The 51,421-nt window shown below is 63.7% G+C and carries 49 protein-coding genes; 24 read left to right on the forward strand and 25 right to left on the reverse strand.

Going from position 1 to position 51,421, the window contains the following annotated elements:
* Positions 1 to 69 precede the first annotated feature (69 nt).
* From E4O92_RS07145 to E4O92_RS07195, 11 genes are all read right to left on the reverse strand, one after another.
* Complete coding sequence (locus E4O92_RS07145; protein WP_135189073.1) at positions 70 to 741, reverse strand: OmpW/AlkL family protein; 672 nt, start codon at positions 739 to 741, stop codon at positions 70 to 72.
* 78 nt (positions 742 to 819) lie between these two features.
* On the reverse strand, positions 820 to 2,172 hold the full coding sequence (locus tag E4O92_RS07150; RefSeq protein ID WP_135189074.1) for an SGNH/GDSL hydrolase family protein: 1,353 nt from the start codon (positions 2,170 to 2,172) through the stop codon (positions 820 to 822).
* A gap of 301 nt (positions 2,173 to 2,473) precedes the next feature.
* Complete coding sequence (locus tag E4O92_RS07155; protein WP_135189075.1) at positions 2,474 to 3,502, reverse strand: L-threonylcarbamoyladenylate synthase; 1,029 nt, start codon at positions 3,500 to 3,502, stop codon at positions 2,474 to 2,476.
* Positions 3,499 to 4,695: a 5-(carboxyamino)imidazole ribonucleotide synthase gene (locus tag E4O92_RS07160; RefSeq protein WP_135189076.1), complete on the reverse strand. Its 1,197-nt coding sequence runs from the start codon at positions 4,693 to 4,695 to the stop codon at positions 3,499 to 3,501. The genes E4O92_RS07155 and E4O92_RS07160 overlap by 4 nt, the downstream gene beginning before the upstream one ends.
* A 6-nt stretch (positions 4,696 to 4,701) precedes the next feature.
* Positions 4,702 to 5,199, reverse strand: coding sequence for a 5-(carboxyamino)imidazole ribonucleotide mutase (gene purE / locus E4O92_RS07165; RefSeq protein ID WP_135189077.1), 498 nt, complete (start codon positions 5,197 to 5,199; stop codon positions 4,702 to 4,704).
* A 1-nt stretch (position 5,200) separates the two neighbouring features.
* Entirely contained in the window at positions 5,201 to 6,097 is an 897-nt protein-coding gene (locus tag E4O92_RS07170) for a phosphoribosylaminoimidazolesuccinocarboxamide synthase (protein WP_135189078.1), read from the reverse strand.
* Positions 6,098 to 6,300: 203 nt separating this feature from the next.
* The gene (gene fba / locus E4O92_RS07175; protein ID WP_135189079.1) at positions 6,301 to 7,365 is read right to left on the reverse strand and encodes a class II fructose-bisphosphate aldolase; all 1,065 of its coding nucleotides are present in this window, start codon (positions 7,363 to 7,365) and stop codon (positions 6,301 to 6,303) included.
* 28 nt (positions 7,366 to 7,393) lie between these two features.
* On the reverse strand, positions 7,394 to 8,842 hold the full coding sequence (pyk, locus tag E4O92_RS07180) for a pyruvate kinase (RefSeq protein WP_135189080.1): 1,449 nt from the start codon (positions 8,840 to 8,842) through the stop codon (positions 7,394 to 7,396).
* 43 nt (positions 8,843 to 8,885) lie between these two features.
* Positions 8,886 to 10,091 (reverse strand): phosphoglycerate kinase, encoded by a 1,206-nt coding sequence (locus E4O92_RS07185; RefSeq protein ID WP_135189081.1) that lies wholly within the window; start codon positions 10,089 to 10,091, stop codon positions 8,886 to 8,888.
* Between the two features lie 38 nt (positions 10,092 to 10,129).
* Positions 10,130 to 10,474: an AzlD domain-containing protein gene (locus E4O92_RS07190; protein WP_135189082.1), complete on the reverse strand. Its 345-nt coding sequence runs from the start codon at positions 10,472 to 10,474 to the stop codon at positions 10,130 to 10,132.
* A complete protein-coding gene (locus tag E4O92_RS07195) occupies positions 10,467 to 11,204 on the reverse strand; it encodes an AzlC family ABC transporter permease (RefSeq protein ID WP_135189083.1) in 738 nt (245 codons plus the stop codon). Before E4O92_RS07195 ends, E4O92_RS07190 begins: the two co-directional genes overlap by 8 nt.
* 214 nt (positions 11,205 to 11,418) lie before the next feature.
* Here E4O92_RS07195 and E4O92_RS07200 point away from each other — a divergent pair, with 214 nt between their 5' ends.
* The 3 genes from E4O92_RS07200 to E4O92_RS07210 are packed head-to-tail and all read left to right on the forward strand — an operon-like array spanning position 11,419 to position 13,214.
* Positions 11,419 to 11,613 (forward strand): zinc-finger domain-containing protein, encoded by a 195-nt coding sequence (locus tag E4O92_RS07200; protein ID WP_135189084.1) that lies wholly within the window; start codon positions 11,419 to 11,421, stop codon positions 11,611 to 11,613.
* 31 nt (positions 11,614 to 11,644) lie between these two features.
* Positions 11,645 to 12,634, forward strand: coding sequence for a YheT family hydrolase (locus tag E4O92_RS07205; protein ID WP_135189115.1), 990 nt, complete (start codon positions 11,645 to 11,647; stop codon positions 12,632 to 12,634).
* Entirely contained in the window at positions 12,627 to 13,214 is a 588-nt protein-coding gene (locus tag E4O92_RS07210) for a DUF2946 family protein (protein ID WP_135189085.1), read from the forward strand. The genes E4O92_RS07205 and E4O92_RS07210 overlap by 8 nt, the downstream gene beginning before the upstream one ends.
* Positions 13,215 to 13,338: 124 nt before the next feature.
* Here the strand turns inward: E4O92_RS07210 and E4O92_RS07215 are convergent, their stop codons facing one another.
* A complete protein-coding gene (locus tag E4O92_RS07215; RefSeq protein ID WP_307721743.1) occupies positions 13,339 to 14,718 on the reverse strand; it encodes a M48 family metalloprotease in 1,380 nt (459 codons plus the stop codon).
* On the opposite strand from E4O92_RS07215, the gene E4O92_RS25125 reads away from it, so the two are divergent.
* Both E4O92_RS25125 and moaC read left to right on the forward strand, forming a co-directional pair.
* Positions 14,708 to 14,962, forward strand: a complete 255-nt coding sequence (locus tag E4O92_RS25125; protein ID WP_229483132.1) for a hypothetical protein — start codon at positions 14,708 to 14,710, stop codon at positions 14,960 to 14,962. The genes E4O92_RS07215 and E4O92_RS25125 overlap by 11 nt on opposite strands.
* A gap of 71 nt (positions 14,963 to 15,033) precedes the next feature.
* Complete coding sequence (moaC, locus tag E4O92_RS07220; protein ID WP_135189086.1) at positions 15,034 to 15,540, forward strand: cyclic pyranopterin monophosphate synthase MoaC; 507 nt, start codon at positions 15,034 to 15,036, stop codon at positions 15,538 to 15,540.
* A gap of 187 nt (positions 15,541 to 15,727) precedes the next feature.
* Here moaC and E4O92_RS07225 read toward each other — a convergent pair whose 3' ends face one another.
* Positions 15,728 to 16,297, reverse strand: coding sequence for a hypothetical protein (locus E4O92_RS07225; RefSeq protein WP_135189087.1), 570 nt, complete (start codon positions 16,295 to 16,297; stop codon positions 15,728 to 15,730).
* 2 nt (positions 16,298 to 16,299) lie between these two features.
* Positions 16,300 to 17,811, reverse strand: a complete 1,512-nt coding sequence (locus tag E4O92_RS07230) for a DUF6861 domain-containing protein (RefSeq protein WP_135189088.1) — start codon at positions 17,809 to 17,811, stop codon at positions 16,300 to 16,302.
* A 180-nt stretch (positions 17,812 to 17,991) separates the two neighbouring features.
* Between E4O92_RS07230 and E4O92_RS07235 the strand changes: the two genes are divergently transcribed.
* On the forward strand, positions 17,992 to 18,591 hold the full coding sequence (locus tag E4O92_RS07235; protein WP_135189089.1) for a hypothetical protein: 600 nt from the start codon (positions 17,992 to 17,994) through the stop codon (positions 18,589 to 18,591).
* A gap of 360 nt (positions 18,592 to 18,951) precedes the next feature.
* Positions 18,952 to 20,082 carry an acyltransferase family protein gene (locus E4O92_RS07240; RefSeq protein WP_135189090.1) on the forward strand — a complete coding sequence of 377 codons (1,131 nt, stop codon included), beginning with the start codon at positions 18,952 to 18,954 and terminating at the stop codon, positions 20,080 to 20,082.
* A 107-nt stretch (positions 20,083 to 20,189) separates the two neighbouring features.
* Here the strand turns inward: E4O92_RS07240 and E4O92_RS07245 are convergent, their stop codons facing one another.
* Positions 20,190 to 20,783 carry a hypothetical protein gene (locus tag E4O92_RS07245; protein ID WP_135189091.1) on the reverse strand — a complete coding sequence of 198 codons (594 nt, stop codon included), beginning with the start codon at positions 20,781 to 20,783 and terminating at the stop codon, positions 20,190 to 20,192.
* Between E4O92_RS07245 and E4O92_RS07250 the strand changes: the two genes are divergently transcribed.
* Positions 20,746 to 22,794: a S9 family peptidase gene (locus E4O92_RS07250; protein ID WP_135189092.1), complete on the forward strand. Its 2,049-nt coding sequence runs from the start codon at positions 20,746 to 20,748 to the stop codon at positions 22,792 to 22,794. The two genes, E4O92_RS07245 and E4O92_RS07250, sit on opposite strands and share 38 nt — an antisense overlap.
* A gap of 209 nt (positions 22,795 to 23,003) precedes the next feature.
* Complete coding sequence (locus E4O92_RS07255) at positions 23,004 to 23,708, forward strand: flagellar brake protein (RefSeq protein ID WP_135189093.1); 705 nt, start codon at positions 23,004 to 23,006, stop codon at positions 23,706 to 23,708.
* Between the two features lie 13 nt (positions 23,709 to 23,721).
* Here E4O92_RS07255 and E4O92_RS07260 read toward each other — a convergent pair whose 3' ends face one another.
* The 7 genes from E4O92_RS07260 to recA form a co-directional block, all read right to left on the reverse strand.
* Positions 23,722 to 24,180, reverse strand: a complete 459-nt coding sequence (locus E4O92_RS07260) for a pilin (RefSeq protein WP_307721744.1) — start codon at positions 24,178 to 24,180, stop codon at positions 23,722 to 23,724.
* 139 nt (positions 24,181 to 24,319) lie between these two features.
* Positions 24,320 to 24,805 carry a pilin gene (locus tag E4O92_RS25320; protein WP_267873782.1) on the reverse strand — a complete coding sequence of 162 codons (486 nt, stop codon included), beginning with the start codon at positions 24,803 to 24,805 and terminating at the stop codon, positions 24,320 to 24,322.
* Positions 24,806 to 25,102: 297 nt separating this feature from the next.
* On the reverse strand, positions 25,103 to 25,984 hold the full coding sequence (gene sucD, locus E4O92_RS07270) for a succinate--CoA ligase subunit alpha (RefSeq protein ID WP_135189095.1): 882 nt from the start codon (positions 25,982 to 25,984) through the stop codon (positions 25,103 to 25,105).
* An 18-nt stretch (positions 25,985 to 26,002) separates the two neighbouring features.
* The gene (gene sucC / locus E4O92_RS07275) at positions 26,003 to 27,172 is read right to left on the reverse strand and encodes an ADP-forming succinate--CoA ligase subunit beta (RefSeq protein WP_135189096.1); all 1,170 of its coding nucleotides are present in this window, start codon (positions 27,170 to 27,172) and stop codon (positions 26,003 to 26,005) included.
* Between the two features lie 67 nt (positions 27,173 to 27,239).
* Positions 27,240 to 27,794, reverse strand: a complete 555-nt coding sequence (locus tag E4O92_RS07280; RefSeq protein WP_135189097.1) for a DUF2889 domain-containing protein — start codon at positions 27,792 to 27,794, stop codon at positions 27,240 to 27,242.
* 639 nt (positions 27,795 to 28,433) lie between these two features.
* Complete coding sequence (gene recX, locus E4O92_RS07285) at positions 28,434 to 28,895, reverse strand: recombination regulator RecX (protein WP_135189098.1); 462 nt, start codon at positions 28,893 to 28,895, stop codon at positions 28,434 to 28,436.
* Between the two features lie 122 nt (positions 28,896 to 29,017).
* Positions 29,018 to 30,100, reverse strand: coding sequence for a recombinase RecA (gene recA / locus E4O92_RS07290; RefSeq protein ID WP_135189099.1), 1,083 nt, complete (start codon positions 30,098 to 30,100; stop codon positions 29,018 to 29,020).
* Positions 30,101 to 30,293: 193 nt separating this feature from the next.
* On the opposite strand from recA, the gene E4O92_RS07295 reads away from it, so the two are divergent.
* The 6 genes from E4O92_RS07295 to E4O92_RS07320 all read left to right on the forward strand — a co-directional run bounded on the left by E4O92_RS07295 (position 30,294) and on the right by E4O92_RS07320 (position 39,121).
* Entirely contained in the window at positions 30,294 to 30,998 is a 705-nt protein-coding gene (locus E4O92_RS07295; RefSeq protein ID WP_135189100.1) for a response regulator, read from the forward strand.
* Complete coding sequence (locus E4O92_RS07300; RefSeq protein ID WP_370659995.1) at positions 30,995 to 32,533, forward strand: sensor histidine kinase; 1,539 nt, start codon at positions 30,995 to 30,997, stop codon at positions 32,531 to 32,533. Before E4O92_RS07295 ends, E4O92_RS07300 begins: the two co-directional genes overlap by 4 nt.
* Before the next feature lie 4 nt (positions 32,534 to 32,537).
* Positions 32,538 to 32,837 carry a DUF4212 domain-containing protein gene (locus E4O92_RS07305; protein WP_135189119.1) on the forward strand — a complete coding sequence of 100 codons (300 nt, stop codon included), beginning with the start codon at positions 32,538 to 32,540 and terminating at the stop codon, positions 32,835 to 32,837.
* Positions 32,838 to 32,854: 17 nt separating this feature from the next.
* On the forward strand, positions 32,855 to 34,882 hold the full coding sequence (locus tag E4O92_RS07310) for a sodium:solute symporter family protein (RefSeq protein WP_135189120.1): 2,028 nt from the start codon (positions 32,855 to 32,857) through the stop codon (positions 34,880 to 34,882).
* A gap of 76 nt (positions 34,883 to 34,958) precedes the next feature.
* Positions 34,959 to 36,962, forward strand: a complete 2,004-nt coding sequence (locus E4O92_RS07315; RefSeq protein ID WP_229483122.1) for an alpha/beta hydrolase family protein — start codon at positions 34,959 to 34,961, stop codon at positions 36,960 to 36,962.
* A gap of 119 nt (positions 36,963 to 37,081) precedes the next feature.
* Positions 37,082 to 39,121, forward strand: a complete 2,040-nt coding sequence (locus tag E4O92_RS07320; RefSeq protein ID WP_135189102.1) for an alpha/beta hydrolase family protein — start codon at positions 37,082 to 37,084, stop codon at positions 39,119 to 39,121.
* Between the two features lie 13 nt (positions 39,122 to 39,134).
* On the opposite strand, the gene E4O92_RS07325 is transcribed toward E4O92_RS07320, so the two are convergent.
* A complete protein-coding gene (locus tag E4O92_RS07325; RefSeq protein WP_167759725.1) occupies positions 39,135 to 40,646 on the reverse strand; it encodes a retroviral-like aspartic protease family protein in 1,512 nt (503 codons plus the stop codon).
* Positions 40,647 to 40,848: 202 nt separating this feature from the next.
* Here E4O92_RS07325 and E4O92_RS07330 point away from each other — a divergent pair, with 202 nt between their 5' ends.
* Complete coding sequence (locus E4O92_RS07330) at positions 40,849 to 42,063, forward strand: 6-phosphofructokinase (protein ID WP_135189104.1); 1,215 nt, start codon at positions 40,849 to 40,851, stop codon at positions 42,061 to 42,063.
* A 215-nt stretch (positions 42,064 to 42,278) separates the two neighbouring features.
* On the opposite strand, the gene purM is transcribed toward E4O92_RS07330, so the two are convergent.
* Positions 42,279 to 43,322 (reverse strand): phosphoribosylformylglycinamidine cyclo-ligase, encoded by a 1,044-nt coding sequence (purM, locus tag E4O92_RS07335; protein WP_135189105.1) that lies wholly within the window; start codon positions 43,320 to 43,322, stop codon positions 42,279 to 42,281.
* A 114-nt stretch (positions 43,323 to 43,436) separates the two neighbouring features.
* Between purM and E4O92_RS07340 the strand changes: the two genes are divergently transcribed.
* From E4O92_RS07340 to folK, 5 genes are read left to right on the forward strand one after another with little or no spacing between them, the layout of a single operon-like run.
* Positions 43,437 to 44,519, forward strand: coding sequence for an AI-2E family transporter (locus E4O92_RS07340; RefSeq protein WP_135189106.1), 1,083 nt, complete (start codon positions 43,437 to 43,439; stop codon positions 44,517 to 44,519).
* A gap of 34 nt (positions 44,520 to 44,553) precedes the next feature.
* Complete coding sequence (gene hda, locus E4O92_RS07345; protein ID WP_135189107.1) at positions 44,554 to 45,237, forward strand: DnaA regulatory inactivator Hda; 684 nt, start codon at positions 44,554 to 44,556, stop codon at positions 45,235 to 45,237.
* Positions 45,234 to 45,908 (forward strand): histidinol-phosphatase, encoded by a 675-nt coding sequence (locus E4O92_RS07350; protein ID WP_135189108.1) that lies wholly within the window; start codon positions 45,234 to 45,236, stop codon positions 45,906 to 45,908. Before hda ends, E4O92_RS07350 begins: the two co-directional genes overlap by 4 nt.
* Positions 45,901 to 47,280 carry a polynucleotide adenylyltransferase PcnB gene (gene pcnB / locus E4O92_RS07355; protein WP_135189109.1) on the forward strand — a complete coding sequence of 460 codons (1,380 nt, stop codon included), beginning with the start codon at positions 45,901 to 45,903 and terminating at the stop codon, positions 47,278 to 47,280. The genes E4O92_RS07350 and pcnB overlap by 8 nt, the downstream gene beginning before the upstream one ends.
* Positions 47,277 to 47,750 (forward strand): 2-amino-4-hydroxy-6-hydroxymethyldihydropteridine diphosphokinase, encoded by a 474-nt coding sequence (gene folK / locus E4O92_RS07360; RefSeq protein WP_135189110.1) that lies wholly within the window; start codon positions 47,277 to 47,279, stop codon positions 47,748 to 47,750. Before pcnB ends, folK begins: the two co-directional genes overlap by 4 nt.
* Before the next feature lie 45 nt (positions 47,751 to 47,795).
* Here folK and E4O92_RS07365 read toward each other — a convergent pair whose 3' ends face one another.
* Complete coding sequence (locus E4O92_RS07365; RefSeq protein ID WP_135189111.1) at positions 47,796 to 49,034, reverse strand: anion transporter; 1,239 nt, start codon at positions 49,032 to 49,034, stop codon at positions 47,796 to 47,798.
* Positions 49,035 to 49,310: 276 nt separating this feature from the next.
* Here E4O92_RS07365 and E4O92_RS07370 point away from each other — a divergent pair, with 276 nt between their 5' ends.
* The 3 genes from E4O92_RS07370 (at position 49,311) to thpR (ending at position 51,267) form a co-directional block, all read left to right on the forward strand.
* A complete protein-coding gene (locus E4O92_RS07370; protein ID WP_135189112.1) occupies positions 49,311 to 49,781 on the forward strand; it encodes a GNAT family N-acetyltransferase in 471 nt (156 codons plus the stop codon).
* 102 nt (positions 49,782 to 49,883) lie between these two features.
* Complete coding sequence (panB, locus tag E4O92_RS07375) at positions 49,884 to 50,741, forward strand: 3-methyl-2-oxobutanoate hydroxymethyltransferase (RefSeq protein ID WP_135189113.1); 858 nt, start codon at positions 49,884 to 49,886, stop codon at positions 50,739 to 50,741.
* Positions 50,742 to 50,751: 10 nt separating this feature from the next.
* Entirely contained in the window at positions 50,752 to 51,267 is a 516-nt protein-coding gene (gene thpR / locus E4O92_RS07380) for an RNA 2',3'-cyclic phosphodiesterase (protein WP_135189114.1), read from the forward strand.
* The last annotated feature ends 154 nt before the right edge of the window (positions 51,268 to 51,421 follow it).

Raw genomic sequence — 51,421 nt, forward strand, 5'->3', positions numbered from 1 at the left:
GCTTTACGCGCAACGAAAAAGGCCGTGGCGCGTCAACCTATTTAAGGACGAGACAGGTTCAGGCTCGGCTCAGAACTTGTAGCCGACCGTCAGCATCGCCGCCTGTGGGTCCAGCTTCATGTGCTGTTGCTGGCCAGACGAGAAGTGCACGTCGGTGCTCAGCTTGGTCTTGAGGAGCGCGACGTTCGCGAAGATGCGGTCGGTCAGGTCGACCGACACGCCAGCCTGCAGCGAATAGGTCAGCTTGTTGTCGATCTTGAACGTGGTCGGCTCACCAGCGCCCGGATTGGTCAGCGCGGTCATCTTGCCCGAACCGGTTTCCTTCATGAAGTAGGCATAGGTGGCGCCGATGCCGACATACGGCCGCACCCGGCTGCTCGGGGCAAAGAAGCGGTACTGCAGGAACACGGTCGGCGGCAGCGCCTGAACCGTTCCCAGCTGGCCGGTACCCTCGATCGCGCCCGCGCCATAGAGCTTGTGCTTGTATGGGGTACCGATCGCCGCTTCGGCGGAGATATTGTCAGTGATGCCGTAGGCGAAGACCATCACCGGCTGGGTATTCGAGTTGACGTCGCCCTTCGAGTGCGGCAAGGCCGGTGCCGAGATGTCGCCAGATTCGACCTTCGGGGTGATCTTGTTCAAGCCCACCGCCACCGTCCACTGCCCGGTCGACTGGGCCGATGCGGCGGAAGCGGCGGCCAGCAGCCCCGCGGCAGCCAGCAACTTCACGACGCTATTCATACATGCTTTCATTTGTTCTCCTGGTTCTTTCTTATTAGGTCTCGGCCCGCCCGAGAGACGGACGGGCCCGTCGTGAAATTACAGCCAGCCCTTGACCACCATCTGTTCCAGCACATAGCTGGCAACCAGCCTGTACTCGAACGGCGTCGGGTGGATTTCGTCGGCAAACATGTAACGGCTCACGTCACCCGCGACCACGTTTTTGGCGTTGCAGACCAGCGAAGTGCCGCCCAGCGCGTTCTTGGCCAGGTCCGTGGAGCAGGCCATCTCCTTGGTGTTGGAGAGCCCGTATACGGCCGGGTTGGCAACCTGGTCCTTGCTGACGGTGTAGAAGTCGACCAGCAGCACCTTGGATTCGCCCGCCAGACCGCTCTTGAGCTGGTCGTTGTAGGCGTTGACCGCGGTATCGATCAGCTTTTGCACGTCGGCGGTCTGGTGCTTGCCCGACGGGGTGCTGGCCACGTCGGGCAGGTTATTCACGAGCACGAAGTTGGCGCCCTTGCCAATGATCTGGTTCTTGACCAGCGCGACCGTTTCGGCACCGGCCGTGGCCATCGCCGAGACGATGCGCGCGGAGTTGGCGGCGAAGTAATTGTTGCCTGCGGTCGTCGCGTCGGTCTGGGCCTTGGCGACCATCGGGCCGTACACGGCAGGATTGCCCGCCGCCGTGTTGCCAGCCTTGACGGCGGCAGTGACCGCGACGCCGACGATGCTTTCACTGGTCGAGCCCGGCCTGGCCGCCTCGGTCTGGATCGCCAGCCCGATCGCCTGCGCGGCACTGGCCGGGCTGGGAGCGCCGGCCGCGAGCTGGCCGGTCAGCGAGGTCGCGAATGCGGTCGAGCCGGCCGCGGTGGCGTCGGTTTGCAGCCCGCCCAGTTGCATCAGGATGTCGTTGCCGCCAACCATCACTGTGACAAACTCGGTCCCGGTGAATTTGCCGCCCACCTTGGCCAGGTGGTTGTCGATCTGCTTGGCGACCGGGACCGTCATCTGGCCGAGCGGCGAACCGGTCAGGGCATTGCCCGGGCCGACCGGATTGGTCACGCGCGAGCCGCCCTGGGCGTAGTTGAGGCAGTTATTGTTGTTGACGACCGCCACCGAAAAGCCCTGCTTGGCGTCGCCCTGCAGGCCGGTTTGTGCCGCGCACGGGGCGGGAAGACCAAGTTGCGCCGCCACCAGTTCGGTCCAGTTCTTGCCGGTCAGGTCGGGAGACGTGGAGGTATTGTTGCCGTTGATGGTGTACTTGCCGCCGCCCATGGCCGCGATCGGACCGACCGCGTAGGTGCCGACGTCGGACAGGCTGTCACCGAACGATACCTGCGAACTGAACTTGGTCTTGAGCGACTGATCACCGCCGGTACTGCCATTGCCGCCGCACGCAGCCAGGGCTGCCGCCGTCAACAACGCGAGCGCAAAGTTGGTCTTACGCATTGTATCTCCTAGATTAAAGTATTCTTATTTGAAACGAACGCCCGTGCTATTCGTGTCGCAATTAATATGCCAGTCTTCGGTCCGCTTGTATAGCTAAATAGTTTCCGTATTGTCTATTCGTGACAACAGTGCGTAGAGGTCGTCAGCGCTGGGGGATTATAGCAACGTGATATCGGGAAAGATACTTGTAGGAAAGTGCTGAGTGGCCCACAACGGTGTGGGCGCCGGGCAGCCATGCGTGACCCGAAATGACACGGCTCGCCCAGGTATCCGAGCGAGCCGGCAGCGGCAGTCGAGTCAATCAGCGCCGGGACGAATCGTCGAGGAGCCCTTGCACGACTGCCGTCGACCCGTGCGCCGCGCGGCGCAGCCGGTCGTTCACACCGAGCCAGGAGCCACCCGTCGGGGGCGCTTCGACCAAAATCACGTCGGCCCCGCTGCCGTCCATGGTGCGCAGCGCCGCATACAACGCGTGGGCAAAGCCTTCCGGCGTGGCCGGCAGGCGCACTTGCGCATGCGCGGCCGGCAGGTCCGAGTAATGAATCAGCGCGACCTTGCGCCCGCCCGCGGCCATGCGCGCGAGCGTCACAGGGAGCAGCGCGCGGTCCTGCATCGCCACCGGCGTGTGCGGCGCGTAATGCGATTCGAGCGTGCCCGAAGCGCGCGGGGCGGCGACGTCGGGCGCGGCCGGCAGCTGGCCGATCACAGCTGCGATCGCCTCGGCGCTGATGTGCCCCGGGCGCAGCAGCACCGGCCCGTGCGTCGCCAGGCGCGACAGGTCCACGATGGTCGATTCGATGCCGACCTGCGACTGGCCACCGTCGAGCACCATCGCCACCGTGCCGTCGGCACCGAATTCGTCAAGCACGTGCTGCGCGGTGGTCGGGCTCACATGGCCGAACTTGTTGGCCGACGGCGCAGCCACGCCGCCCCGGCCGCCCTTGAACGCGCGCAGCAGCGCGAGCGCCACCGGATGCGAAGGGCAGCGCAGTCCGACCGTGTCCTGCCCGCCGCTGACGGCATCGGGGATGCCGGGTGCGCGCTTGAGGATCATGGTCAGCGGACCGGGCCAGAAGGCGTCCGCCAGCGCGCGCGCCTGCGGCGGAACGTCGGCGGCCCAGTGGTCAAGCCCCGCCTCGGGTGCGACGTGCACGATCACCGGATGGTCCTGCGGCCGTCCCTTGGCCGCGTAGATGCTGGCCACCGCCGCCGGATTCTCGGCGTCCGCGCCCAGGCCGTACACGGTCTCGGTCGGGAACGCGACTAGGCGGCCCTGCTCCAGCAAGCGCGCGGCAGCAATGACCGCCGCCTGGTCGAACCGCTCGCTCACGGTGCGATGCCCAGGATGGCGCAGGCCTGGCGCAGGCTGTCCTGCGCGTCGGCCAGGGTCGGCGCGACGAAGGTCAGGTGCCCCATCTTGCGGCCGCGGCGCGCTTCAACCTTGCCGTACAGGTGCAGGTTGGCGCCGGGGATCGCCAGCACCTGCTCCCATGCCGGCTCGCGCGCCGTGTCGCTGCCGTCTTCGAACCAGACGTCGCCCAGGATGTTGAGCATGACCGCCGGCGAATGCTGGCGCACGTCGCCCAGCGGCAGGCGCGCCATCGCCCGCACCTGCTGCGCGAACTGGCTGGTGACGCAGGCGTCGATCGTGTAGTGGCCGCTGTTGTGCGGGCGCGGCGCCATCTCATTGACCACCAGGCTGCCGTCCTGCAGCACGAAGAACTCGATGCACAGCACGCCGACGTAGCCGAGCTGCGCGATCATCGCACGCGCCGCGTCCTGCGCGCGGCGCGCGCAGTCGTCGGACACGTTCGGTCCCGGCACGGTGGTGGTGAACAAAATGCCGTCGCGGTGCACGTTCTCGGCGATCGGGTAGACCACGCTTTCGCCGTCCAGCCCGCGCGCGGTCAGCACCGACACTTCGTATGCGAGCGGCAGCATCTTCTCGAGCAGGCAAGTCACGCCTTTCATGGCGTCGAACGCGGCCTGCACCTCCTCGCGCGTGCGCACCCGCACCTGGCCCTTGCCGTCGTAGCCCATGCGCGCGGTCTTCAGGATGCCGGGCAGCAGGTCGTCGGGAATGGCGGCGATGTCATCAATTGAGGCGATTACCTTGTGCGGCGCCGGCATCACGCTAGATCCCGGCGCGCATTCCACAAAAAAGCGCTTTTCCAGCACGCGGTCCTGGGCGATCGAGACGCAGCCGCTTGCCGGCGCGACGAAGGTGCGCTCGGCGAGGTAGGCCATGCTGTCGGCCGGGACGTTCTCGAATTCGGTGGTGACGGCGACGCAGCGGCTGGCCAGTTCGTCCAGCGCCTCGCGCTCGCCATAGCCGCCGGTAACTAACTGGTCGGCCGCGTGCCCCGCCGGGCAGTCGGGCGTGGTCTCGAGCACCGCCACCTTGTAACCCATGGCCTGGGCGGCGTGGACGAACATGCGGCCAAGCTGGCCGCCGCCCATGACGCCGAGCCAGGCCGGCGTGCCGACGCCGGGGATGAATGGAAGATGCCTGGTATTGCTCATATGTTCCTATGCGGGCAGGGTCATGGCCTTGGCAGCCGCGGTCTGCTGGCCGCGGAATTCCAGCAGCCTGGCGGCCATCGCTTCGTCTGTACTTGCCAGCATCGCCACCGCGGTCAAGGCCGCATTGGCGGCGCCCGCCTCGCCGATGGCGAAGGTCGAAACCGGCACGCCCTTGGGCATCTGGACGATCGACAGCAGCGAGTCCTCGCCGCGCAGGTATCTGGAAGGGACCGGCACGCCCAGCACCGGCACGATGGTCTTGGCGGCGATCATGCCCGGCAGGTGGGCCGCACCGCCGGCGCCGGCGATGATCGCGCGCAGGCCGCGCTCGCGTGCGCTTTCGGCATACGCGAACATCTCGTCCGGCATGCGGTGCGCCGAGACCACCTGCGCCTCGTACGGCACGCCGAACTGCTTGAGGACGGCGACCGCGTGCTGCATCACGTCCCAGTCGGACGAGGAACCCATGACGACGCCGACCAGCGGCTTGGCTTGTTCGCTCATGTCAGGCCTTCAGCTTTTCGCCGGTCAGGCGCTCGATCGCCTCGAAGTACTTGGCCTGGGTCTTGGCGATGACGTCCGGCGGCAGCGTCGGCGCCGGCGCCGTCTTGTTCCAGTCCTTCAGCGTTTCGAGGTAGTCGCGCACGAACTGCTTGTCGAACGACGGCGGCGACATGCCTGGCGCGTACGAGTCACGCGGCCAGAAGCGCGAGGAGTCGGCGGTGAGCACCTCGTCCATCAGGTGCAGCACGCCGTTCTCGTCCAGGCCGAACTCGAACTTGGTGTCGGCGATGATGATGCCCTTCGTTGCGGCGTAGTCGGCGGCCGCGCGGTACAGCGCGATGCTGATGTCGCGGATCTTGTGCGCCAGCTCCGAGCCGATGCGCTTTTCCATCTCCGCGAAGCTGATGTTCTCGTCATGCTCGCCGATGTCAGCCTTGGCCGCCGGCGTGAACAGCGGCTCGGGCAGCTTGTCGGCCTGGCGCAGGCCGGGCGGCAGCGCGATGCCGCAGATGGCGCCGGTGGCCTGGTAATCCTTCCAGCCGGAACCGATGATGTAGCCGCGCACCACCGCCTCCACCATGATCGGCTGCAGGCGCTTGGCGACCACGGCGCGGCCCCTTACCTGCTCCACTTCTTCTGGCGCCACCACGCTTTCGGGCGCGATGCCGGTCAGGTGGTTCGGCACGATGTGGCCAAGTTTGCCGAACCAGAAATCGGTCATCTGGTTCAGCACCATGCCCTTGCCGGGAATCGGCTCGTTCATCACGACATCGAAGGCCGACAGGCGGTCGGTGGTGACGATCAGGATCTTGTCGTCGCCGACGGCGTAGTTGTCGCGCACCTTCCCGCGGCCGAGCAGCGGCAGGGACTGGATAGTGGATTGGTAGAGGCTGTTCATAGAGATAGTCTGGAAACGCAAACGGCGGGAAAATCCCGCCGGTCTGGATGCATCTGATAGCGTCGCCCCCGGGCTCGGCGCCCCCCTTGGCGGGGGCCCCATTTTTGCTCGCGCGGCTGCACTGGGAATGGGGTTCCCGCCAAGGGGGGCGCCGAGCCCGGGAACGACGAGCACTGCTGATCCGGGAAAACGCTAATTGTACTTCACTTCACGATCTGCGCCAGTTCACCTGCCTTGTAACGCTCGGCCATTTTCTCGAGCGGGATCGGCTTGATCTTGGCGGCCATGCCCTCGCAACCGAAGGCGATGTAGCGTTCCTTGCAAATTTTCATTGCCGCTTCGCGCGCCGGCTTGAGGTAGTCGCGCGGGTCGAACTTGGACGGGTTTTCGAACATGTACTTGCGGATCGCGGCCGTCATCGCCAGGCGGATGTCGGTGTCGATGTTGATCTTGCGAACGCCGTGGCGGATGCCTTCCTGGATTTCCTCGACCGGCACGCCGTAGGTTTCCTTCATGTCGCCGCCGAATTCGCGGATGATCGCCAGCAGGTCCTGCGGCACCGACGACGAGCCGTGCATCACCAGGTGGGTGTTCGGGATGCGCGCGTGGATTTCCTTGATGCGGTCGATCGCCAGGATGTCGCCGGTGGGCTTGCGGGTGAACTTGTAGGCGCCGTGCGAGGTGCCGATCGCAATGGCCAGCGCGTCGCACTGGGTGCGCGCGACGAAATCGGCGGCCTGGTTGACGTCGGTGAGCAGTTGCTCACGGGTCATGGTGCCTTCGGCGCCGTGGCCGTCTTCCTTGTCGCCCTTCATCGTCTCGAGCGAGCCGAGCACGCCCAGTTCGGCCTCGACGGTCACGCCGATCGAGTGCGAGAACTTGACCACCTCGCGCGACACGTCGACGTTGTAGTCGTAGCTGGCCACGCTCTTGCCGTCGGCCTGCAGCGAACCGTCCATCATGACCGAGGTGAAGCCGGAACGGATCGCAGCCATGCACACGGCCGGCGACTGGCCGTGGTCCTGGTGCATCACGACCGGAATGTGCGGATAGGCTTCCACCGCCGCGTCGATCAGGTGGCGCAGGAAGGCTTCGCCAGCGTACTTGCGGGCGCCGGCCGAGGCCTGCATGATCACCGGGGCGCCAACGGCATCGGCGGCGGCCATGATGGCCTGCACCTGTTCCAGGTTGTTGACGTTAAACGCCGGCAGGCCGTAGCCGTGTTCGGCGGCGTGGTCCAGCAATTGACGCATTGATACGAGTGCCATGGTGTACTCCAAACAATAAGAAAACCTGTTAGTCGAATTCGCCGACCCGGACGATCTTGAGCGCATTGGTGCCGCCGGCCTGCCCCATGGGGGAGCCCCAGGTGACGACGATCAGGTCGCCCTTGCGTACCACGCCCTCCTTCATCAACAGCTCCTCGGCCTTGCGCAGCACCGCGTGGCTGCCCCCTTCCTGCAACAGATGAAAAGCTTGCACGTTACGATACAAGGATGCCTTGCGTTGCGTCGTCTGAGACGGAGTGAGCGCAAAGATCGGGGTGTCGATGCTGTGCCTGCTCATCCACAATGCGGTGGAGCCCGATTCGGTCAGGGCGACGATCGCCTTCACGCGCAGGTGATGGGCGGTAAATAGTGTGCCGTAGGCAATCGACTGGTCGATGCGGGTGAACTGGACGTTCATGAAGTCGGCGTCCAGCTTGTTGTATTCGGACTGCTCGGCTTCGGCGCAGATCGCCGCCATCATCTCGACCGTTTCGACCGGATACTTGCCCGATGCGGTCTCGGCCGACGTCATCACGGCGTCGGTGCCGTCCAGCACCGCGTTGGCCACGTCCGACACCTCGGCCCGGGTCGGCACGGCATTGACGATCATCGACTCCATCATCTGGGTGGCCGTGATGGCCAGCTTGTTCGACTGGCGCGCCATCTGGATCATGCGCTTTTGCAATGCCGGCACGGCCGCGTTGCCGACCTCCACCGCCAAGTCGCCACGCGCGACCATGATGCCGTCGGACGCATCCAGGATTTCCTGCAGCACGGGAATCGCTTCTGCGCGCTCGATCTTGGCGATCATCATCGGCTTGTGGTGGTAGGGCTCGCCGGCGATGTTGGCCAGCTGGCGCGCCATTTCCATGTCGGTCGCGCTCTTGGGGAACGAGATCGCCAGGTAGTCGGCCTGAAAGCTCATCGCGGTCTTGATGTCTTCCATGTCCTTGGCGGTCAGGGCCGGCGCGGTCAGGCCGCCGCCCAGGCGGTTGATGCCCTTGTTGTTCGACAGCTCGCCGCCGACCTTGGTCGTGGTAAAGATCTCGTTGCCGACGATGCGGTCGACGTCCAGCACGATCAGGCCGTCGTTGAGCAGCAGGCGGTCGCCCTGCCTGACGTCGCGCGGCAGGGCCTTGTAGTCGAGGCCGACGCGTTCCTGGTTGCCCAGTTCGCCGTTCTCGCCCCACTTGGCGTCCAGGATGAACGTGTCACCGTTGTTCAGGGTAATCTTGCCGTCCTCGAACTTACCGATGCGAATCTTCGGACCTTGCATGTCCGCCATGATCGCCACTTCCCTGCCGCATTCGGCGGCGGCGCGGCGCACCAGGGCGGCGCGGTCGATGTGATCCTGGGCGCGGCCGTGCGAGAAGTTCAGGCGCACGACGTCCACGCCCGCGCGGATCATCTTGACCAGCGTGTCGAAGTCGGTCGACGCAGGGCCGATGGTTGCAACGATTTTTGTGCCACGGTACATAGTTATCCTTGAAGTAAAAACGCAGCCCGCGGCTGCGCTGGTGTCACTTGGCGCTACGCTGGAGCAAAATGTCCACCGCCGGCAGGGTTTTCCCTTCCAAAAATTCGAGGAAGGCGCCGCCGCCGGTCGAGATGTAGCCGATTCGGTCGGCAATGTTGTATTTGGCAATCGCCGCCAGGGTGTCGCCGCCGCCCGCGATCGAAAACGCCTTGGACGCGGCGATCGCCAGCGCCAGCGTCTTGGTGCCTTCGGCAAACTGGTCGAACTCGAACACGCCGACCGGGCCGTTCCAGACGATGGTGCCGGCCTTGGCCACCTGCCCGGCCAGCATCTTTGCGGTCTGCGGGCCGATGTCGAGGATCATGTCGCCGTCCGCCACGTCCTTGACGTCCTTGACCGTGGCCTGCGCGGTTGGCGAGAACTCTTTGGCGACCACCACGTCGACCGGGATCGGCACCTGGGCGCCGCGCGCAGCCATCATGTCGATGATGGCGCGGGCGTCGCCGACCAGGTCCGGCTCGGCCAGCGACTTGCCGATGTTCAGGCCGACCGCCTTCATGAACGTGTTGGCGATGCCGCCCCCGACGATCAGGTTATCGACCTTGTTCGCCAGGCTTTGCAGGATCGACAGCTTGGTCGAAACCTTGGAGCCGGCGACGATCGCCAGCAGCGGGCGCTGTGGATTGCCCAGCGCCTTGCCCAGCGCGTCCAGCTCGGCCGCCAGCAGCGGACCGGCGGCGACCACCGGCGCGTACTTGGCGATGCCGTGGGTGGTGGCTTCGGCGCGGTGCGCGGTGCCGAACGCGTCGTTGACGTACACGTCGCACAGCTTGGCCATCTTCTGGGCCAGCTCGTCGGAATTCTTCTTCTCGCCCTTGTTCAGGCGGCAGTTCTCCAGCAGCACCACCTGGCCCGGCGCGACCTCGACGCCGTCGACCCAGTTTTGCTTGAGCTCGACCGGCTGGCCCAGCAGTTCGGACAAGCGCCTGGCGACCGGCGCCAGGCTGTCTTCCGGCTTGAATTCGCCTTCGGTGGGACGGCCCAGGTGCGAGGTCACCATGACGGCGGCGCCGGCGGCCAGTGCGTCACGGATCGCCGGGACCGAGGCGCGGATGCGGGTGTCTTCGGTAATGTTGCCTGCGTCGTCCTGCGGCACGTTCAGGTCGGCACGGATGAAAACGCGCTTGTTCTTCAGCACATCGCGGTCGATCAGGTCTTGCAGGCGGGTGAAATTCAGAGCGGCGTTCATGAGGCTCAACAGTAGGAATGAAATATCGTTATTCTACCTTAGGCCGCCGCAGCAAAAACATGCGAGACGCGCAACAGCGTGAACACTAGCATTCCGAACAGGATCGTGTGCAGCATGTTCCTGCGCAACAAGTAAAAGGCGAACGAGGTAATGCCGGCCAGCAACCTGGGATTCGACAGGCCAAGCTGGACCTCGCCATCCGGCCCGAGCACAAGGTCGGGGCTGATGATCGCGGCCAGCGCGCAGGCGGGCGCGTAGCGCAGCATTTCTTGCACCCGTTTGGGGATCGCCACCCGGTGGCCGATCAGCCAGAACGAACTGCGGGTGGCCGCGGTGGCCACCGCCAGCACGCCGATGGTGAGCCAGATTTCCCAATCAGCCATGCTGCTCCTTGCGTTTTTCCAGCGCCTCCTCGACTGCCATGGCCGTGCACATGCCGAGCACGACCGCGGCCAGCAGCCCCAGCTTGTAAGGCAGCACATGGGCCAGCACCGCCACCACCGCCGCCACCGCGACGCCGCACAGCGCGGCATTGTTGATGATGAGGGGCACCATGATGCACAGGATCGCCAGCGTGCCGGCAAAGCCCAGCCCCCACTCGCTGGGGATGGCGCTGCCAAGGAAGATGCCGGCGAGCGAACCGATCTGCCAGGCGAACCAGTTCGGGTACATCAGCCCTTTGAGATACGAAAGTTTGCCGGGCGTCGGCGCCGGATTGGGGTAGCGCTGCAGGAACATGGCGACCGTCATGTCGCCGGAGATATAGCCGAGAAAGAAACGCTGGCGCGCCGGCAGGTGCGCAAAATGCGGCGCCAGCAAGGCGGCAAAGATCACGAAGCGCAGGTTGACCACCAGCGCGGTGGCGAAGATGACCCAGACCGGCGCGTTGGCCGCGATCAAAGGCAGCGAAGCGAGCTGCGCGGAACCGGCGAACACCAGCAGGGTCATACCGCTGGCCTGCAGCACCGTCAGGCCGGACTTGACCATCGCAATGCCGACCACCAGGCCCCAGGCGCCGATGCCAAACAGCGTGGGCAGGCCGGCCTGCATACCCTGGCGCCATGCCAGGGGGTCGTGGCGGTCAGCAACCGCGCCCTGCTGGGGCGGACTCATGTGGTATTCCTGCAACATGCAGGCCTGGCAAATACGGCGGAACGGTCGGGCATGAAATGGAAATCGGTCGGCGGGCCTCCGGCTTAAGCAAGGAAAAAGCGAGGAAAACGGGCTCGACTGTATATCGGACTGGATATTCTACCGATCATTTCGGCCGCATGGCGAATCCGTTAAAATCGTGTCTTTGCCCAACTTTTGCCTGACGGAGAAACAAATGAACGCTAAGACGATGCCAGTGGTCGAACTGGAGGCCAAGGACCTGCCGGCCTTTTGCCCGAATCCGGCAATGCCGCTGTGGTCGTCGCATCCGCGCGTGTTCCTCGAGCTCGACGACCATGGCGAAGCGCGGTGCCCGTACTGCGGCACCGAGTACCGGTTAAAGCCTGGCACCGAGCTCAAGCACCACTGACAGAACCGCACGCTTGCTGCGTGCCACTATCATGGAATACCGCGCTCCCGCCTGGCTGCCCAATGGCCACCTGCAGACGATCTACCCGGCGACCTGCATCAAAAAGCCAAAGGTCACCTACCGGCGCGAGCGCTGGGAAGCGCCGGACAGCGACTTCATCGACGTCGATTTCGTCGACGGCCTGGCGGGCCAGCCACTGGTCGTGCTGTTCCACGGACTGGAAGGCTCGTCAGACAGCCAATACGCGCGCGCCCTGATGGCGGGGCTGGCCGAGCGCGGCTGGTCGGGCGCGGTGCCGCACTTTCGCGGCTGCTCCGGCGAGGCCAACCGCGCGCCCCGCTTCTACCACTCTGGGGACGCCCTCGAAATCGACTGGATCGTGCGCCGCCTGCGCTGGCGCTTCCCCGGCCGGCTTTTTGTGGCCGGCGTCTCGCTCGGCGGCAATGCTCTGCTGCGCTGGCTGGGCGAATTCCAGCATCAGGCCGAGATCGTCGATGCCGCCTGTGCGGTTTCCGCGCCGCTCGACCTGGCGCGCGGCGGCGAATCGCTGTCGTCCGGTTTTAACATGCTCTACACGCGCGTGTTTCTACGCAGCCTCAAGCCCAAGTGCCTGGCCAAGCTGGAACGCTATCCCGGCCTGTTCGACCGCGCCGCCATGCTCGCCGCGCGCGACCTCTACGAATTCGATAATATTGTCACCGCGCCGCTGCACGGCTACCGCGACACCGACGACTACTGGGACCGCGCGAGCGCCAAGCACGTCCTGCGCGACATCACGGTGCCGACGCTGGTGCTCAACGCGCGCAATGATCCGTTTTTCCCGGGCGTCTACCTGCCGGACCTGGCATCGAAGTCGGTGCGGCTCGAATATCCCGAGCACGGCGGGCATGTCGGCTTTGCGGTCGGACGCCCGCCCGGCCGCATCGACTGGCTGCCGCAACGAATACTGCATTTCTTCGACGGCACGATGGGTGCGGCGGGCGGGAACGAACTGCCCAAACCGAACGGACAGCATGGATGACATCGTAAAACAGGCAATGGCCAAGTGGCCGAACGTGCCGCACTGCTACGGCTGGCTCGCACTCGACGCGCGCGGCGCCTGGCGCATGCGCGACGAAGCAGCGCAGCGCGCAGGCGTTCCGGGCGACAGGCTGACCAATGCGGCGCTGGTCGGTTTCATCAACCGCAACTACACACACGACGAGCGTGGCTGCTGGTATTTCCAGAACGGCCCGCAGCGGGTGTACGTCAACCTCGAGGCCACGCCGTTCATCGCGCGCACCGATCCCGTGGCGGGGCTGGTGCTGCAGACCGGGCAGGCGGGTTTCGTGCTCGATCGAGCCTACCTGACCGAGCACGGCGCGGCGATCGTGCAAGGCGATGGCGTGGTCGCGCAACTGGATGACCGCGACATGGCGCAGTGGCTGGCCAAGCTGGAGATGGATGGCGCGCCGGTGTCGGACGAGGCGCTGATGGCGTGGCTGGAAGGCGGCGCGGGAGAGCTGGTGCTGAACCACGGCAGCAAGCGCATCGTAGTCGAGCGCATCCAGAGCGGACAGATGCCAGAGCATTTCGGCTACGTGCAGGTGCCCTCCTCGTAGGGTGCGCACCAGTGCGCACGCGGTTCGCAAACGGGGCGGAGTGGAGCAGCAGCCGCAAGCCAGCATGCGGTGACCGCGTGCGCAGCAGAGCTGCACACCCTACGGCGTGCACGCGACGGGCCAATTACTTCTTCTTCCCGTCGTCCTTCACGTCCTTTTGCTTCTGCTGGATCTCACGCTCGCGCGCATCGATCACCGCCTGGTCATAAAACGACGCGTCATTGGCCTTGCGCGCAAGATGAAGCTGGTCGACAGCCGCTGGCAGCGCTCCGGTGAGCGCATACGATTCGGCCAGCGCCATGTGCTGCAGCGCGATCTTGTTCTGTCCCGAATACGCCTTGGCCAGCAGGTCGTACAGCTTGGGCTCCTCGCGGTACTGCCTGACCTGTTCACGCAGGTAGCGCGCCGCCTCCTCGTTTTGACCGGCCGCGATCATCGCGCTCGCATACTGCCGTGCCAGTGCCCGCGACAGCGGGAATTGCTGTTGCGCCTGCGCGGCATCCTTGGCCGCCTGTTCCAGCACGTTCTGCGGCTGGCCGGGCGCCAGCTTGATCTCGATTCCCAGGCCCTTGAACATTGCCTCACCGCTGGTCCCATCCGGTTCGGCGGAGAATACGCCCGGCTTGGGCTGCATGCTGACGCGAGCCTTGTCCAGCCAGCCTTGCGCCTTATCCAGCTCGCCCTCGCGCAGCGCCAGGAACGCCAGGCCATACTGCGCCGCCACCTGCTGCTGCTTGTTCTCCTGCGCCAGCTGCGCCTGGAACGCCGCCCTGGCGTCGGCCCGGCCCTTGACGCTTTCGTCCTGAAGCACGCGGGCGCGCGCACGCACGAGGTGAAATTCGATGCTGTCCGGACGCGCTTGCTTTCGCGGCATTTCGCGAACCCGTGCCTGGATGTCGGCAATGCGCTCACCGGTCAGCGGGTGGCTGCTCAGGAAAGCCGGCAGCTCGCCATAGAGCTTGTTCGAGTTCTCCAGCCGCTTGAAGAACGACACCATGCCGGACGTGTCGTAGCCGGCCGAACGCATGATCTGGAAGCCGACCCGGTCCGCCTCGCGCTCGGCATCGCGGCTGAAACTGAGCTGGCGCTGCAGCGCCAGCCCCTGCCCGCCCATGATCACGCCCATTGCCGCGTCCGGGCTGGCCTTGGCCGCCAGTACCGCCAGGATCATCGCGGCGATCGGCAGCAGCGCATCCTGGCGCTGCTGCCCCAGCATGCGCGCGATATGGCGCTGCTCGACGTGGCCGATTTCGTGCGACATCACCGATGCCAGTTCCGACTCGTTCTGCGCCGCTATGAGCAGTGCCGAGTGCACGGCGATAAACCCGCCCGGCAACGCGAACGCATTGAGCATCGGATCGCGCACCGCGAAAAAGCCGAAGTTAAAGTTGCTCTCGCCACGGGCACCGGGCGCCGCGTCGACCAACGCGTTGCCGAAGTTGTTCAGGTATTCGAGGATGGGATCATCGTCGAGGTAATCAGGATCCCGGCGGATGTCGTTCATGATTTCCTCACCCAACCTGCGCTCGACGACGGGCGACAAATCGCCGCGCGCCGAATCGCCCAGCATCGGCAAGGTCGTATTGTCGGGCGCCTTGACCAATGGGGTCGTCGCTGGCGCGGCCGAGAACGTGGGTGAGGGAGAGGCGAACGCTGCCGACGCCGACATGAAGGCGACGGCAATCAGACGGGACAGCCGGCGGCGCGGCAACAGCGCTGGACGGTGGATTGATTTCACAATGCTATGATACCTGCATCCACGCGATTGTCACTGCTGACCAAACACTTTGTTACCAGCCTGAAAGTACTGATACCCCAAATGACGTTCCCTGCCGATTCCGACGCCAAGCTCACCCATTTCGATACGGCTGGCCAGGCCCACATGGTCGACGTTGGCGCCAAGAGCGAGACGCACCGGGTTGCGGTAGCGGCCGGCACGATCCGGATGAAGCCGGAGACGCTGGCGCTCATCGTTTCGGGCAGCGCAAAGAAAGGCGACGTGCTGGGGATCGCGCGCATCGCGGCGATCATGGGCGCCAAGCGCACCAGTGACCTTGTCCCATTGTGCCATCCGCTCGCCCTCACGCGCGTCGCTGTCGATTTCAGTGTCGATGCGGCGGCCAGCAGCGTGCACTGCCGCGCGCAGGTCGAGACCGTCGGCAAGACCGGAGTCGAAATGGAGGCGCTCACTGCCGTGCAGGTCGGACTGCTGACGATTTATGACATGTGCAAGGCGGCGGATCGCGGGATGGTCATGACCAATGTGCGGGTATTGGAGAAGCACGGGGGCAAGAGCGGGGATTGGACGGCGGACATTGATAAGTGATTGATCTACTGAGGGAAACACTTATTACTGGCTCGGCCAGGACCCAAGTTCACCGTACAGCCGCCTAGCAGCGCCAACCCCGCCTAAAGCGAAAAAAACTGGTGCTTGTCCCGCGCTTGTCCCAACAGGAAGGTGGTGGCATCAAGCAGACAACGATCAGGCAAATGGCAAGACCGTGCACGACGCATCAAGGATGCGCCGCGCGGGCCCAGCCGAGAGCGAATTTCGACCACCGCTCCCCAGTGAACTCGTAGTCGATGATCACGCTTTCCTGCGTAGCTCGAAGCGTCGTCGCAAGCGCTGGATTGGCCGACACATGCAAGCGTGCGCCTACCTCACTCGGCGTAAGCTCATACGTGTTCCACGCGGTCACCGTGGAAGCTGGCTCGCGTTTATCGAACGATATGAAGAACATTTTTAGCTGGTCGAACACCGCCAATTCATCTTCGAGTACAACGAAGCTGTCCAGCGCCGCAAAGGTGAATCGCCTCTTGCGGAAGATGACGACGCCGTGTTCGTTGACCGACGCATCTATACGGCCCCTTTCGGCCTGCGCCAGCCAATGCTGCTGCCACTCTTGCAAGAGTTCAACATGCCGAGGGTGTGCGTCCAGGCAGCGCCTGTGCAGGCAGCTATCGGCAAGCGTTTCGAGCCCGGTGGGCAACTCCACGTTTGGGAACCCGACCATGACAGCACTGGGAATAATCACCTGTCCGCAGATCCGGCACCTTGTCTTGCCCTCGATGAATATCGCCATATTCATTCCCCCAGTGTCGGTTTCGGCATGAATACCGACGATGACGGTCCATCAGACCCAAAGGTGCGCCACGAACCACTCTCGTTGAAGATGACGGAGCGACCTTGGCCTAATTCACCCAGTGCGTCCATGTCCTCGGCGCTGGGGGACAATCCCATGTAGCCTTCCCCTGGATGGACATGACCAATCAACTTTGCCCCTTTTGGTATGGTCGTTGAGTTTGCTGTACCGCGCACGATGTAGCGCTCACCGTCGAGACGGATAACAGCAAACTCCGCGCCTTCACTCGAGGCAAGGCTTCCAAGGTCTTGCAAGTTCATCGCTCCCCGGGGGAGCGGAACCATATCCCCCGGCCGGACTAGCTGCGCAGCAAAGCGCTCCGCAGCCGGCGTGACCGGCAACTCTCCCCAGGTACCGCGGGTGGTCGCCAAATCGACCGTTCCCTTTCCGGAGTTGCCGATTATAGCATCGCCCTCAAAGGCGTTCTCAGCCGTCCGCTCTGGTTTGTTCCCGTTAGCGCGCGCCGCTGGTTGCGTTTCGTTGGCAACAGCAGCAGCCTCCTTAGCCGCGCCTTTGCCGGCAGCATTTTCTACTGTTCGCACAGCACTCCCGGTAGCGCCAAACACCTTCTGACGAAGCGAAGGATTGGCGATGAGTTTCTCGGCATTTTTCTCAAGCCATTCGGCCACCCTGGGACCCAACCGCGCGCTTTGCCTGACTTCGGCAAGCAGTGTCGCCAACTTGCCGTTACCGCGAGTCAAGTAGGCGACAAAACCTGCCAGCATCGCAATCATGAGGATCTCGTGGCCGCGGGCAAATTCCTGCGCTGCGCGACTGGTGCTCATCAACTGGAGGCTCGGGCTTGCTTGCGCGGCGTCGAAGGTATGGGACCTAGGCGTGGCGTCATCCTCCCACGCTGCCTTAAAGCCTTCCTTGTAAGAGCGCACCACTTCCGGGATGCTGTCCATCAGAAATTCAAGGATGGACTTCAGACCAAGAAACGTGAGTATCGCGGAGCCGACCTCCACACCGGCCGAAGCGCCAGCGGCAGCCCCTGGGATGGCGCCAATCCCTGCGCCAAAAAAACCGATCCCTGCGCCGACCGCGCCTCCGACAAGCACCGATCCGCCCATGTACAGCGCAATGTCGTGAAGAACGCTCTCCAGGATCGACCAGACAACATTAAGTCCGATCGCACCAAGCTTTCGAGTGAGGTTGTCCAGCGCGATGCCTTGGGCTTGCTCAAGCGCATCCCGTAGCCGGCGCACCCTGCTGATGCCTCCTCCTATGGCGCCGGCGAATCCGCGTGACATGGCCCTGGCCGGCACCTTGCTGATGCCCTCCCCCATGGCGCCGACCAATCCGCGTGACGCGGCCCTGGGCCATATCATTAGTTGTGACGTCGCATGCTTAGCTTCGCGCTCAAGCCAACTCAGCTTTTGATAAAACGCCTCGCGATCGAACTCAATCACACCCATCTGGCACACCTGACAAATCCACGATGTTCCAAGCATGCTTAACTCAGATGATGCTGTTAATGGTGCCAATCAAGGTCAAGGGAACTATTCGACCAGCATCAATGTCGTTTTAAAACGGATACAATCGCCGCTGGGCCCGCTCCAGATGTCCGTACCCTCTCGCGGCTGTCGTCGCGCGCGCCTCCGTGGCCGCCACGGCCGAAAGGAACCTCGCTTATGCGTAAATACGGTTGTTTTTTGCTTCCAGGTCTCCCGCTCCTTCTTGCAGCCTCCGCCGCCCCAGCGCATCCGACGACACTAACCCCGCTCGTTGACGGCGACTGTTCGGAATATTCGCAATTGCCGGCGCAGCAGATCGACGCCGGCAGCGGCGTCGTGCTGCACCTTTATCAGGACGAGCATTATGTCTGGCTGTGCTACACCTATCCGCCGGGTAGCGCGGGCCAGCTCGACATGAAACTCAAAACAGAAAAACTGCCCGACCCGCTTAACCTCCACGTCTCGGCCAAGTTGGGCGAGTGGCCGGTTAACCGGGAAGACCTGCAGCCGAAATTCCCGGAAAGCGATCTATGGTGGAACCAGAAGGACTGGATCGGGACGACGTCCATGTTGCGCAGCATGGACATGAGTGGGCCAAAACCAGTTTCTCGACTTAAACACCCGCCAGGTCGTGAGCTGCAGATTGCCAAGAAGCGATTTGGTCACGGCGAATGGCAGTTTGCGCTGACGATTTATCAGGTCAGGTCCCAGGACGGGAAGCTGCTCGACCTGCAATTCCCGACGGATGGGTCGTACTACACGTTAAAGACAAACTAGCAGGGGCGTCCTGGCATCCGGTGCGCCGGGCGCTAACGGTCTTCACACGTAACGCGTGCGCACGGGGTGCGCACCCTACGCCTGTGCTAAAGCCCGTGGCCGTAGCACATTGAATGGCCTGCCATCGCTGAACGCGTGGGGGCGGTTGACGAATCCTCTCTTCATTTTTCCCTATCGCGACTAACCGAACCCAGCCGTAAGCTGGCAAGGATCAACGTTGGCTATTTGACCACATGCGAACATGCGGTCATGCCCTGCCCGGCGGACCTCGCCGAAACCAGTAAGCCAGTTGGATCACAAGGGTTCCCTGTGGGGAATCCCCATTCAGTGGGCATTCCAGACGCGACAAGGTTAAGCACAATGGGATTTTTGCGCACGTTTCTTGCAATCACGGTGGTTTTCGCGCACTCCCCTTGGAATGGTGGTCTGATGTTTGTCGGTGGGCAAAACGCGGTTCAGTTGTTCTACATAGTTTCCGGGTTCCTGATTGCTCATGTTATCCGCACCAATCCGGTCTACGGCGATCCGTTTAAGTTCTATCTGAATCGCGCGCTCAGGCTCTACCCGATTTACCTTGTGGTGGCAGTAATCACGCTTGGGGCGCGTGTTCTCACCTCGCCAAAATTCTTTGAGTTCTACCACGACATCCCCACTGCCGCCGCCACGATGCTGGTGTTTTCCAATCTGTTCCTGTTCGGCCAGGATTGGTTGATGTTTGCCGGCGTCAGTAATAACGAGGTTGTTTTTGCAACAGATTACCGCCAATCCGATTGCCACTTGTACACGGGGCTGCTCGTCCCGCAGGCATGGACCTTAGGTGTAGAGCTCAGCTTTTATGCGATGGCGCCTTTCATCCTAAGAAACAGAACCCTGCTGCTCTCGTTATTGGCGGCATCCCTGGCAATCAGGTGCGCCCTGATCGCGTGGGGGCCTGGAGCAAACGATCCCTGGACGTATCGGTTTTTCCCGGCAGAGCTGTCCTTGTTTCTGTTCGGCGCGTTGGCGAATCAATTCTTGCTGCCGTTCTGGAAGAAATTTTTGGCGTCGACCAAACACGACGCGCTTCCCGCATGGGCAACGGTTCTGTTGATTGCCTCGTTCGCGTCCTACTTTTTGATTCCGGTGGATGAAAACATCAAGCGGATAGCCATGTATGCGATCTTCTTGACCTTGCTGCCGCTCGCATTTCTCTATCAGAAGGCGTCAAGATTGGATAAAGCGATTGGGGAATTAGGCTACCCGATCTATATTGGCCACATGCTGGTGACGATGTCTTTTGGCGCATGGGCAGTGAAGCACGGCATCTCTGACCCGTTGGTGACCACGCTCGGCAACGTGGTCTTTTCGGTTGGCTTTGCCTATGTTTTGAACTGGTTCGTCGGTAGTCCGATGGAACGGATCAGGGAAAACATCAAGTCGACGCGGAAGGGGCAAATTCGGAGCGCCTCCACCATACGTGCCCGCCGGACCGCGAGCTCCTCGGTGCGATAGCGCGCATCGGCCAGGTCATCTGATGCGGTTGGTTGGGATCACCTGTGCCAAACCGACCAGTCGCCCGGTCGGCCAGTGCACAGGATCACCCACCGGAACGAAGAACCTCAGCTGCTCATGCTCGGCGGCTTCATCGCAGCCATCCAGCTGTCGACGAAGGCGCGTCCCATCATCTCCGCCGCTTGTTGATTGGCACCGGCTAGCCGTGAGAACGCCTGCTGCTGAACCGCCGCGGCGTTCTTGGCAAGCGCTTCGGCGCACGACTGCGAGGCGGCAACGAGTGCCTGCATTACATGCTCCTGGACTATGCGGGCCGAGCTGACCCACAGTTGCTCGGCGCTTGCGCGCATCGCTTCGCTGTATAGGGCAGCAATCTTCGACGAGGTGTCAACGAAAATATGGTTCATGTCCAGCCCAAAGACTGGCGCGTTGTTCATTTTGGTCATGGCAATTCCTAAGATTGTTTCAGGCTGGGCGTGGCACCCCTCGTGCGACGCAGCACAACTATAGGCCCAGCGCGCCTGCACACTGTTGATCTCACTACGCCCTGCCGCGACATCGGCACCCACAACCGTGCCTTGCCTCATGTTAAATTGATGGTTTGCACGAATCCGGCATTGCTTCATAGAAAAGCCGGTGTCATTAAATAACCAAGAGGACTGGATGAAATTTCGTTTGCTGATGCTGAGCGCTGCCGTCATGGCCGCCAGCGGCGCGATGGCCGCGCCACGTGGCTTGACCGTGGAGGACCTGGTCAACATGGAACGCATCGGCAGCCCGGCGGTGTCGCCGGACGCCACGCGCGTCGTGTACACGGTGCGCAGCACGGACATGTCGAAGAACCGCGGCCATACCGAACTGTGGATGGTCGACCTGCGCGCCGCCAAGCCGGTGCCGCAACGCCTGACCAGCCATAGCGCCAGCAGCAGCGATCCGGAATGGTCGCCAGGCGGCGATGCAGTGTATTTCCTGTCGAGCCGGTCCGGCTCGTCCCAGGTATGGCGCCTGCCGGTGAGCGGCGGCGAGGCGACCCGCGTCACCGACCTGCCGCTGGACGTCGAGTCGTTCCGCGTCGCACCGACCGGTGACCGCATGGCGCTGACCATGGCCGTGTTCCGCGATTGCGCGGACCTTGCATGCACCAAGTCACGCCTCGATTCGAAGGGCAAAGCAACCGGACTCGTCTACGATCGTCTGTTCGTTCGCCACTGGGATACCTGGTCCGACGGCCGCAACTCGGTGCTGTACTCGGCACCGATCGATGCGTCCGGCCAGGTGAGCGCCGCGCCGGTCAGCCTATCCGGCACGCTCGATGCGGACGTGCCGTCCAAGCCGTTCGGCGACCGCGACGAGTACCGTTTCAGCCCCGACGGCAAGAGCATCGTGTTCTCGGCCCGCATCGCGGGCAAGACCGAGGCCTGGTCAACCAACTTTGACCTGTTCACCGTCCCGGCCGCAGGTGGGGCGGCGCCGCGCAACCTGACCGCAGATAACCCCGCCTGGGACACCAAAGGCGTGTTCTCGCCGGACGGCCGCACCCTGGCCTACCTGGCGATGACGCGGCCGGGCTTCGAGGCGGACCGCTTCCAGATCGTGCTGATGGATGTGGCGAGCGGCAAGAAGCGCAACATTGCCGAGAGCTGGGACCGCTCCGCAGGCAACGTGCAATGGACCGCCGACGGCAAGACGCTGATCGTCGACGCCGAGGACATCGGCCAGCACAAGCTGTTCGCAATCGATGTTGCGAGCGGCAAGGTGGCGCCGCTGACCGACAAGGGTTCGGTCGGCGCCTTCGACGTGCGGCGCGACACGATCACCTACACCCAGGCGAACCTGGCATCAGGCGCGCAGCTGTTCAAGATGAAGCTGGGTGGCCAGCCGCAGCAGCTGACCAACCAGAACGCGGAGCGCCTGGCCGACGTGCGCTTTGGCGAGTACGAGCAGTTTTCGTTCACCGGGGCCAACGGCGACACCGTCTACGGCCACGTCATGAAACCTTGGAACGCAACGCCGGGCGCCAAGTATCCGATCGCTTTCCTGGTGCACGGCGGTCCGCAGGGCAGCTTCGGTAATAGCTGGAGCTACCGCTGGAATCCGCAGGTGTATGCCGGCGCCGGCTACGCGACCGTGTTCATCGACTTTCACGGCTCGACCGGCTACGGCCAGAAATTCACCGATTCGATCAGTGGCGACTGGGGCGGCAAGCCTTTGGTCGACTTGAAAAAGGGCCTGGCCGCGGCCGTGGCCAAGTATCCGTGGCTGGACCGCGAGAAGAGTTGCGCGCTCGGCGCGTCGTATGGTGGCTACATGATGAACTGGATCGAGGGTAACTGGTCCGACGGCTTCAAGTGCATCGTCAACCACGACGGTGTGTTCGACGCACGCGGCATGGCGTATTCGACCGAAGAACAATGGTTCACCGACTGGGAAAACGGCGGTCCGTACTTCACCGTGCCGGAGAACCATGAGCGCTTCAACCCGGTCAACTATGTGAACAACTGGAAGACGCCGATGCTGGTGATCCAGGGCGACCTGGACTTCCGCATCCCGACCGCGCAGGCGCTGTCGACCTTCACTGCCCTGCAGCGCCGTGGCATCGACAGCAAGCTGCTGGTGTTCCCGGACGAAAACCACTGGGTGCTCAAGCCAGCCAACTCGGTGCTGTGGCACCACACAGTGCTGGGCTGGCTGGATCAGCACCTGAAGCAGTAAGTCTTCTACTCATCGCACCAACCTCGCCCGCTCCCGCAGCGGGCGTTTTTTTGTGCATTTCCCCTGGCCGCCACCGCCAGCACATCTTGTTCTCACAACAATAATTTCCCCAGCTCATATTTGCAAAAGTGGTATTATGGCGCCTTTACACAGTCGCAGTGAGGGGTGCGCGGTGACGCCCTCGCGGGCGCGGTTCTTGATACCAAAGCATGAGTACGACTCCACCGCACGAGCTCAAAGCCCAGGAACTCGAATTCGAAGCAATGAATCTGCAGGTCGGCGTCCGCCTGCAATTCATCACACATCGACGCGTCAAGCCGATCCAGTACTTTTCCACGCTGATCGGTTATGTGAAAGACGAGTACATGATCGTCAAGATACCGATGGAAAATGGGGCACCGATTCCCCTGACCGAGGGGGAACGGCTGACGATCCGGGTGTTCTCGGGCGTGAACGTGTGTTCATTCGCCTGCACGGTCGAGCGTGTATTTGCCCGGCCATTGTTTTACGTGCATGTGTCGTTCCCGGGCGCGATCCAGGGCACCAGCCTGCGCGGCGCGATGCGGGTCCGGGTCGACATTCCGGTGCAGGTCAGCGCCACCGGCGGTGCACCCGTCAACGGCATTCTGGCCAACCTGTCGGTGACGGGAGCCCTGGTGCAGACGACTCATCCGCTGCCGCCCGCTGATATCGTTACGCTGCAATTCACATTGGTCGCGCCGCCTGGCAATCAGGAAGTGCGGTTACAAGTCCGGGCATCGGTACGCAACATGAACATCGTACGGCCGGACGCGCAGCAGGCCGAGGTCTACGCGTATGGCGTGCAGTTCGTCGACCTGGAGCCGGCGCACTACACCTTGCTGCAGAACCTGACCTATGAGGCGCTGCTGGCGGACCGGCAGAAGATTGTCTAGCCCGCCCGGGCCATCATGGGCAGTCGCCGATGCCGGGTTTGAAACCGCGTATTGGATCGCACGTCGTGCCGCGGTTTATCCAGGACATGTTGGCCGAATCCGCGGTGACATTGGGTTCATCGATGATGGTCAGGCCAGCTCCGTTCGCATCGGTGGCGCCGGTGGTGACGCTGATGACGCCATTGGTAATCGATTCAACGCTGACGATGTTTCCGCTGGTGGCCGGTGTCGGGATGCCGTTCGTACCGGCATTGCACCCGGTGAGGGTTCCCAGTTCCTGCCGACATAGCGCGATTGCAGTGCGGACCGAGTCGAGCTCCGCCGCCGCTCCTGCCGCCCTGGTGCGCGAGACGTAATTTGCATATTGCGGGATCGCGACCGCTGCCAGTACGCCGATGATCGCCACGACAATCATCAACTCGATCAGCGTAAAGCCGCGCTGTACCGAATGAAAGACGGTTGTTCTCTTCAAGATAACCTCGCAGGATCAGAACGGGCTTGCGGTCACGGCTGGAAAGAAAAAACCCACGCGATGCGTGGGTTTTTCTCTCCCGCGCTGCCAAACCCCACTGGAATGTGACAGAACGTTTTCTGGTAGTACCAGTCGATTATTAGCCGCCCGGGGTCGGGGTCGCGGCCGTGGTCGGGCAGTCGCCAGCGCCCGGCTTGAAGCCGCGGGCCGCGTCGGTGCAGGTGGAGCCCTCGTTGGTCCAGACCATGTTCGCGCCGTTGCCGTCTGCCGCTACGCTCGGCCTATCGATGATGGTGAGATCCTCACCGCCTGCGGTTGCGCCGGTGGTAACGGTGATGACGCCGTCGGTGATCGAGGTGACTGCCTTGATATTGCCTGTAACAGCCGGAACCGGCACGCCATTTTGGCCGCCAGAGCAACCCTCGAATTTACCCGTTTCTTGGTAGCACATCGCGATGCCGGTCTTGACCGATGCGAGTTCGGCGATAGCCCCTGCCGCCTTGGTGCGCGACATGTAGTTGGTGTACTGCGGAATTGCCACGGCGGCCAGGATACCGATAATGGCAACAACGATCATCAGTTCGATCAGGGTGAAGCCGGCTTGGGCTTTCTTAACGATTTTCATCTGTTTCATGTTCAACTCTCCGAGGTGGGGTTAAGGGTTGCGTAAAGCTTTGCTGCTGCCCTTTCCTGTATGCAAGGCCCGTGCCAGCCTGCATCTGGCCGAAATCGTTATCTCGTCGACATCAGAAGCGACAAAAATTCGCATTTTGACATTGTGCACTGACAATTTTTGTCACTTCTTGCCTCGCATTTTTTGTCAGCAGGTCCCCGTCTGTACAAAAATTGTAGGCCTGGACGGCCCACATATAAAAAAACGGGGAGCTCGCGCTCCCCGTTTTTGATTGGCGGAACTCGCCGATTACAGCATGGCCTTCAGCAGGCGAGCCATCTCCGACGGGTTCTTGGTGACCGTGATGCCGCAGGCTTCCATGATTTCCAGCTTGGCTTGCGCGGTATCAGCGCCGCCGGAGATCAGCGCGCCAGCGTGGCCCATGCGCTTGCCCGGAGGAGCGGTAACACCGGCGATGAAGCCAACCACCGGCTTCTTCATGTTGTCCTTGATCCAGTAGGCAGCGTTGGCTTCGTCCGGACCGCCGATTTCGCCGATCATGATGACGGCGTCGGTGTCAGGATCGTCGTTGAACATCTTCATCACATCGATGTGCTTCAGACCGTTGATCGGGTCGCCGCCGATGCCCACTGCCGACGACTGGCCCAGGCCCAGCGCGGTCAGCTGCGCCACGGCTTCATAGGTCAGCGTGCCCGAACGCGACACGACGCCGATGCGGCCCTTCTTGTGGATGTGACCCGGCATGATGCCGATCTTGATTTCGTCCGGCGTGATCAGGCCCGGGCAGTTCGGACCCAGCAGCAGGGTCTTGGAACCGGCCTTGGCCATGCGGTCTTTCACTTCCATCATGTCGCGGACCGGGATACCTTCGGTGATGCAGATCGCCAGGTCCAGCTCGGCTTCGACGGCTTCCCAGATCGCGGCGGCGGCGCCTGCGGGCGGCACGTAGATCACGGAAACGTTGGCGCCGGTTTCTTTCTTGGCTTCGGAAACGTTAGCGAAGATGGGGATGCCCTCGAAATCTTCGCCGGCTTTTTTCGGGTTCACGCCAGCAACGAAGCACTCGCGGCCGTTCGCGTAATCGCGGCACATGCGGGTGTGGAACTGGCCGGTCTTGCCGGTGATGCCCTGGGTGACTACTTTGGTGTCTTTGTTAATCAGAATCGACATGTTTGTTTCCTTCGCGAATTAGGCTTGTCCTGCAGCAGCGGCGACGACCTGCTTCGCTGCGTCTTCCATCGTGTCTGCGGAGATGATCGGCAGGCCGGAATCGGCCAGCATCTTCTTGCCCAGGTCTTCGTTGGTGCCCTTCATGCGCACGACCAGCGGCACGTTCAGCGACACGGCTTTCGATGCGGTGATCACGCCTTCGGCGATCACGTCGCAGCGCATGATGCCGCCGAAGATGTTCACCAGGATCGCCTTCAGGCCCGGGTTCTTCAGCATGATCTTGAATGCTTCGGTGACTTTCTCAGCCGTCGCACCGCCGCCCACGTCCAGGAAGTTGGCCGGCTCGCCGCCGAACAGCTTGATGGTGTCCATGGTGGCCATGGCCAGGCCGGCGCCGTTCACCAGGCAGCCGATGTTGCCGTCCAGCGAGATGTAAGCCAGGTCGAACTTCGATGCTTCGACTTCGGCCGGATCTTCCTCGTCCAGGTCGCGGTAGGCGACGATTTCCGGATGGCGGAACAGCGCGTTCGAGTCGAAGTTGAACTTGGCGTCCAGGGCGATGACCTTGCCGTCGCCGGTCAGGATCAGCGGGTTGATTTCGGCCAGCGATGCGTCGGTTTCCCAGTATGCCTTGTACAGGCCCTGCAGGTTGCGGCGCGCGTCTTCGATCGAGCCTTCCGGTACGCCGATCTTGCGGGCGACGTCGTCAGCTTGCGCGTCGGTCAGGCCGATGGCCGGGTCGATCACGACGTTGTGGATCTTTTCCGGGTTGGTGTGCGCGACTTCCTCGATGTCCATGCCGCCTTCCGACGAAGCCATCAGCACGACGCGCTGCGACACGCGGTCGGTGACCATCGACACGTACAGTTCCTTCTTGATGTCGGCGCCTTCCTCGATCAGCAGGCGGCGGACCTTCTGGCCTTCCGGGCCGGTCTGGTGCGTGACCAGCTGCATGCCCATGATCTGGTTCGCGTACTCGCGCACCTGCTCGAGCGACTTGGCGACCTTGACGCCGCCGCCCTTGCCGCGGCCACCTGCATGAATCTGTGCCTTGACTACCCAGACCGGGCCGCCCAGCTGTTCAGCTGCCTTGACGGCCTCTTCCACGGACATGCACGGAATGCCGCGCGGAACCGTCACTCCGAACTTTCGGAGGATCTCTTTGCCTTGATACTCATGGATTTTCATGCTGGCTTCCTTTTACTGTTACTGATTTAGAAATATCGGTTGAATAAAAAAACCGGAACAACGAATACTAACCCGACACGACCTTGGCTACCCAGCGCGGGTAGTACCTGGCCACGGCGGGTCCGTCGGAACGCAGCGCATGGCAGCGGTCCAGTTCGAAGGGCTTCTGGGCCTCGCCGCCGGCACGCGCCAGGAACTCGTCGTCGGCGAGGGCCTGGATGGCAGCGGTGGGCAAGGCTTGTGCGAGTTCGGTCAGATGGGTGCAGCCGAGTACGCCTGACAGGCGGTCTTTCAGGTGCAGCCGGAAATGGTTCATCAGCGACAGCCCGATCAGCTTCTTGTAGGCCGGGCCGATGGTTTCGCAGAAACTGGGATAGGGAACAGCATCGGACGCGGCTTCGGCGTCGACGATGACGAGCTCGCGGTTGACAGTGACGCGCAGCTTGAGGTCATGCACCGGATGGCCGCCCGGACGCATGCCGGAGGCGAGCGCGATGTCGCGCGCCTTGACGTCACGGATACAAGCGTCGAGATCCCACAGACCATCGTCACGTAAATACGCTTCGACGGTAATGGCGCGCGAATGCCGGAGCGAGCGCGGGGCGGGGGGGGACAGGGGCATAAAAACAGTTGCCGACATACGGCAGTAAATTGTGCAGCCGTGTGCTCATGCACGTTGCCGCAGCTTCTACGGCAACAACCGCTCCTGCGGCGCTGCTTAATCCGTGAAAGTTTATCACAGCGCTTGACCAGTTGCACCGCAACATGGGGGCAGCGGACTTGCAATTTTGCAACATGGGAGATTGTTGGGCGAGGGTGAAGGCGGCGGAACGCCAACTTTGGGGACGCTATGCACCGCGTGCGCACTGGTGCGCACCCTACGGTCTTTATGCAGTCCCGATGGCCCGCAATGATCGATGCGGTAGCATGTCGTTCCCCGTGCTCGGCGCCCCCCTTGTCGGGAACAGCGCTACTGGCGCGCGGCGCAAACGTTGAATAGATGCTTGCCGAAGGCGTAGGGGGCGCAGGGCCTTTGGTGCCCTGTGCGCACGCGGTACGTGTGCGTACCGGAGCCAACGGCATTCAACCGTACCGCGTGCGCACTGGTGCGCACCCTACGGCTGAACGCGTGGGCGTCGCGGTGACAGCGCCTTTTGAAACGACCTCCAAGCCAAGCGCAAGCGCGCAGCGCCATCTGCGGTGAGGAGCACGCTTGCCGCGTGCAGCAGATGACGCTCCGCGCTTGCGCCTGGCCGGCGCGTCACGACCCGTCGTCCAATGCGTCGCTCCCTTGCATCGCAACGCGCGCCGCGCGCTGCGAAAAGCCGCGCTGCAGCAGGAAGCGCATCTGCTTGGCGCGCTCGGCCGCGTCCTCGGCGACCTTGCCGAACTTGCGGTGCCACACCTGGCAGGCGCGGGCGGTTTCGGTTTCCTGCAGCTCGGTCTTCAATTCCATCAGCGCTTCGCCTTCCACGCCGTGGTTCTGCAGCTCGGCGAGCACCCGGCTATTGCCGTAGCGCCCGGCCTTCCTGTGAACCAGCGATTCGGCAAACCGCTCCTGCGACAGCCAGTTGTTCTTTTCCAAAAAATCGAGCAGGGCCTCGACGTCATCGCCCTCCTCGGCGTAGCGCGCCAGCTTGCGGCCCAGCTCGAGCCGGCTGTGCTCCCGCGTCGAGAGGTAACGCAGGGCACGCGCCTTCAGGCTCAGAGGTCGTTTCAACATGAGCATGGCCGCGTTGCGGCTCCTTGCCGTGCAACCGCACTGTCTTCGTCGCCGCGCCTTGCCCTGCTCATGTTGAAACGACCTCCAAGTTGCTGCACCGGCATGCGACCTCGATCAGGCGATTACTCGCCCGACACCGCCTTCAGGCGCGGCTTGCCGCCCTCTTCCTCGCCGCCGGCCGGCGGCAGTTCGCGCACGCCCAGGGCGGAACGGACCTTGTTCTCGATCTCGCGCGCCAGCGCCGGACGCTCCTTCAGGAAGATGCGGGCGTTGTCCTTGCCCTGGCCGATGCGCTCGCCGTTGTAGCTGTACCACGAGCCGGCTTTCTCGACGATCTTGTTGTCCACGCCCAGGTCCAGGATTTCGCCCTCGCGCGAGGTGCCCTCCCCGTACAGGATGTCGAAGTGGGCTTCCTTGAACGGCGGCGCGATCTTGTTCTTGACGACCTTGACCTTGGTTTCGTTGCCGATCACCTCGTCGCCGGACTTGATCGAGCCGGTGCGGCGGATGTCCAGGCGCACCGATGCGTAGAACTTCAGCGCGTTGCCGCCGGTGGTGGTTTCCGGGCTGCCGAACATGACCCCGATCTTCATGCGGATCTGGTTGATGAAGATGACCAGGGTGTTGGTGCGGTTGATCGAGGCGGTCAGCTTGCGCAGCGCCTGCGACATCAGGCGCGCCTGCAGGCCGGGCAGCGCATCGCCCATGTCGCCTTCGATCTCGGCGCGCGGGGTGAGCGCCGCCACCGAGTCGATGACCACCAGGTCGACGCTGCCCGAGCGCACCAGCGCATCGGTGATCTCGAGCGCCTGCTCGCCGGTGTCCGGCTGCGAGATCAGCAGTTCGGACAGGTTGATGCCCAGCTTTTGCGCATAGGTCACGTCCAGCGCGTGCTCGGCGTCGATGAAGGCGCAGGTGCCGCCCAGCTTTTGCATCTGGGCGATGGTCTGCAGGGTCAGCGTGGTCTTGCCCGACGATTCCGGGCCGTAGATTTCGACGATGCGTCCGCGCGGCAGGCCGCCCACGCCCAGCGCGATGTCCAGCCCGAGCGAGCCGGTGGAAACGGTCTGCACTTCCTCGACCGGCGCATTGGCGTCCATGCGCATGACCGATCCCTTGCCGAACTGCTTTTCGATCTGCGCCAGGGCGGCGGCCAGGGCTTTGCCCTTTTCAGTAGCGTTTACTGCAATTTTTTTGTCGTCCATAATCTTCTTTCAATCGTGAAGTGGGCAAGGGTGGCAGCCGCCGAGGCCTGCATCGTTCAGGGTCAATAGACACTACTGTATAAAAATCCAGTGTTCTTGGCAAGCGCTATGTGGGCCTATTTTCACAAGGGCTCGCATTGTTGCGAGAAATCAAACAAAATAGCTTGTGCAAAAGGATGAGCCCGGTTGCCCCATGCGAATTTTATTAGCCGAAGATGATAGCGTACTTGCCGACGGCCTGACGCGTTCGCTGCGCCAGTCCGGCTATGCGATCGACTGCGTGCGCAACGGCGAGGATGCCGATACTGTCCTGGCGACCCAGGAATTCGACCTGCTCATCCTCGACCTGGGCCTGCCGCGCCTGCCGGGGCTGGACGTGCTGCGCCGGCTGCGTGCGCGCGGCTCGCTGCTGCCGGTGCTGATCCTCACCGCCGCCGACTCGATCGAGCAGCGCGTCACTGGCCTGGACCTGGGCGCGGACGACTACATGGCCAAGCCGTTCGCGTTGTCGGAACTGGAGGCGCGGGTGCGCGCGCTCACCCGCCGCGGCGCCGGCGGCGGCCCCAGCGTGATCCGCCACGGCCCCCTGGTGTATGACCAGGTCGGCCGCAGCGCCTACATCAACGACCAGATGCTCGACCTGTCGGCGCGCGAACTGGGCCTGCTCGAAATCCTGCTGGCGCGTACCGGGCGCCTGGTGTCCAAGGAACAGCTGGTCGACCATCTGTGCGAGTGGGGCGAGGAGGTGTCGAACAACGCGATCGAGGTCTACGTGCACCGCCTGCGCAAGAAGATCGAATCGGGCGGCATCCGCATCGCCACCGTGCGCGGGCTGGGCTACTGCCTCGAAAAATGCGCCGACGCGGCGCGTCCCGACCCCGCTAGCGGCAACAAGTGAACGATCGCGACGCCGGGCTCGTAGCGCCAGAGGACCACGGCATCGATGCGCCGCCGTATGTGCCGCCCTATGTGCCGCCCAATCCGGAAGCCGAGGACGGCATCGAGCATTCGCTGTTCGGCGAGATCCTCGACTGGATGCTGGCCCCGCTGCTGCTGCTCTGGCCGATGAGCATCGCGATCACCTACCTGGTCGCCAAGTCGATCGCCAACCAGCCGTTCGACCGCGCGCTGGCGGACAGCGCGACGGTGCTGGCGCAGCAGGTCAAGGAGGTCGACGGGCATCTGGTGGCGCACCTGCCCGGCAGTGCGCGCGACATCCTGCGCGCCGACGACGTGGGCAGCGTGTTCTTCCAGGTCGTGGGCCCGGGCCGCGCCTATGTCGATGGCGACCGCGACCTGCCGCTGCCACCGGGCGATGACCTGGAGCGCGGCGGCGCGGTGCGGTTTCGCAACGACGCGCTGCACGGCACCCCGGTGCGGGTGGCCTATTCGTACGTGAACCTGGACCCGCTGGCCTCGCGCGGCAGCGAACCGCGGCTGGCCCTGGTGCAGGTCGCGGAACCGCTCGACAAGCGCGCGCAGCTGGCCAACGAGATCATCAAGGGCGTGATCCTGCCCCAGTTCATCATCCTGCCCGTGATCCTGGCGCTGGTCTGGTTTGCGCTCTCGCGCGGGCTCTCGCCGCTGGCGCAGCTGCAGGAACGCATCCGCGCGCGCCGCCCGGACGACCTGTCGCCGATCGATTCGCGCCAGGTGCCGGAGGAGATCACGCCGCTGGTCGGCTCGCTCAACGACATGCTCGAGCGCCTGTCGCAGACGATCGACATGCAAAAGCGCTTTATCGCCGACGCCGCGCACCAGATGAAAACGCCGCTGGCGGGCATGCGCACCCAGTCCGAGCTGGCGCTGCGCCAGTCCGACCCGGACGAGATCCACCGCTCGCTCGAGCAGCTGGCCAAGAGCAGCGAGTCGGCCACGCGCCTGGTCAACCAGCTGCTGGCGCTGGCGCGCGCCGAAAACCAGCCGCACGCCGGGCTGGCGTTCGAAGAGCTCGACCTGGGCCTGCTTGCCAAGGCGGGGGTGCAGGACTGGGTCCAGGCCTCGTTCGCGCAGCGCATCGACCTGGGCCTGGAGCCGCCGGACCAGACTGTGACGGTCGAGGGCAATCCGGTCATGCTGCGCGAGCTGCTGTCGAACCTGATCGACAACGCGCTGCGCTACACCCCAAGCGGCGGCAGCGTCACGGTGCGCGCACGGCGCGACGGCGAGCGGGCGCTGCTCGAGGTGGAAGACACCGGCCCCGGCATCGCGCCCACCGAGCGAACCCGCGTGTTCGAGCGCTTCTACCGCATCCTGGGCACCAGCGTGCCGGGCAGCGGGCTGGGGCTGGCGATCGTGCGCGAGATCGCGCAGCAGCACGGCGCCGAAATCGACATCTTCAACAACCCGCGCAGCCTGTCGGCCAAGCTGCCAGGCTGCCTGTTCCGGCTGACCTTTCCGCCACCCGCCCCAAGGATTACCGATGCCAGCTGAGACCATGAAGGCAAACCCTGGACCGGAGCGCCAGGCACGCCTGCTTCGCGCCGCGCGCGCGGCCCACTGGCGCGCCACGCGCCGCATGAGCGCGCTGCTGCTGGTGCTGTGGCTGGCCACCAGCTTTTGCACGGTGTTCTTCGCGCGCGAGCTGGCCGGCCTGTCCGTGTTCGGCTGGCCGCTGTCGTTCTACATGGCGGCGCAAGGCGCCTCGCTGGTCTACCTTGCCATCGTCGGCGGCTACGCCTGGCGCATGCGGCACCTGGACCGGGAGTACGCGCGCCGCATCGAGGAGGCCGCGTGAAGCCGCCCGGCGCCTACATGCGCAAGCTGACCCGCTACTACCTGTGGTACAGCGGCTGCTTCGGCCTGTTCCTGATGGCGCTCGCGATCCTGGAAAACGAAGGCATGCCGCGCCTGTGGATCGGCTACCTGTTCATGTTCGCCACCATCGCGCTGTACGCCACGATCGGGGTGATCTGCCGCACCTCGAACGTGTCCGAATACTATGTCGCCGGGCGCCGCGTGCCGGCCCTGTTCAACGGCATGGCCACCGCCGCCGACTGGATCTCGGCCGCCAGCTTCATCAGCCTGGCCGGCGGGCTTTACCTGCACGGCTTTTCGGGCCTGGCCTACATCATGGGCTGGACCGGCGGCTACTGCCTGGTGGCGCTGCTGATCGCGCCCTACCTGCGGCGTTCGGCGCAGTACACGATTCCCGACTTCCTGGCCACCCGCTACGGCGGTGGCCGGGGTGCGCGCGGCACACCGGTGCGCCTGATGGCGGTCGGCGCCACGATCATCGTCTCGTTCATCTACGTGGTGGCGCAGATCTACGCGGTCGGCCTGATCGCGTCGCGCTTTACCGGCGTCGATTTCTCGGTCGGGATCTTCCTGGGCCTGGCCAGCATTCTGGTGTGCTCCTTCCTGGGCGGCATGCGCGGCATCACCTGGACCCAGGTGGCGCAGTACATCATCATCCTGGTCGCGTTCCTGATTCCAACCATGTGGCTGTCGGCCAAGCACGCGGGCAACGCGCTGCCCCAGGTCGCCTACGGCTCGGTGCTGCCCAAGCTGGCCAAGCGCGAAGCCCTGCTCGCGCTCGACCCGCGCGAGCACGAAGTGCGCGCCAGCTTCCAGCGCAAGGCCGACGAATTCGACGCGCTCCTGTCCACCCTGCCCCAATCGTGGGAGCAGGGCAAGGCGAAGGCGCAGCGCCAGCTTGACGCGGCGCGCAAGCGCAACGCGTCGCTGGTCGAGATCAGGAGCGCCGAACGCGCGCTGGTCGCCTACCCCAAGAACGCGGACGAGGCGGAGCACCTGTGGCGCGAGCAGCGCGCGGCCAACCTCGCGCGCGCACGGCCGCCCGAGCCGCATGCGCAGCCGTTCCCCGGCGCGACCTTTGATGAGTCCGACATCAAGCGCAACAACTTCCTGGCGCTGGTGTTCTGCCTGATGATCGGCACCGCCGCCCTGCCCCACATTCTGATGCGCGACTACACCACGCCTTCGGTGCACGAGACGCGGGTGTCGGTGTTCTGGGCGCTGTTCTTCATCCTGCTGATCTACCTGACCATTCCGGCGCTGGCGGTGCTGGCCAAGTACGACATCTACACCTACCTGGTCGGCAGCGACTTCGCGCACCTGCCGACCTGGATCTCGTACTGGGCCAACGTGGACAAGGTCAATCCCCTGATCAGCGTCACCGACGTGAACGGCGACGGCATCGTGCAACTGGCCGAGATCGCGATCGACGGCGACGTGCTGGTGCTGGCCACGCCCGAGATCGGCGGCCTGCCGTATGTGATTTCCGGCCTGGTGGCAGCCGGCGGCCTGGCAGCCGCGCTGTCGACCGCCGACGGACTGCTGCTGGCGATTTCGAACGCGCTTTCGCACGACATCTATTACAAGGTGGTCGACCCGGTCGCCTCGAGTCAGAAGCGGGTCACGATTTCCAAGCTGCTGCTGCTGGCGGTCGCCTTCATCGCGGCCTACGCGGCCTCGCAAAAGCCGGCCGACATCCTGTCGCTGGTGGGCGCCGCGTTCTCGCTGGCCGCATCGACGCTGTTCCCGCCGCTGGTGATGGGCGTGTTCTGGAAGCGCGCCAATCATGTCGGCGCGATCGCGGGCATGGTGGCCGGCTTTCTGGTGTGCCTGTTCTACATGCTGCACACCAACCCGATCCTCGGCGGCAGCCTGAGCGCCGCCTGGTTCCACATCGCGCCGATCTCGGCCGGCGTATTCGGGGTGCCGGCCGGCATCGCCGTGCTGGTCGTCGCCAGCCTGCTCTCCGCCCCACCGGCGCGCGCCAGCGACGCCCTGGTCGACTACCTGCGTGCGCCGGAATGATTTCCCTTGAGCAAAACGTTGGGTAAACTAAAAGGATAATTTTCGAAAAGGGATGACAATGCCGTCAAGCCGTTTTATGCCAATCGCAGGTCTGCTCGCCGCCCTTCTGGCCGGCCCGGCCATTTCGCTCGCGGCACCCGCAACGCCGTTACCGCCGATCGAAAGCTTCTTCGAGCGCCCGGCCTTTGGCGGCGCTATTCTCTCACCCAGTGCACGTTATCTTGCCGCGCGTACCGGCCAGCCGGGCGGGCACGATTACCTGGTCGTCATCGATCTGGTGGCCAACGAAGGCAAGAAAGTGGCCGGGTTCAAAGACGCCGACATCGGAGACTTCCAGTGGGTCAACGACGATCGCCTGGTATTCAACGCGACCGACAAGACCCTGCCACCGGGCCACGTCGACGTTGCGCCAGGTCTGTATGCGGTGGGCCGCGACGGCAAAGGCTTTGTGCAACTGGCCCAACGGACCGGCCAGTCCTTCGTGTCGGCGCGGCCAACAGTCGGCCAGCGCGAGCTACTCCCCTGGCATACTTTCATGCTCCACCAGAGCGGCGCACAGGATTCCGAATCGATCTATGTGAGAAGCCCCCAGTACGATGACCGGGGCGAACTGCGCTATGTGGACCTGCTGTCCCTGAACACGGTGACCGGGCGTGCGCAGAAAGTCCCGCGCCCTGGCGCCGTATATGCATGGCTGCTCGACCACAAGGGCGAGCCACGCATCGCCATGACGCATGAAAAAGATATCACGACCGTGTTCTATCGCGACCCGGCCAACGCCGAATGGCGCAAGCTGGTCAGCTACCAGGACTACAGCGAATCGGACGAGGGTTTCGCCCCGCTGGGCTTCGCGCCGGACGGCCGGCTGTTCGTGGTCGCACACAATGGCAAGGACACCACCGCGGTTCACACTTTCAACTTCACCACCAACAAAATCGACCCCGAGCCAGTGGTCGCCGCCGCCGGTTATGACTTCGCCGGCAGCCTGGTGACGGACAGCCGCAAGCTGCTGGGCGTGCATTACCAGACCGACGCCGCGTCGAGCATCTGGTTCGATCCGGACATGAAAGCCCTCCAGCAGGCGGTCGACAAGGCGCTGCCCGGAACGATCAACATGATTTCAGTGGCCGCACGCGCGCAGCAGCCGTGGGTGCTGGTGCGCTCGTTTTCCGACGTGACTCCGTCAACCTACGTGCTGTTTAATGCCAAAACCAACGCCCTCAACTTGGTGGGCAGCAGCCACCCCGCAATCGACAGCCGCCAGATGGGCCAACAAGACGCCGTACGCTACAAGGCTCGCGACGGGCTTGAGATTCCTGCCCTGCTCACCTTGCCAAAGGGCGGCGGCAAGAACCTGCCGCTGGTGGTGTTGGTGCACGGCGGCCCGTGGGTACGCGGGGAGACCTGGGGCTGGAGCTCACAATCACAGTTTCTCGCCTCGCGCGGGTACGCGGTGCTTGAGCCGGAATTCCGCGGCAGCACCGGCTTTGGCTGGAGCCACTTCAAGGCCAGCTTCAAGCAATGGGGACTGGCGATGCAGGACGACTTGGCCGACGCTGCGCGCTGGGCCATTGCGCAAGGCGTGGCCGACCCCAAGCGCATCTGCATCGCCGGCGCCAGCTACGGCGGCTATGCGACGCTGATGGGGCTGATCAAGGACCCGGACCTGTTCAAGTGCGGCGTCGACTGGGTGGGGGTCACCGACATCAACCTGATGTACAACGACACCTGGTACTCGCACTCTGATGCCACGGACGACTGGAAGAAATACGGGATGCCCAGGCTGATCGGCGACCAGGTCAAGGATGCGGCGCAGCTCAAGGCCACCTCGCCTCTTGAGCAGGCGTCGCGCATCAAGCAGCCGGTCCTGCTGGCCTACGGTGGGGTCGACCGGCGGGTGCCGATCTTCCACGGACGCAAGTTCTACGATGCGATTAAGGAAACCAACAAGCAGGTCGAATGGATCGAATATCCGCAGGAAGGGCACGGCTGGTCGCTGGCGAAGAACAACATCGACTTCTGGACCCGCGTCGAAAACTTCTTGGACAAGAACATCGGCAAGGGCGCGGGTCAGGAGTAAGCTGACCGGCGGATCGTCCGTAGCTCATCAATAGAGCAGCAGACGTGTTCCAAGGGATATAAAAACTGGTTTTCTAAAATTCGCCGCCGGGCGGCGACACTGACAATAAAAGGAAAAACATGCAGTTCCCCTTCCGAGCATTGAGCAGAAAAATCCTGCTGGCCCTGGCCCTGTCGCCGTCCGGCGCCGTACTGGCCCAAGCGCCGGCGGTTCCTGCGCCGCCGCCGGTCGAAGCCTTCTTCGGCGCATCTGCTTATGGCGGGGCGGCGATTTCGCCCAGCGGCAGATACCTGGCTGTCAAATCGGGCGCGAAGGGCCGGCATGATTTCCTGGTCGTGATCGACCTGCAGACCAACACCGGCAAGGGCGTAGCCGAGTTCAACGACGCCGACATCGGCACCTTCCGCTGGGTGAACGATGAGCGCCTGGTATTCGATCTGCACGACAAGTCCGTCGGCCAGGGCAATGTACGCCACGCACCGGGCATGTTCGCAGTGAACCGCGACGGCAGCCAATTCGTGCAACTGGTGGACCGCTACGGTTCGTGGGTCAACAGCGGGACGACCGGCACCCGCACCGCCCGCAAGCTCCTGCCCTGGAACCACTACTTGCTCGCGCAGCGCGGCGCGCAGGACTCGGAATACATCTACGTTGCCAATCCTGAATGGACCGAGACCGAACGCGTGCGCCACGTGAACCTGGTGCGCCTGAACACGCTCACGGGGCAGACCACCAAGGTACCGCGCCCGGGCAGCGTCCAGAGCTGGATCCTGGATAACAAAGGCGAGCCGCGCCTCGCGGCAGGCACCGAGAAGGACCTGACGACGATCTACTACCGCGACCCGGCCAACGACATCTGGCGCACGCTGATCAGCTACACCCCCTACAGCCACGGCCAGGACGACATCATCCCGCTCGGCTTTGGCCCGGACGGCACGCTGTACGTGATTGCGCGGGCCGGCGGCAAGGACACGAGCTCGGTCCACACCTTCAATCTCGCCACCGGCAAGGTCAATCCGGAACCGCTGATCTCGACCGCCGGTTACGATTTCGTCGGCGGCCTCATTACAACCAGGGACAAGTTGCTCGGCGTTCAATTTGTAACGGATGCCGAAGCGGACGAGTGGGTCGACCCGGAGATGAAGGCGATCCAGGCGACGGTCGACAAACTGCTCCCCGCCACCGTCAACTTGCTCGCCGTCGCTGCGCGTTCCGAGACCCCCTGGGTGGCGGTGCGTTCGTACGCGGATGCGATTCCCCCTACCTACTGGCTGTACAACAAGGATACCAAGCTGATCAGCAAGGTCGGCGATTCCCGCCCCGCCATCGATCCCAAGCAGATGGGACGTCAGCAGGCAATCCGCTACAAGGCCAGAGACGGCCTGGACATCCCGGCGCTCTTGACCCTGCCGCCTGGCGGCAAGCGCACTGGCCTGCCGCTGGTGGTGATGGTGCACGGCGGCCCGTGGGTGCGCGGCGCGTCATGGAGCTGGCATCCGGAGACGCAATTCCTGGCCACGCGCGGCTATGCCGTGTTGGAACCTGAGTTCCGCGGCAGCACGGGCTTTGGCGCCAAACACTTCCTGGCCGGCTGGAAGCAATGGGGCCTGGCGATGCAAAACGACGTCGCCGACGGAACGCGCTACCTGATTGACAAGGGCATCGTCGATCCGAAGCGGATTTGCATCGCAGGCGCCAGCTATGGCGGCTATGCGACGCTGATGGGCCTGGTCAACGACCCCGACCTGTTCAAGTGCGGCATCAACTGGGTGGGCGTCACCGACATCAACCTGATGTACAACGGCAGCTGGACCCAGGAATCGGACTTGACGGACGAATGGAAGCAGTACGGCATGCCCGACATGATCGGCGACCAGGTCAAGGACGCCGCGCAGCTCAAGGCCACCTCGCCGATCGAGCAGGCTGCCCGCATCACGCAGCCGGTGCTGCTGGCCTATGGCGGCGTTGACAAGCGCGTACCGCTCTACCACGGCAAGAAGTTCTATGATGCCGTCACCAAGGCCAACAAGAACGTCGAGTGGATCGAGTATCCTGAGGAAGGCCACGGCTGGCGACTGGCGAAGAACAACATCGACTTCTGGACGCGGGTCGAAAAATTCTTGGACAAGAACATCGGCAAGGGCGCGGTTCAGGAGTAAGCGAAGGCCGCGCTCAGCCTCCGATGGCGATGAAATTCTCCTCGACATCGGCGCACGTGGCCTTGAGCTGCCCGTCGAGCGCCTTTGCTTGCTCGGGCTGCGCGTGCGCCCGATGCCAATTCCCCATCGCCGACAGGGCTTCGCAGCGTCGCATCTTGCCGCCTTTGCGGTCGTCCGCCGCTTGCGCCAGGAGCTTGTCAGACGAAAGCTTGCCGAGATAGAACTCGGCGATCGGCTTCGGCCATTCATCGCTATCGCTACGCGAGAAGGTGGCGGCCAGTTCCGACTTCGCCAGTTCGGCCTGGCCGCTACGCACGCGAGCGATGTACAGCCACAGGGCGCCGTCGCGTTCGGCTGGCAGCTTGTCGAGTGCGACGCGCAGGCGGGTCGCAGCCCTGGCGAAGTCACCGCGCACCAAAAGGTCGCGTCCGGTGTACAGGTTGGCGTACGCGCTACCGCCCGCTGCAGCCTTTTCCAGCCAGCTGGCGGCGCGCGCCTCGTCGCGCGGCACCACATTGCCGCTTGCGTAAATGTTGGCCAGCACCAGCTGGGCATCGGCGTTGCCGCTTTCCGCCTCGGCCTCGATCCATGGTTCGAGCTTGCGCCGCTGCCCAAACGGTTCGCCGCCGACATACGAGAAATACAGCTTGTTCTGGCTCATCGCGAACAACAGGCGGTGGGCGCGCAGGAAGTCGGCGCCGAGCGTGACGTCTGCGCCATCCATGCCTGAGTTTTCCACCGCCATTTCCGCATTCTCGACGGTTTCCTCTCCGATCTGAAAGGTCTTGACCGTCGCGAACCAGCGCGAGGTCGTGTAGCGGCCGATACCGGCCAAATCTGAAGCGCGAGCGCCGGGGGTGTCGAACGCGATCCCGGCGCGCTTGGCCCCGTCGCTACTGATCGTACTGACGGCGGCCCCACTGTCGATCATGGCCTCCATCTCCTTCCCGTTGATGCGGACGAAGAAATGCGGATTTCTTTGTTCCTGGTCATGCCGCCGGAGCGGGACATGGTGCACGTTCTCGCTCCAATAGCCGAGATTGGTGTTCCCGCAGTTTTCGGGGACAAAAAACGTCAATTGCTTGGTCGCCAGCGACATTTCCAGGTCAGTCTGCAACAGGAAGGGCGCACCAAGAATGGCATCGAAAGAGGGGGTCTGACCGAAACTGACCAGCACCGGCATATTGCTGCGGCCCGCCCGGACGGGGCCGACGATGAATTCGTCGACGTTGGTTGCGAACAGCGCACTTATGCCGCCGACGCCCATTGCGCGGCTGCCGGTAGGGCGCAGCCTGAGGCCGCGCCGCTCGGCGCCAGTGCGCGTCAGGGCGGTCAGTGAGGAGCCCGTGTCAACCAGCAGCTCGGCCGGAGTGCCGTTGATGCTGCCTTCGGTCGTGATTTCCAGCCCGGGGCCGCTGTACCGAAGGGGCAATTTTCCTACGGCCATGTAGCTGCATTTGGCCGGTTCAGCGGCGGCATGGGCGAAGGGCGCGAGGGCGCAGGTCACGCCCAGGGTCAGGCGCATGGCGGCGCCGCAAAGGATAGTTTTCATAAATAAATACTACAAGAAAAGTTTTGTTTATTACATTAATTTAACATCACTCTCCGCCAAATGTTGCAATTTTGAACAAGATATAAAAAAAACGGGATGGACGGCATATCGGCAAGGGCGCGGTTAAGGAGTAAGCTTGGGTCGGGGTCATCCGTAACTCATCCGGGAGGCGTACATGTCGTCGGGCAAGATTCTGGTAGCACAGGGAGGCGGACCGACCGCCGTCATCAACCAGTCGATGGTCGGCGTGGCGCTGGAGGCGCGCCGCTTCCAGAACGTGACGCGCATTTACGGCGCGCTGCACGGCGTGCGCGGCATCGTCAACGAAGACTTCCTCGACCTGACCCAGGAGACCAGCCACAACCTCGAGCTGGTCGCCGCCACGCCCTCCTCCGCGCTCGGCTCCACGCGCGACAAGCCGGACATGGCCTACTGCCGCAGCATCTTCGACGTGTTGCGCGCGCACGAGATCGAGCACTTCTTCTACATCGGCGGCAACGACTCGGCCGACACCGTGCGCATCGTCAGCGAACAGGCCCGGCAGGCCGGCTACCCGCTGCGCTGCATCCACATCCCCAAGACCATCGACAACGACCTGGTCGGCAACGACCACACGCCCGGCTTTCCGTCGGCGGCGCGCTTCGTGGCGCAAGCCTTCGCCGGCGCCAACCTCGACAACGCGGCGCTGCCTGGGGTCTATGTCGGCGTGGTGATGGGGCGACACGCCGGGTTCCTCACCGCCGCGTCCGCGTTGGGCAAGAAGTTTCCGGATGACGGCCCGCACCTGATCTACCTGCCCGAGCGCACCTTCGAGCTGGAGCGCTTCCTGGCCGATGTGAAGGCGACCTACGAGCGCCATGGCCGCTGCGTGATCGCGGTGTCGGAAGGCATCCACGATGCCTCGGGCCAGCCGGTGGCCACCTTGCTGGCCAAGGAGATCGAGCGCGACCAGCACGGCAACGTGCAGCTGTCGGGCACCGGCGCGCTGGCCGACCTGCTGTGCGACGAGATCAAGGGCAAGCTCGGCATCAAGCGGGTGCGCGGGGACACCTTCGGCTATCTGCAGCGCTCGTTCATCGGCTGCGTGTCCGACGTCGACCAGCGCGAGGCGCGCGAAGTGGGCGAAAAGGCGGTGCAGTTCGCGATGTGGGGCGACCGCGACGGCTCGGTGGCCATCAAGCGCACCGGCTTTTACTCGGTCGACTACGAACTGATGCCGCTCGACCAGGTGGCCGGCAAGACGCGCACGATGGAGGACGAGTTCATCAGCGAAAGCGGCACCGACGTGACCGACGCGTTCCGGCTGTACCTGCGCCCGCTGCTCGGTTCGGGTATGCCGGATGCATTCCGGCTGCGCGGGGTGGCGGTGCAGAAGGTGCTTAAGCGCTGACGTATCCGGCAAGCGGTTCCGGCCGTAGGGTGCGCACCTGTGCGCACGCGGTTCGCGAAAGGTTCGTAGCGAAACGGCAGCCGCAAGTCAGCATGCGGTGACCGCGTGCGCACCGGTCCTCGCCGGCCGCGCGCCCCCTACGGGTCATGCACTGCGGCTTTTCAAAACAAAACGGGCGCCCCGAGAGGCGCCCGTTTTGCCGATGACGAAGTCGATTACTGCACGATCGTCTGCGCCTCGCCTTCCTTGCGCGCGCGGATTTCGCCAATGCGGTACACGGTCTCGCCGGCCGCCTGCAGCTGGGCGAATGCCGCGTCCGCGTTTTCCTTGGACACGATCACGGTCATGCCAATGCCACAGTTGAATACGCGATGCATCTCGGCGTCCGCCACGCCACCATGCTGCTGCAGCCACTGGAACAGCGGCGGCAGCGGCCACGACTTCGCATCGAGCACGGCGGTCAGGTTATCGCCCAGCACGCGCGGGATGTTCTCGACCAGGCCGCCGCCGGTGATGTGCACCAGGCCCTTCACTTCCATCGATTGCATCAGCGCCAGCAGCGGCTTGACATAGATGCGGGTCGGCGCCATCAGCACGTCTGCCAGCTTGCGGCCATGGAAGTCGGCGTTCAGGTCCGGCTTGGCCACTTCGATGATCTTGCGTACCAGCGAGTAGCCGTTCGAATGCGCGCCCGACGACGCCAGGCCCAGCACCACGTCGCCCGGCGCAATCTTGCTGCCGTCGATGATCTGCGACTTCTCGACCGCGCCGACGGCAAAGCCGGCCAGGTCGTATTCGCCGTCCGGGTACATGCTCGGCATCTCGGCGGTCTCGCCGCCGATCAGCGCGCAGCCGGCCTGTTCACAGCCGGCGGCGATGCCCTTGACCACGTCGGTCGCGGTCGGCACGTCGAGCTTGCCGCAGGCGAAGTAGTCGAGGAAGAACAGCGGCTCGGCGCCCTGCACCAGGATGTCGTTGACGCTCATCGCCACCAGGTCGATGCCGACCGTGTCGTGGCGGTTCAGCTCGAACGCCAGCTTGAGCTTGGTGCCCACGCCGTCCGTACCGGACACCAGCACCGGTTCCTTGTACTTCTTGCTGATCTCAAACAGCGCGCCAAAGCCGCCGATGCCGCCCAGCACGCCTTCGCGCATCGTGCGCTTGGCGAACGGCTTGATCGCTTCGACCAGGGCGTCGCCGGCGTCGATATCGACCCCGGCATCGCGGTAGGAAAGGGAAACATTGGATGGTTGGCTCATGGTATTTGGCAGCGGAGGCGGTAAAATAGAAAGCGAACGCCAAAATCTGGCTAGTCCGCTATTCTAGCAAACGGCCCGCACCGACGCCGATCAACAGAGACAACAATAACTAGAATGCCATTTTTCCTCACCCCGGAGCAAAAACAATCGACCTTCTGGTTGGCACTCTGGCTGGCGTTGGCGGGTTTGCTGTATCTGCTCGGTCCGGTGCTCGCCCCCTTTCTCGCCGCCGCCATCCTCGCCTATGCCTTGAGCGGCCCCGTCGACCACCTGTGCCGCCTGCGCATCCGGCGCTGGGCCATGCCGCGCGCGCTGGCCGTGGTGCTGGTCCTGCTGGTGTTCGTGGCCGCCGGCGGCGCGCTGGCCCTGATCGTGATCCCGGTGCTGCGCAAGGAACTGCCGCTGCTGCTGGCGCAGATTCCCGCTTTCCTGGCCAAGGTCGACGCGCTGGTGGCGCCGCGCCTGGCGCAGTTCGGCATCAACATCAAGCTCGACGGCTCGGGCATCCGCACCCTGCTGACCCAGCAGATGGCCACCGGCGGCGACGAGCTCTGGACCTGGGTGCTGGCCAGTGCCCGGGTTGGCGGCAGCGCCCTCTTGGGCTGGATCGCGAGCCTGGTCCTGGTCCCGGTGGCGCTGTTCTACCTGCTGCTCGACTGGCACCGCATGCTGGCCCTAGTCCAGGGCGCCATTCCGCGCCGCTGGGTCGACCCGGTGGTGTCCATGGCGCGCGAAGTGAACGACCTGCTGGCCCAGTACCTGCGCGGCCAGCTCCTGGTGATGCTGGTGCTGGCGGTGTACTACTCGGCCACGCTGGCGCTGGCCGGCTTTGACGTGGCGCTGCCGGTTGGCCTCCTCACCGGGCTGCTGGTGTTCATCCCGTACCTCGGCTTTGGCCTCGGACTGGCGCTGGCCCTGATCGCGGCCGTCCTGCAATTCCCGGGCCTGACTGGCCTCATCTACGTGGCGGTGATCTACGGCGCCGGCCAGCTCATCGAAGGGTTCTTCCTCACCCCGCGCCTGGTGGGCGAGCGCATTGGCTTGAATCCCCTGGCGGTGATCTTCGCCCTGCTCGCGTTCGGCCAGCTGTTCGGCTTTGCCGGCGTGCTGCTGGCGCTGCCCGCGTCGGCGGTGCTGATGGTGGCTTTCCGCCACCTGAAACACCACTATCTGCGTAGCAGCTTCTATAATGCCTGATGCAATATGATATTTTTAGCATGAGACCCACGCCATGAAACAGCTGGTGCTCGATTTAGGCGCCGACCCGGCGCAGAGCCTCGACACCTTCCAGGTGGGCGAAAATACCGAACTGGCGCACCTGATGCACCAGTTCGCGCAGCGCGCTTCGCGCGAGCATTTCTGCTACCTGTGGGGCGAGACCGGCGCTGGCAAGTCGCACCTGCTGCAGGCGCTGGCGGCCACGCCCGGCGCGCGCTACATCGCGTCCGATGCGCCCGAAGCCCAGTTCGTCTTTGCGCCCGAGGTCAGCCTGTACCTGGTGGACGATGTCGACCGCCTGCCGGCCGCGCGCCAGATCGACGCGTTCGCGCTGTTTAACCAGGTGCGCGAACACGGCGCCTACATGGTCGCGACCGGCCCGGTGCCGCCGGCCGTGTTGCCGCTGCGCGAAGACCTGCGCACACGCATGGGCTGGGGCCTGGTCTACCAGATCCGCGGCCTGTCGGACGACCAGAAGATCGCCGCCCTCACCCAGGCCGCCGAGGCGCGCGGTTTGACGCTGTCGGCCAGCGTGTTACCCTATTTGCTGTCCCATTTCAAGCGCGACATGCGCTCCCTGTCGACGATGCTCGATGCGCTCGATCAGTACTCCCTCGAGACCCAGCGGCCGGTCACGCTGCCGCTGCTGCGCGACCTGCTGTTGCAAGGGAACCCTCCCCCCGAACCGAAAGAATGAAAAACCTCGCGCTGTTTGACCTCGACCACACCCTGCTTCCGATCGATTCGGATTACGAATGGGGTGAATTTTTGGTGCGCACCGGCGCCGTCGACGAAGGCGAATTCCGCCGCGCCAATGACGCCTTCTTCGCCCAGTACCAGGCCGGCACGCTCGACCCGGTCGAGTACCTCGAATTCGCGCTCGGCACGCTGGCGCGCTTTCCGCGCCGCGAGCTGGACGCGATGCACGGCCAGTTCATGCATGAAGTAATCCGGCCGGCGATTCGTCCACGCGCACGCGAACTCGTGCAGCGCCACGCCGATCAAGGCGACCTGGTCGCGATCATCACCGCCACCAACCGCTTCATCACCGAGCCGATCGCGCGCGAATTCGGCGTGGAGCACCTGATCGCCGCCATGCCCGAAACCGACGCGCACGGCAACCTGACCGGCAAGCTGCTCGGTGCGCATACCTCGGGCCCGGGCAAGGTGACACACATGCACGCATGGCTAGACCAGCTGGGCCAGCCGTTCGATGCGTTCGAGCGCAGCCACTTCTACAGTGACTCGCACAACGACATCCCACTGCTGTCGGTCGTCTCCCATCCGGTGGCGACCAATCCGAACGCCGCGCTGACCAAGCACGCAACCGCCCTCGGCTGGCCTTTACTCCATCTGTTCAATGATTAAAAAATTTATCCGTAAGATCCTTGGTGTGAAAGACCAGTCCGCGCGCGATCCGAGCGAGCCTGTAATCCTCGGCCCTGCCGAACACGGCATCGACCTCAAGCTCGTCTCGGCCAACGCCATCCGTGTCACCCAGACCCTGCAGGAAGCGGGTTTCAAAGCCTTCGTGGTCGGCGGAGCGGTGCGCGACCTGCTCTTGGGCGTGAAGCCGAAAGACTTCGACATCGCCACCGACGCCACGCCCGAGCAGGTCAAGCGCCTGTTCCGGCGCGCCTTCATCATCGGCCGCCGGTTCCAGATCGTGCACGTGATGTTCGGCCAGGAGCTGCTGGAAGTGACGACCTTCCGCGGCAACGGCAGCAACAACGCGCCCAAGGACGAGCATGGCCGCGTCCTGCGCGACAATAACTTCGGCCCGCAGCACGAAGATGCGGCGCGGCGCGACTTCACCATCAACGCCATGTACTACGACCCGGCCACCGGCACGGTGCTCGACTACCACGGCGGCATCAGCGACATCCGCGGCAAGGTCCTGCGCATCATCGGCCAGCCGGAAGCGCGCTTCCGCGAAGACCCGGTGCGCATGCTGCGCGTGGTGCGCTTTGCGGCCAAGCTGCACTTCACCATCGAGGCCAGCACGCGCGCGCCGATCCCGGTGATGGCCCCTTTGATCAACAACGTGCCGGCCGCGCGCATCTTCGACGAGATGCTCAAGCTCCTGATGAGCGGCCACGCGCTGGGCTGCCTGCAGGAGCTGCGCGGCGCCGGCCTGCACCACGGCCTCTTGCCCTTGCTCGACGCCGTGCTCGAACAGCCGATCGGCATGAAGTTCGTAACGCTGGCGCTGGAGTCGACCGACAACCGGGTCAAGGCCGGCAAGGGCGTCTCGCCCGGCTTCCTGTTCGCGTCGCTGCTGTGGCACCAGGTGCTGGAAAAGTGGAACGCCTACCGCGCCGCCGGCGAGTCGCCGATTCCCGCACTGCACCTGGCGGCCGACGACGTGCTCGACGCGCAGACCGAGAACCTTGCCCTGCAGCGCCGCATCGCGACCGACATGCGCGACATCTGGGCCATGCAGCCGCGCTTCGAGCGCCGTACCGGCAAGACGCCGTTCAAGCTGCTGGAAAACCCACGCTTCCGCGCCGGCTACGACTTCCTGCTGCTGCGCTGCGAATCGGGTGAACTGGACAAGGAGCTGGGCGACTGGTGGACCGCGTTTGCGGAAGGCGATTCCGCCGAACGCGAGCGCCTGATCAGCGTGTCGCGCGATACCCCGGCCGGCCCCAGGAAGAAGCGCCCGTCACGCCGCGGACCGCGCCGCGGCAATGGCGAAGCGGCTGCGGCCCCGGCCACCGCGGCGCCCGGCGAGGAATGATCGCCTACATTGGCATCGGCGCCAACCTGGGCGACGCCCGCGCCAACGTCAAGGATGCGCTGGCGCGGCTGGCGCGCCTGCCAGGTACCCGCCTGGTACGGGCTTCCAGCAGCTACCGCACCGCGCCGATCGACTCCTCCGGCGACGATTACATCAATGCCGTGGCTTGCCTTTCCACCGAACTGCCGCCGCACGAACTGCTGGCGGCGCTGTTCGAGATCGAACAGGCGAACGGCCGCGAACGGCCGTACCGCAATGCCCCGCGCACCCTCGACCTCGACCTGCTGCTGTACGGCGACCAGGTGATCGACACCCCCAGCCTGACGGTGCCGCACCCGCGCATGCTCGAGCGCGCGTTCGTGCTGGTGCCGCTGCTCGAAATCGCACCGGATGTCGACGTACCCGGCAAAGGCCGGGCGCGCGAATTTGCCGCCGCCGTCGCGCACCAGGCCATAACCAGGCTGGATTGACATACAGGTTCCTGTCATCGCCCAGCCCGCTTTCCACCTTCCGAACTAAAAGCGAAGTGCCAAGTAGGCGCCAGAGACAGCCAAGGTCGTTAGGGTGACCGGCAACCCGACGCGGGCATGGCGTCTCCAATCGATGGCAATGCCACGCCTGGCTGCAGCATCCACAACGATGATGTTTGCGATGCTTCCTACAATCAACAAATTACCGGATAGCGTGCTGACCAATGCAAGCAGCACACCGCCCATCTCATGGTGGACAACGGGTAATAGCAGCATCACGGCGGGGACGTTAGAGACAAGGTTGGAAAGCAGAAAAGTGGCGACGAACAACGAACTTGGCTGATCCAGTCGCACGCCGAGAGTGGCGAGGTAATTGATGGCGTGTGCGGTTATCCCTGTGCGCTGAAGTGCATGGTTCACCACGAAAAGGCTCATGAACAACACTAGTAACTCCCAATCTACCAGCCCCAGCATCTTCCGAGAATGTAACTGACGACTCATCAACAAAACGCCCGCGCCAATAAGCGCCATGTGCTCTCTAGGCCACGGCGCCACAAGAAACGCCACCAACAGCACGACAGCAATAACCAGTCCCTTAGTCGTTTGCCAGGCATCGAATGGTACTTTCTCGGTTTGCGGCTCAGGAGCGCCTGCGGCGTTTGCCACAACATCATCAGCCTCTCTCCAACGTCCACCGGTCTGCCAAACAATCAGTCCCCAACTTGTGAGCAGCCCCAACCCAACTGGAATAACTGCTTCCAAGAAGTAGCCGTCAAAAGGCAATTGCAGCGTTTGGCCGATCAGCATGTTCTGTGGATTGCCGATCAGTGTCGCGGCAGAGCCGATGTTGGCGGCACAGGCTAGCGCCAGCAGGAAGGGAACCGGGGCAAGCTGACGCTTCTTGCAGGCATCGATCAGCACCGGAGCGATGGCCAGGCAAACAATATCGTTGCTGAACACGGCTGACAGCGCAGCAGTGACGACGATCAGCACAGCCAACAGCCCGGAAGGACTCAGTGACAACCCAGCCAGCTTGCGGGTTATCCAGTCATAGAATCCCCCAAGTCGCATCTGCGCCGATACCACCATGAAGGCAAACAGCAAGATCAGTGTGGGCAAATGGATAGCTGCCACCGCCTCTTCCAGGCTCAGAGCATTGATGCTAATGAGCGCAATGGCCCCGAGAAGCGCGACGCCGGTCCGGTCAAGTTGCAGAAATGGCAGACCTCCAAGGATCATGCCGAGATAGACGATGAAAAAGATGATGAGGATAGTCGTGGCCATTGTGGTATCGCTAGCCGAAGCAGACCTACCCTGCAGCTAAGAGTGTGTCGTTGGCATTTTCCATGTAAGCTTTGTCCATCTTAGCAAAACTCAACAATCATGCCCGCCAGTATTTTACTTGCATGTGCTGCTGCAGGTACCCGCGAATCGGATTGGCGCTAACGCCATCACCGGGCTGGATTGACACCCCGCCTGATCGCGGCGCTGGCAAGCTGGGGGCCGGTTGTCTGATCGCCCGGAAGCTCAATCATTTGAGCGCGCATGAGGAACCGTTCCATGTCCAACGAATATTGCATCCGCCTGGCCACCCCGGCCGATACCGTTGCCCTCTACCAGATCCATCGCAATTCGGTGGAGCGGCTGTGCCGTGCGCATTATGCGCCGGAGCAGATTGCCATGTGGCTCGACGGACGTGCACCGGAGGGCTATCTCGAGGCCATCATCCGTGGCGACCTCTGGCTTGCCGAAGATACCGGCGTGCTCGGGTTCGTGGAAATCGAGGGGGCCGAGGTGTCCAAGTTGTTCGTTGCCGGCGACCACGCGGCCCGCGGAGTGGGTACGCGATTGCTGCAAACAGCCATCGCCGCGCTTGAAGCACGCGAGGTAGCTACGATCCACATCGAGGCCACGCGCAATGCCGTTCCGTTCTACGAGAAATTCCAGTTCCGAGTGACCGGCAGCGGCTATTTCTCACGTGGTAACAGTCCAGTGCGGATCGAGATCGCTACGATGGAACGCCGATCCTGATAGCCCTCGCCGGTTGCCCTCGCCGGTCGCCCACTTCCAGCAGGATTTTGTACGTAGCATTACACTAGCGCGTCAGCATTTTTTGATTTCAGAAGGATTACTATGAGCGGATATCTGCAGGGCAAGGACATGGCTGGCAACGAGAAGCAGGCACCGGCAATTCCGGTCGTAAAAGCCGTGACCGCCCCCGCGCTGCTCGCGATGCGCGCCGCCGGCAACAAGATCGCCATGCTCACCTGCTACGACGCGAGCTTCGCGGCCCTGATGGACCGTTGCGGGGTCGAGGTGCTGCTGATCGGCGATTCGCTCGGCATGGTGTGCGCCGGCTACCCCTCGACCCTGCCGGTCACGGTGGCCGACGTGGCCTACCACACGGCCTCTGTCGCGCGCGGCAACAAGACCGCCCTGGTGCTCGCCGACATGCCGTTCGGGAGCTACACGACGCCGCAAGCCGCGCACGACAACGCGGTCAAGCTGATGCAAGCTGGCGCGCAAATGGTCAAGATCGAAGGCGGAGCCTGGCTGGCCGAGACGGTGCGCTTCCTCACCGAACGCGGCATTCCGGTATGCGCCCACGTCGGCCTGACCCCGCAGTTCGTGCACCAGCTGGGCGGCTACAAGGTGCAGGGCAAGACCGATGCGACGGCTGGCCAACTGAAGTCCGACGCGCTGGCCCTGCAGGCTGCCGGCGCGGCCCTGATCGTGATCGAGGCTGTTCCCGCGTCGCTGGGCAAGGAAGTGACCGAACTGCTGCACATCCCGACCATCGGCATTGGCGCCGGCCCCGACTGCTCGGGCCAGGTGCTGGTGATGCACGACATGCTGGGCGTGTTCCCCGGACGCAAGGCGCGCTTCGTGAAGAACTTCATGGACGGCCAGAGCAATATCGAAGGCGCGGTCAGCGCCTATGTTGCGGCCGTCAAGGACGGCAGCTTCCCCAGCCAGGAACACTGCTTCTGACCTCCTTCCCATGAGCGGCAAGCCAGCCACCACCCGCCTGTTCCTTGCCCTGTGGCCGGAACAGGGCATCCGCGACCAGCTTGCCCAGTGGCGCGATGCCTGGCGCTGGCCGCAGGGCGCGGCGAGCGTGCCGGACGACAAACTGCATGTGACGCTGCACTTCCTCGGCAACCAGCCGAGCGAGCGCGTGCCGGAAATCATGCAGGGGCTCGCGGTGCCGTTCGCGCCATTCCGGCTGTCACTGGGCCAAGCCAAGCTGTGGCCGCATGGGATCGCGGTGCTGGAGCCGCATATGGAACCGGACGAACTGTTGCAGCTGCACGCGGATTTGGCGCAGGCGCTTGTCGCGCTTGGGTTATTGCCTGAAGAGCGCAAGTATCGGCCGCACGTGACGATGTCGCGGCGCGCACCGAATGCGATTGCTCCGACGGATGGGCCGCTGATTGACTGGGAAATCCAACGCTATGCCTTGGTGGAATCGCGTCCCGGGAATGGCGGTTATGCTGTCCTGAAGTACTACACGTGAGCTACCACCTCTGTTAAAGAAGGCGTAGGGGGCGCGCGGCCTGCGAGGACCTGTGCGCACGCGGTACCGTTGAGCAGAGTTTGCGACCGCGTGCGCACGGGGTGCGCACCCTAACGGTCATTGCAGAGCGTGCCACCCCGGCGCATGAAAGAAT

The organism is Massilia horti (genome assembly GCF_004614195.1).
Taxonomy (GTDB): Bacteria; Pseudomonadota; Gammaproteobacteria; order Burkholderiales; family Burkholderiaceae_D; genus Telluria; species Telluria horti.

Excerpts from the sequence above, each read along its gene's own strand:
- E4O92_RS07145 (WP_135189073.1), bottom strand. The coding sequence starts at position 741 with ATGAATAGCGTCGTGAAGTTGCTGGCTGCCGCGGGGCTGCTGGCCGCC.
- E4O92_RS07150 (WP_135189074.1), bottom strand. The coding sequence starts at position 2,172 with ATGCGTAAGACCAACTTTGCGCTCGCGTTGTTGACGGCGGCAGCCCTG.
- E4O92_RS07160 (WP_135189076.1), bottom strand. The coding sequence starts at position 4,695 with ATGAGCAATACCAGGCATCTTCCATTCATCCCCGGCGTCGGCACGCCG.
- purE (WP_135189077.1), bottom strand. The coding sequence starts at position 5,199 with ATGAGCGAACAAGCCAAGCCGCTGGTCGGCGTCGTCATGGGTTCCTCG.
- E4O92_RS07170 (WP_135189078.1), bottom strand. The coding sequence starts at position 6,097 with ATGAACAGCCTCTACCAATCCACTATCCAGTCCCTGCCGCTGCTCGGC.
- fba (WP_135189079.1), bottom strand. The coding sequence starts at position 7,365 with ATGGCACTCGTATCAATGCGTCAATTGCTGGACCACGCCGCCGAACAC.
- pyk (WP_135189080.1), bottom strand. The coding sequence starts at position 8,842 with ATGTACCGTGGCACAAAAATCGTTGCAACCATCGGCCCTGCGTCGACC.
- E4O92_RS07185 (WP_135189081.1), bottom strand. The coding sequence starts at position 10,091 with ATGAACGCCGCTCTGAATTTCACCCGCCTGCAAGACCTGATCGACCGC.
- E4O92_RS07190 (WP_135189082.1), bottom strand. The coding sequence starts at position 10,474 with ATGGCTGATTGGGAAATCTGGCTCACCATCGGCGTGCTGGCGGTGGCC.
- E4O92_RS07195 (WP_135189083.1), bottom strand. The coding sequence starts at position 11,204 with ATGAGTCCGCCCCAGCAGGGCGCGGTTGCTGACCGCCACGACCCCCTG.
- E4O92_RS07200 (WP_135189084.1), top strand. The coding sequence starts at position 11,419 with ATGAACGCTAAGACGATGCCAGTGGTCGAACTGGAGGCCAAGGACCTG.
- E4O92_RS07205 (WP_135189115.1), top strand. The coding sequence starts at position 11,645 with ATGGAATACCGCGCTCCCGCCTGGCTGCCCAATGGCCACCTGCAGACG.
- E4O92_RS07210 (WP_135189085.1), top strand. The coding sequence starts at position 12,627 with ATGGATGACATCGTAAAACAGGCAATGGCCAAGTGGCCGAACGTGCCG.
- E4O92_RS25125 (WP_229483132.1), top strand. The coding sequence starts at position 14,708 with ATGTCGTTCATGATTTCCTCACCCAACCTGCGCTCGACGACGGGCGAC.
- E4O92_RS07215 (WP_307721743.1), bottom strand. The coding sequence starts at position 14,718 with ATGAACGACATCCGCCGGGATCCTGATTACCTCGACGATGATCCCATC.
- moaC (WP_135189086.1), top strand. The coding sequence starts at position 15,034 with ATGACGTTCCCTGCCGATTCCGACGCCAAGCTCACCCATTTCGATACG.
- E4O92_RS07225 (WP_135189087.1), bottom strand. The coding sequence starts at position 16,297 with ATGGCGATATTCATCGAGGGCAAGACAAGGTGCCGGATCTGCGGACAG.
- E4O92_RS07230 (WP_135189088.1), bottom strand. The coding sequence starts at position 17,811 with ATGCTTGGAACATCGTGGATTTGTCAGGTGTGCCAGATGGGTGTGATT.
- E4O92_RS07235 (WP_135189089.1), top strand. The coding sequence starts at position 17,992 with ATGCGTAAATACGGTTGTTTTTTGCTTCCAGGTCTCCCGCTCCTTCTT.
- E4O92_RS07240 (WP_135189090.1), top strand. The coding sequence starts at position 18,952 with ATGGGATTTTTGCGCACGTTTCTTGCAATCACGGTGGTTTTCGCGCAC.
- E4O92_RS07250 (WP_135189092.1), top strand. The coding sequence starts at position 20,746 with ATGAAATTTCGTTTGCTGATGCTGAGCGCTGCCGTCATGGCCGCCAGC.
- E4O92_RS07245 (WP_135189091.1), bottom strand. The coding sequence starts at position 20,783 with ATGACGGCAGCGCTCAGCATCAGCAAACGAAATTTCATCCAGTCCTCT.
- E4O92_RS07255 (WP_135189093.1), top strand. The coding sequence starts at position 23,004 with ATGAGTACGACTCCACCGCACGAGCTCAAAGCCCAGGAACTCGAATTC.
- E4O92_RS25320 (WP_267873782.1), bottom strand. The coding sequence starts at position 24,805 with ATGAAAATCGTTAAGAAAGCCCAAGCCGGCTTCACCCTGATCGAACTG.
- sucD (WP_135189095.1), bottom strand. The coding sequence starts at position 25,984 with ATGTCGATTCTGATTAACAAAGACACCAAAGTAGTCACCCAGGGCATC.
- sucC (WP_135189096.1), bottom strand. The coding sequence starts at position 27,172 with ATGAAAATCCATGAGTATCAAGGCAAAGAGATCCTCCGAAAGTTCGGA.
- E4O92_RS07280 (WP_135189097.1), bottom strand. The coding sequence starts at position 27,794 with ATGCCCCTGTCCCCCCCCGCCCCGCGCTCGCTCCGGCATTCGCGCGCC.
- recX (WP_135189098.1), bottom strand. The coding sequence starts at position 28,895 with ATGTTGAAACGACCTCTGAGCCTGAAGGCGCGTGCCCTGCGTTACCTC.
- recA (WP_135189099.1), bottom strand. The coding sequence starts at position 30,100 with ATGGACGACAAAAAAATTGCAGTAAACGCTACTGAAAAGGGCAAAGCC.
- E4O92_RS07295 (WP_135189100.1), top strand. The coding sequence starts at position 30,294 with ATGCGAATTTTATTAGCCGAAGATGATAGCGTACTTGCCGACGGCCTG.
- E4O92_RS07305 (WP_135189119.1), top strand. The coding sequence starts at position 32,538 with ATGAAGGCAAACCCTGGACCGGAGCGCCAGGCACGCCTGCTTCGCGCC.
- E4O92_RS07310 (WP_135189120.1), top strand. The coding sequence starts at position 32,855 with ATGCGCAAGCTGACCCGCTACTACCTGTGGTACAGCGGCTGCTTCGGC.
- E4O92_RS07315 (WP_229483122.1), top strand. The coding sequence starts at position 34,959 with ATGCCAATCGCAGGTCTGCTCGCCGCCCTTCTGGCCGGCCCGGCCATT.
- E4O92_RS07320 (WP_135189102.1), top strand. The coding sequence starts at position 37,082 with ATGCAGTTCCCCTTCCGAGCATTGAGCAGAAAAATCCTGCTGGCCCTG.
- E4O92_RS07325 (WP_167759725.1), bottom strand. The coding sequence starts at position 40,646 with ATGCGCCTGACCCTGGGCGTGACCTGCGCCCTCGCGCCCTTCGCCCAT.
- E4O92_RS07330 (WP_135189104.1), top strand. The coding sequence starts at position 40,849 with ATGTCGTCGGGCAAGATTCTGGTAGCACAGGGAGGCGGACCGACCGCC.
- purM (WP_135189105.1), bottom strand. The coding sequence starts at position 43,322 with ATGAGCCAACCATCCAATGTTTCCCTTTCCTACCGCGATGCCGGGGTC.
- E4O92_RS07340 (WP_135189106.1), top strand. The coding sequence starts at position 43,437 with ATGCCATTTTTCCTCACCCCGGAGCAAAAACAATCGACCTTCTGGTTG.
- hda (WP_135189107.1), top strand. The coding sequence starts at position 44,554 with ATGAAACAGCTGGTGCTCGATTTAGGCGCCGACCCGGCGCAGAGCCTC.
- E4O92_RS07350 (WP_135189108.1), top strand. The coding sequence starts at position 45,234 with ATGAAAAACCTCGCGCTGTTTGACCTCGACCACACCCTGCTTCCGATC.
- pcnB (WP_135189109.1), top strand. The coding sequence starts at position 45,901 with ATGATTAAAAAATTTATCCGTAAGATCCTTGGTGTGAAAGACCAGTCC.
- folK (WP_135189110.1), top strand. The coding sequence starts at position 47,277 with ATGATCGCCTACATTGGCATCGGCGCCAACCTGGGCGACGCCCGCGCC.
- E4O92_RS07365 (WP_135189111.1), bottom strand. The coding sequence starts at position 49,034 with ATGGCCACGACTATCCTCATCATCTTTTTCATCGTCTATCTCGGCATG.
- E4O92_RS07370 (WP_135189112.1), top strand. The coding sequence starts at position 49,311 with ATGTCCAACGAATATTGCATCCGCCTGGCCACCCCGGCCGATACCGTT.
- panB (WP_135189113.1), top strand. The coding sequence starts at position 49,884 with ATGAGCGGATATCTGCAGGGCAAGGACATGGCTGGCAACGAGAAGCAG.
- thpR (WP_135189114.1), top strand. The coding sequence starts at position 50,752 with ATGAGCGGCAAGCCAGCCACCACCCGCCTGTTCCTTGCCCTGTGGCCG.